The sequence below is a fragment of the Acidaminococcus sp. HCP3S3_G9_1 genome (genome assembly GCF_052122455.1).
GTDB lineage: Bacteria > Bacillota > Negativicutes > Acidaminococcales > Acidaminococcaceae > Acidaminococcus.
In genome coordinates, this window is the sequence record NZ_JBQKCH010000014.1 from 1 (window position 1) to 54,892 (window position 54,892).

General features: G+C 50.3%; 65 protein-coding genes and 3 pseudogenes (1 of these 68 cut by a window edge). 11 read left to right on the forward strand and 57 right to left on the reverse strand.

Going from position 1 to position 54,892, the window contains the following annotated elements; all coding sequences use genetic code 11:
- The first annotated feature begins 226 nt into the window (after positions 1-226).
- From relB to ACTQY1_RS08865, 3 genes are all read left to right on the forward strand, one after another.
- The gene (gene relB, locus ACTQY1_RS08855) at positions 227-451 is read left to right on the forward strand and encodes a type II toxin-antitoxin system RelB family antitoxin (RefSeq protein ID WP_022488288.1); all 225 of its coding nucleotides are present in this window, start codon (positions 227-229) and stop codon (positions 449-451) included.
- A gap of 1 nt (position 452) precedes the next feature.
- Positions 453-716: a type II toxin-antitoxin system RelE family toxin gene (locus ACTQY1_RS08860; protein ID WP_022488289.1), complete on the forward strand. Its 264-nt coding sequence runs from the start codon at positions 453-455 to the stop codon at positions 714-716.
- Positions 717-1,165: 449 nt separating this feature from the next.
- Entirely contained in the window at positions 1,166-1,870 is a 705-nt protein-coding gene (locus tag ACTQY1_RS08865) for a DUF2249 domain-containing protein (protein ID WP_441374064.1), read from the forward strand.
- Here ACTQY1_RS08865 and ACTQY1_RS08870 read toward each other — a convergent pair.
- The 30 genes and pseudogenes from ACTQY1_RS08870 to ACTQY1_RS09015 all read right to left on the reverse strand — a co-directional run.
- Positions 1,794-2,261, reverse strand: a complete 468-nt coding sequence (locus ACTQY1_RS08870) for a low molecular weight protein-tyrosine-phosphatase (RefSeq protein ID WP_441374065.1) — start codon at positions 2,259-2,261, stop codon at positions 1,794-1,796. The genes ACTQY1_RS08865 and ACTQY1_RS08870 overlap by 77 nt on opposite strands.
- A gap of 265 nt (positions 2,262-2,526) precedes the next feature.
- Complete coding sequence (locus tag ACTQY1_RS08875; protein ID WP_041666187.1) at positions 2,527-2,775, reverse strand: hypothetical protein; 249 nt, start codon at positions 2,773-2,775, stop codon at positions 2,527-2,529.
- Positions 2,776-3,070: 295 nt separating this feature from the next.
- Positions 3,071-3,640: a helix-turn-helix domain-containing protein gene (locus ACTQY1_RS08880; protein ID WP_441374066.1), complete on the reverse strand. Its 570-nt coding sequence runs from the start codon at positions 3,638-3,640 to the stop codon at positions 3,071-3,073.
- Between the two features lie 18 nt (positions 3,641-3,658).
- Positions 3,659-4,264, reverse strand: a complete 606-nt coding sequence (locus ACTQY1_RS08885) for a hypothetical protein (protein WP_441374067.1) — start codon at positions 4,262-4,264, stop codon at positions 3,659-3,661.
- Between the two features lie 332 nt (positions 4,265-4,596).
- A complete protein-coding gene (locus tag ACTQY1_RS08890) occupies positions 4,597-4,926 on the reverse strand; it encodes a hypothetical protein (protein WP_441374108.1) in 330 nt (109 codons plus the stop codon).
- A 30-nt stretch (positions 4,927-4,956) separates the two neighbouring features.
- Positions 4,957-5,688: an ATP-grasp domain-containing protein gene (locus ACTQY1_RS08895; protein ID WP_441374109.1), complete on the reverse strand. Its 732-nt coding sequence runs from the start codon at positions 5,686-5,688 to the stop codon at positions 4,957-4,959.
- 345 nt (positions 5,689-6,033) lie between these two features.
- A complete protein-coding gene (locus tag ACTQY1_RS08900; protein ID WP_416182042.1) occupies positions 6,034-7,326 on the reverse strand; it encodes a tyrosine-type recombinase/integrase in 1,293 nt (430 codons plus the stop codon).
- 68 nt (positions 7,327-7,394) lie between these two features.
- Complete coding sequence (locus ACTQY1_RS08905) at positions 7,395-7,604, reverse strand: excisionase (RefSeq protein ID WP_441374068.1); 210 nt, start codon at positions 7,602-7,604, stop codon at positions 7,395-7,397.
- Between the two features lie 111 nt (positions 7,605-7,715).
- On the reverse strand, positions 7,716-8,048 hold the full coding sequence (locus ACTQY1_RS08910; RefSeq protein ID WP_301873350.1) for a hypothetical protein: 333 nt from the start codon (positions 8,046-8,048) through the stop codon (positions 7,716-7,718).
- A gap of 217 nt (positions 8,049-8,265) precedes the next feature.
- Complete coding sequence (locus ACTQY1_RS08915) at positions 8,266-8,817, reverse strand: N-acetylmuramoyl-L-alanine amidase family protein (RefSeq protein WP_301873352.1); 552 nt, start codon at positions 8,815-8,817, stop codon at positions 8,266-8,268.
- Complete coding sequence (locus tag ACTQY1_RS08920; protein ID WP_279002595.1) at positions 8,814-9,131, reverse strand: hypothetical protein; 318 nt, start codon at positions 9,129-9,131, stop codon at positions 8,814-8,816. Before ACTQY1_RS08920 ends, ACTQY1_RS08915 begins: the two co-directional genes overlap by 4 nt.
- The gene (locus ACTQY1_RS08925; protein ID WP_279002597.1) at positions 9,116-9,415 is read right to left on the reverse strand and encodes a hypothetical protein; all 300 of its coding nucleotides are present in this window, start codon (positions 9,413-9,415) and stop codon (positions 9,116-9,118) included. The genes ACTQY1_RS08920 and ACTQY1_RS08925 overlap by 16 nt, the downstream gene beginning before the upstream one ends.
- Positions 9,416-9,432: 17 nt before the next feature.
- The gene (locus ACTQY1_RS08930; RefSeq protein WP_278673969.1) at positions 9,433-10,086 is read right to left on the reverse strand and encodes a hypothetical protein; all 654 of its coding nucleotides are present in this window, start codon (positions 10,084-10,086) and stop codon (positions 9,433-9,435) included.
- Entirely contained in the window at positions 10,083-11,024 is a 942-nt protein-coding gene (locus ACTQY1_RS08935; RefSeq protein ID WP_441374069.1) for a radical SAM protein, read from the reverse strand. The genes ACTQY1_RS08930 and ACTQY1_RS08935 overlap by 4 nt, the downstream gene beginning before the upstream one ends.
- A gap of 28 nt (positions 11,025-11,052) precedes the next feature.
- Positions 11,053-11,877, reverse strand: a complete 825-nt coding sequence (locus tag ACTQY1_RS08940) for a hypothetical protein (RefSeq protein ID WP_441374070.1) — start codon at positions 11,875-11,877, stop codon at positions 11,053-11,055.
- Positions 11,871-12,281 (reverse strand): hypothetical protein, encoded by a 411-nt coding sequence (locus ACTQY1_RS08945; RefSeq protein WP_014128903.1) that lies wholly within the window; start codon positions 12,279-12,281, stop codon positions 11,871-11,873. Before ACTQY1_RS08945 ends, ACTQY1_RS08940 begins: the two co-directional genes overlap by 7 nt.
- 14 nt (positions 12,282-12,295) lie before the next feature.
- Positions 12,296-12,667: a hypothetical protein gene (locus ACTQY1_RS08950; protein WP_014128904.1), complete on the reverse strand. Its 372-nt coding sequence runs from the start codon at positions 12,665-12,667 to the stop codon at positions 12,296-12,298.
- Between the two features lie 336 nt (positions 12,668-13,003).
- Entirely contained in the window at positions 13,004-14,125 is a 1,122-nt protein-coding gene (locus ACTQY1_RS08955; RefSeq protein WP_441374071.1) for a radical SAM protein, read from the reverse strand.
- Entirely contained in the window at positions 14,122-15,621 is a 1,500-nt protein-coding gene (locus ACTQY1_RS08960; protein WP_441374072.1) for a hypothetical protein, read from the reverse strand. Before ACTQY1_RS08960 ends, ACTQY1_RS08955 begins: the two co-directional genes overlap by 4 nt.
- A complete protein-coding gene (locus ACTQY1_RS08965; protein ID WP_074707598.1) occupies positions 15,614-15,949 on the reverse strand; it encodes a hypothetical protein in 336 nt (111 codons plus the stop codon). The genes ACTQY1_RS08960 and ACTQY1_RS08965 overlap by 8 nt, the downstream gene beginning before the upstream one ends.
- A gap of 1 nt (position 15,950) precedes the next feature.
- Complete coding sequence (locus ACTQY1_RS08970; RefSeq protein WP_441374073.1) at positions 15,951-16,595, reverse strand: hypothetical protein; 645 nt, start codon at positions 16,593-16,595, stop codon at positions 15,951-15,953.
- Positions 16,595-17,839 (reverse strand): XkdQ/YqbQ family protein, encoded by a 1,245-nt coding sequence (locus ACTQY1_RS08975; RefSeq protein ID WP_441374074.1) that lies wholly within the window; start codon positions 17,837-17,839, stop codon positions 16,595-16,597. Before ACTQY1_RS08975 ends, ACTQY1_RS08970 begins: the two co-directional genes overlap by 1 nt.
- On the reverse strand, positions 17,836-18,621 hold the full coding sequence (locus tag ACTQY1_RS08980) for a phage distal tail protein (protein WP_014128911.1): 786 nt from the start codon (positions 18,619-18,621) through the stop codon (positions 17,836-17,838). Before ACTQY1_RS08980 ends, ACTQY1_RS08975 begins: the two co-directional genes overlap by 4 nt.
- A 36-nt stretch (positions 18,622-18,657) precedes the next feature.
- Positions 18,658-18,936, reverse strand: coding sequence for a hypothetical protein (locus ACTQY1_RS08985; RefSeq protein ID WP_441374075.1), 279 nt, complete (start codon positions 18,934-18,936; stop codon positions 18,658-18,660).
- Between the two features lie 107 nt (positions 18,937-19,043).
- Positions 19,044-20,327 carry a hypothetical protein gene (locus tag ACTQY1_RS08990; RefSeq protein WP_441374076.1) on the reverse strand — a complete coding sequence of 428 codons (1,284 nt, stop codon included), beginning with the start codon at positions 20,325-20,327 and terminating at the stop codon, positions 19,044-19,046.
- A gap of 193 nt (positions 20,328-20,520) precedes the next feature.
- Positions 20,521-20,670: a hypothetical protein gene (locus ACTQY1_RS08995; RefSeq protein ID WP_154420622.1), complete on the reverse strand. Its 150-nt coding sequence runs from the start codon at positions 20,668-20,670 to the stop codon at positions 20,521-20,523.
- A gap of 170 nt (positions 20,671-20,840) precedes the next feature.
- Positions 20,841-21,608, reverse strand: coding sequence for a class I SAM-dependent methyltransferase (locus ACTQY1_RS09000; RefSeq protein WP_000456787.1), 768 nt, complete (start codon positions 21,606-21,608; stop codon positions 20,841-20,843).
- 231 nt (positions 21,609-21,839) lie between these two features.
- Positions 21,840-22,295 (reverse strand): XRE family transcriptional regulator, encoded by a 456-nt coding sequence (locus ACTQY1_RS09005; RefSeq protein ID WP_001071126.1) that lies wholly within the window; start codon positions 22,293-22,295, stop codon positions 21,840-21,842.
- Between the two features lie 81 nt (positions 22,296-22,376).
- A complete protein-coding gene (gene tet(W) / locus ACTQY1_RS09010; RefSeq protein ID WP_441374077.1) occupies positions 22,377-24,296 on the reverse strand; it encodes a tetracycline resistance ribosomal protection protein Tet(W) in 1,920 nt (639 codons plus the stop codon).
- Between the two features lie 661 nt (positions 24,297-24,957).
- Positions 24,958-25,968 (reverse strand): annotated as a pseudogene (locus tag ACTQY1_RS09015) (phage portal protein); the annotation flags it as partial.
- Between the two features lie 123 nt (positions 25,969-26,091).
- Between ACTQY1_RS09015 and ACTQY1_RS09020 the strand changes: the two are divergent.
- Positions 26,092-26,544, forward strand: a complete 453-nt coding sequence (locus ACTQY1_RS09020) for a helix-turn-helix domain-containing protein (protein ID WP_441374078.1) — start codon at positions 26,092-26,094, stop codon at positions 26,542-26,544.
- Positions 26,545-26,579: 35 nt separating this feature from the next.
- Here ACTQY1_RS09020 and ACTQY1_RS09025 read toward each other — a convergent pair whose 3' ends face one another.
- The 25 genes and pseudogenes from ACTQY1_RS09025 to ACTQY1_RS09145 form a co-directional block, all read right to left on the reverse strand.
- Positions 26,580-28,181: a terminase large subunit gene (locus tag ACTQY1_RS09025; protein ID WP_441374079.1), complete on the reverse strand. Its 1,602-nt coding sequence runs from the start codon at positions 28,179-28,181 to the stop codon at positions 26,580-26,582.
- Positions 28,182-28,258: 77 nt separating this feature from the next.
- The gene (locus tag ACTQY1_RS09030) at positions 28,259-28,702 is read right to left on the reverse strand and encodes a DUF7698 family protein (protein WP_441374080.1); all 444 of its coding nucleotides are present in this window, start codon (positions 28,700-28,702) and stop codon (positions 28,259-28,261) included.
- A gap of 182 nt (positions 28,703-28,884) precedes the next feature.
- On the reverse strand, positions 28,885-29,028 hold the full coding sequence (locus tag ACTQY1_RS09035; protein WP_441374081.1) for a hypothetical protein: 144 nt from the start codon (positions 29,026-29,028) through the stop codon (positions 28,885-28,887).
- Between the two features lie 172 nt (positions 29,029-29,200).
- A complete protein-coding gene (locus ACTQY1_RS09040) occupies positions 29,201-30,097 on the reverse strand; it encodes an amidoligase family protein (protein ID WP_441374082.1) in 897 nt (298 codons plus the stop codon).
- A 100-nt stretch (positions 30,098-30,197) separates the two neighbouring features.
- On the reverse strand, positions 30,198-30,431 hold the full coding sequence (locus ACTQY1_RS09045) for a DUF4314 domain-containing protein (protein ID WP_105325872.1): 234 nt from the start codon (positions 30,429-30,431) through the stop codon (positions 30,198-30,200).
- On the reverse strand, positions 30,415-31,221 hold the full coding sequence (locus ACTQY1_RS09050) for a virulence (protein ID WP_441374083.1): 807 nt from the start codon (positions 31,219-31,221) through the stop codon (positions 30,415-30,417). The genes ACTQY1_RS09045 and ACTQY1_RS09050 overlap by 17 nt, the downstream gene beginning before the upstream one ends.
- 88 nt (positions 31,222-31,309) lie before the next feature.
- The gene (locus ACTQY1_RS09055; protein ID WP_441374084.1) at positions 31,310-32,566 is read right to left on the reverse strand and encodes a site-specific DNA-methyltransferase; all 1,257 of its coding nucleotides are present in this window, start codon (positions 32,564-32,566) and stop codon (positions 31,310-31,312) included.
- A gap of 144 nt (positions 32,567-32,710) precedes the next feature.
- Positions 32,711-33,238: a P27 family phage terminase small subunit gene (locus ACTQY1_RS09060; protein WP_343299405.1), complete on the reverse strand. Its 528-nt coding sequence runs from the start codon at positions 33,236-33,238 to the stop codon at positions 32,711-32,713.
- A 158-nt stretch (positions 33,239-33,396) separates the two neighbouring features.
- Complete coding sequence (locus ACTQY1_RS09065) at positions 33,397-33,783, reverse strand: HNH endonuclease (RefSeq protein ID WP_441374085.1); 387 nt, start codon at positions 33,781-33,783, stop codon at positions 33,397-33,399.
- Positions 33,784-33,899: 116 nt separating this feature from the next.
- Positions 33,900-34,352: a hypothetical protein gene (locus ACTQY1_RS09070; protein ID WP_317423120.1), complete on the reverse strand. Its 453-nt coding sequence runs from the start codon at positions 34,350-34,352 to the stop codon at positions 33,900-33,902.
- Positions 34,349-35,703 (reverse strand): annotated as a pseudogene (locus tag ACTQY1_RS09075) (SNF2-related protein). The gene ACTQY1_RS09070 and the pseudogene ACTQY1_RS09075 overlap by 4 nt, the downstream one beginning before the upstream one ends.
- Positions 35,700-35,996: a VRR-NUC domain-containing protein gene (locus ACTQY1_RS09080; protein ID WP_441374086.1), complete on the reverse strand. Its 297-nt coding sequence runs from the start codon at positions 35,994-35,996 to the stop codon at positions 35,700-35,702. The pseudogene ACTQY1_RS09075 and the gene ACTQY1_RS09080 overlap by 4 nt, the downstream one beginning before the upstream one ends.
- Positions 35,986-36,549: a hypothetical protein gene (locus tag ACTQY1_RS09085; RefSeq protein WP_441374087.1), complete on the reverse strand. Its 564-nt coding sequence runs from the start codon at positions 36,547-36,549 to the stop codon at positions 35,986-35,988. Before ACTQY1_RS09085 ends, ACTQY1_RS09080 begins: the two co-directional genes overlap by 11 nt.
- 233 nt (positions 36,550-36,782) lie before the next feature.
- On the reverse strand, positions 36,783-38,666 hold the full coding sequence (locus tag ACTQY1_RS09090) for a DUF3987 domain-containing protein (protein ID WP_441374088.1): 1,884 nt from the start codon (positions 38,664-38,666) through the stop codon (positions 36,783-36,785).
- Positions 38,663-39,049 (reverse strand): hypothetical protein, encoded by a 387-nt coding sequence (locus ACTQY1_RS09095; protein WP_441374089.1) that lies wholly within the window; start codon positions 39,047-39,049, stop codon positions 38,663-38,665. The genes ACTQY1_RS09090 and ACTQY1_RS09095 overlap by 4 nt, the downstream gene beginning before the upstream one ends.
- Entirely contained in the window at positions 39,050-39,448 is a 399-nt protein-coding gene (locus ACTQY1_RS09100; protein ID WP_441374090.1) for a DUF7768 domain-containing protein, read from the reverse strand.
- Positions 39,426-39,650, reverse strand: a complete 225-nt coding sequence (locus ACTQY1_RS09105) for a hypothetical protein (RefSeq protein ID WP_441374091.1) — start codon at positions 39,648-39,650, stop codon at positions 39,426-39,428. The genes ACTQY1_RS09100 and ACTQY1_RS09105 overlap by 23 nt, the downstream gene beginning before the upstream one ends.
- A gap of 3 nt (positions 39,651-39,653) precedes the next feature.
- Positions 39,654-40,316 carry a Rha family transcriptional regulator gene (locus ACTQY1_RS09110; protein ID WP_441374092.1) on the reverse strand — a complete coding sequence of 221 codons (663 nt, stop codon included), beginning with the start codon at positions 40,314-40,316 and terminating at the stop codon, positions 39,654-39,656.
- Positions 40,317-40,415: 99 nt separating this feature from the next.
- Complete coding sequence (locus ACTQY1_RS09115) at positions 40,416-43,331, reverse strand: DNA polymerase (protein ID WP_441374093.1); 2,916 nt, start codon at positions 43,329-43,331, stop codon at positions 40,416-40,418.
- A 60-nt stretch (positions 43,332-43,391) separates the two neighbouring features.
- Positions 43,392-43,580, reverse strand: coding sequence for a hypothetical protein (locus ACTQY1_RS09120; protein ID WP_441374094.1), 189 nt, complete (start codon positions 43,578-43,580; stop codon positions 43,392-43,394).
- A 12-nt stretch (positions 43,581-43,592) separates the two neighbouring features.
- A complete protein-coding gene (locus ACTQY1_RS09125; RefSeq protein WP_441374095.1) occupies positions 43,593-44,159 on the reverse strand; it encodes a DUF2815 family protein in 567 nt (188 codons plus the stop codon).
- Between the two features lie 13 nt (positions 44,160-44,172).
- A pseudogene (locus ACTQY1_RS09130) lies at positions 44,173-45,301 on the reverse strand (DUF2800 domain-containing protein).
- Positions 45,291-45,599, reverse strand: coding sequence for an rRNA biogenesis protein rrp5 (locus tag ACTQY1_RS09135; RefSeq protein WP_441374096.1), 309 nt, complete (start codon positions 45,597-45,599; stop codon positions 45,291-45,293). The pseudogene ACTQY1_RS09130 and the gene ACTQY1_RS09135 overlap by 11 nt, the downstream one beginning before the upstream one ends.
- Positions 45,565-45,750: a hypothetical protein gene (locus ACTQY1_RS09140; protein ID WP_441374097.1), complete on the reverse strand. Its 186-nt coding sequence runs from the start codon at positions 45,748-45,750 to the stop codon at positions 45,565-45,567. The genes ACTQY1_RS09135 and ACTQY1_RS09140 overlap by 35 nt, the downstream gene beginning before the upstream one ends.
- A gap of 126 nt (positions 45,751-45,876) precedes the next feature.
- On the reverse strand, positions 45,877-46,452 hold the full coding sequence (locus tag ACTQY1_RS09145) for an RNA polymerase sigma factor (RefSeq protein ID WP_441374098.1): 576 nt from the start codon (positions 46,450-46,452) through the stop codon (positions 45,877-45,879).
- Positions 46,453-46,788: 336 nt separating this feature from the next.
- Between ACTQY1_RS09145 and ACTQY1_RS09150 the strand changes: the two genes are divergently transcribed.
- The 6 genes from ACTQY1_RS09150 (at position 46,789) to ACTQY1_RS09175 (ending at position 53,123) form a co-directional block, all read left to right on the forward strand.
- Complete coding sequence (locus ACTQY1_RS09150) at positions 46,789-47,937, forward strand: ABC-three component system protein (RefSeq protein ID WP_441374099.1); 1,149 nt, start codon at positions 46,789-46,791, stop codon at positions 47,935-47,937.
- Entirely contained in the window at positions 47,921-48,136 is a 216-nt protein-coding gene (locus ACTQY1_RS09155; protein WP_441374100.1) for an ABC-three component system middle component 7, read from the forward strand. The genes ACTQY1_RS09150 and ACTQY1_RS09155 overlap by 17 nt, the downstream gene beginning before the upstream one ends.
- Before the next feature lie 305 nt (positions 48,137-48,441).
- Positions 48,442-48,792, forward strand: coding sequence for a hypothetical protein (locus tag ACTQY1_RS09160; protein ID WP_006555381.1), 351 nt, complete (start codon positions 48,442-48,444; stop codon positions 48,790-48,792).
- Between the two features lie 46 nt (positions 48,793-48,838).
- Positions 48,839-49,648 carry an IS3 family transposase gene (locus ACTQY1_RS09165; RefSeq protein WP_441374101.1) on the forward strand — a complete coding sequence of 270 codons (810 nt, stop codon included), beginning with the start codon at positions 48,839-48,841 and terminating at the stop codon, positions 49,646-49,648.
- Positions 49,649-49,923: 275 nt separating this feature from the next.
- Positions 49,924-50,778, forward strand: coding sequence for an extended-spectrum class A beta-lactamase ACI-1 (locus ACTQY1_RS09170; RefSeq protein WP_006555379.1), 855 nt, complete (start codon positions 49,924-49,926; stop codon positions 50,776-50,778).
- 1,124 nt (positions 50,779-51,902) lie between these two features.
- Positions 51,903-53,123, forward strand: coding sequence for an MFS transporter (locus tag ACTQY1_RS09175; protein WP_002584949.1), 1,221 nt, complete (start codon positions 51,903-51,905; stop codon positions 53,121-53,123).
- An 80-nt stretch (positions 53,124-53,203) separates the two neighbouring features.
- Here the strand turns inward: ACTQY1_RS09175 and ACTQY1_RS09180 are convergent, their stop codons facing one another.
- Positions 53,204-54,004, reverse strand: coding sequence for a helix-turn-helix domain-containing protein (locus ACTQY1_RS09180; protein ID WP_002575858.1), 801 nt, complete (start codon positions 54,002-54,004; stop codon positions 53,204-53,206).
- 78 nt (positions 54,005-54,082) lie between these two features.
- Complete coding sequence (locus ACTQY1_RS09185; RefSeq protein ID WP_002575859.1) at positions 54,083-54,346, reverse strand: hypothetical protein; 264 nt, start codon at positions 54,344-54,346, stop codon at positions 54,083-54,085.
- Positions 54,347-54,574: 228 nt separating this feature from the next.
- Between ACTQY1_RS09185 and ACTQY1_RS09190 the strand changes: the two genes are divergently transcribed.
- On the forward strand, positions 54,575-54,892 hold the 5' portion of the coding sequence (locus ACTQY1_RS09190; RefSeq protein ID WP_002575860.1) for a cysteine-rich VLP domain-containing protein. It continues 96 nt past the right edge of the window; 318 of the gene's 414 nt are visible here — the first part of the coding sequence; it begins with the start codon at positions 54,575-54,577; its stop codon lies off the right edge, out of view.

A 54,892-nucleotide genomic window follows, 5' to 3' on the forward strand; every position in this document is an offset into this window, starting at 1 on the left:
GTAGGGGCGCGCAACCGATCCACAGCTCCATTCTAATCGTACCGTAATTCACTATAAAAGGGAATATCTGGTACAACTCTATTATACGAGGGGCGCGCCAAAGGCACGCCCTTCCCGGCCTCCCGAAGGGATCTTCCCTTTCCCCCTTCTCTTCTCTTGCTTTTTCACGCATTTTTGCTATACTTATGGTAGAAGGTATTACATGTATTACGAGGGAGGATTTCCTATGAGCACCATTTCTCTTCGGGTCAGCGATGAAGAAAACAAACTGATTCAAAATTATGTGGCCGCCAATAATCTGAATCTTTCTTCTTTTATCCGCAGCCTGGTGCTGGATAAAATCGAGGAGGATATGAAACTGGACGAGGACCGGATCCTGCGGGCCCGGGCACTGCTGAAGAAAGAAAAGACATATGATCATACAGAGGTCTGGAAAGAGCTGGGCATTTAATATGTACCAGGTACGGTTCTCTGAACACGCGGTAAAAGAACTGAAAAAACTGGACAAACAAACGGCCCGTGTCATCAAAAACTGGGTGGTTAAAAACCTGGTGGATACAACGGATCCCCGACAGCATGGAAAATCTCTTACGGGAAACTTGAAAGGGGTGTGGCGATACCGGGTAGGAGATTACCGGCTGTTTGCCGAAATCCAGGATGATGTGCTGATTGTATTTCTTTTTGAAATTGCTCACCGACGGGAAGTTTATCGGTAATCAAATGAATTAGAGCTGTTGCAGGTATATGCAGCAGCTCATTTTTTTCAATAGGTAACAGTAAAAACCGGCGGCCGGGACGGGCTTCCCTGCGGGCAGCCCCTACCACGTTGGAATCGAGGGATCTCCTTCAATCGGATTGGACGTAGTTAGCGTAGGGATGATTGCTATTACGCCCGTACAATCGGTGTTTTTTGCGGGCTCCCCGGCGTGGAGCCCCTACGGTACCGATTTACGCACCGAAATACAGACCGTGCACCGAACCCCCGACCCTGACGCGTAGGGGCGCGCCAGAGGCACGCCCTCCCCGGCCTCCCGGAGGGTTTCCTGTGCCAATTTTCGTTGTAAAAACAACATACCGGTTTCTTTTTCCATGCTATATTGTTTCCAGGAAGACGAAGAACGTAACATTATCCATGGTAACAGGAACAAATGGAAGGAGAATCGGTATGAAAAATCTGGAATGGAACGATAAAATCAGCAGCTTTAAAAAAGTCGACGTGCGGGGCATTGCCGGGAATTTCCTGGAAGGCCTGAAAAAACAGGCGGCCAAGCTCCCTGTGGGCCAGGGACTGGAAGTAATCCAGACCTTCGAACCCATCCCCCTCTACGAAGTGATGGAAATGCTGGGCTATGAACATGCCACTGAGAAAAAGGCCCCCAACGAATACCACGCCTATTTCTACCGGACCGAAAACAAAGGGAACACGGAAGAAGCCCCGGAACGGCCGGCGGTGATCACCAACTACCCCATGATTGACGAAAAACTGGGCGAACTGGCAGTGGAATTCTGGGATATGACCTGGAAAAGCGAAAAACGCTACCTGGATTACAATATCCGGCTGCTGCTCTCCCTGGCCAATGCAGTAGGTGCCGGGCGGATGCGCCAGGCCATGCGGGAACTGCTGAAGGCCTATGCCAACGGCCTGGATTCCCGGGCCCTGGATGATGTGTTCGAACAGCTGGCCTGGAACATGGGCATCGGCTTCTTCAGCTCCGAAATCGCCCCCTCCCCCCTGTTCCACGCCTACAAACTGATCAAACAGATGGAAAAGCAGGGCAAAGAAAGAGCCGAAATCAACCAGCTGCTGAAGGAACATTTTTCCGACAGAAAAGGCTCTCACACCCTTCCTCCACATCCCGGTATGTGCTGACAAAATCCCCCGTATACCAGGGGTCGGCGATTTCCCGGGAATGATCGGTGAAATCCAGCAGAAGGTGGATCTTCCGATCCGGGTCTCCCCCGGCGATCCGGCGGATCTCCCGAAGGTTCTCATCATCGAACCCAATGAGCAGATCATAGTACCCATAATCTCCCCGGGTCATCTGCCGGGCCTTCCGGGATTCATAGGGAATATGGTGGAAATCCAATTGCTCCCTGGTCCCCCAGTGGGTGTCATTGCCAATTTCCTCCCGGCTGGTAGCCGCCGAAGCGATTTCATAAGCATCGGCACAATGATGACGCCGAACCAGCTCCTTCATGACAAATTCCGCCATGGGGGAACGGCAGATGTTGCCGTGGCAGATAAATAGTATTTTGATCATGGACACGAAACTCCCTTCTATGCCGAAATATGCCGAATTACTGCGGGTTTGCCCGTTTCACCTGTTCACGGAGAAAAGGACATAATTTTGCAAAAAACGGCACAATTTTCCCCGTTGTAGTAGTAAAAATGGTAGTAAAACGGGTTTTTCCTACTACCGAACTTTTTCTGGGGTGAATTTTTCTCTGTTATTATAGCAATCAGGCAAGAAAAAAGCACCTGGCATTTTTGCTGGGTGCTTTTTTCTTGCACATAATACAATCATCTTAATCCAATTGGGACACATCTACCATTGGCAAAATTTCCTTCAAAGGACGTCCACTCACTATGAAATTATTCAATAAATCGTCCATGTCTTTAAATTCCTGAGCAGAGTCTTTGTATTTCCCATATATATCTGTAGTAGCGGTAATGCTACCAGGGCCTTTTAACCCCGTATATATTGCAAACTGAAAATTTTCTAGGGAACAAACGACGTCTCCCAACATTTCATTTTCCAGTTCTTCTTTCGTCATGGCCGACTACCTTTCAATTCAAATCATCCGTCACTACATGCCATTCTCCAAATGGCCATGGGTCAAAGAATTTATGGGGATCTTGCTTAACTTCTCCTGTACTCTTAGACACTATATATGACTTTGGACCATATACCACCTCTCCAGGTTAAAAAAAGGAAAAGGTAAAACTATCTTCTGATTCAGCATATTTATGAAATTTAGTTCCCACATGGTGTTCGGCAATTTTCAAAGCTTCTGCTACATTCATACTATTGTTGGTCATTTCACCAAACCCCTTTTATCCAGCTATTTGCTACCAACCGATTTTATCTAAAAACTTTTGAAAGATAGTTTTATGTTCTTTAGATTCAGGATAGGGGTTGTGGACACCAGGAAGCTGATTTTTCCTTACTATTTCTTGTTTTTCCTTTATAGAATCGTAAATTGGTCCTAAAGAGTCCTCAAAACTGCCCATAAAGAGATCTTCTGTTGCTTTCCACTTGGCTTTATCCCTATTCCCCCATTCCTCCAAATACCAGCCGACTCGACCGGTCTTTTTCTCTACTTTTGGGAGTCCTCCGCCATACCATTGCCCAGAAAATACGAATCCACGCTCGGTTTCATAATAGTTCGTAATCAGGGCACCAGGGCATTCTAATTGGGCAAGCATATAAGCTTTATCAGCAGTAATGGCCCTCATCGGCCAAAAAAGGCGTTCCATGGCTTGCCTTGTCACAATCCATGTATCTTGGATTTTATCTACTTCATCATCATGAAATTTGGGCTGATCTAAAGGCCCAGCGGTTATACATTTTAGTAAGCCTTCATACTTGATACCCCAGATAACAGAGGCTTCGGCCAATGTCATAACGTCGTTGAGCATTTTCCTCACCTCTCCGTTTCAGAATTCCAGGTTTTCGATTTCAGGAACAATTTCCATAAGACTTTTTCCATCAAAAAACGGTTTATTCATAACCTCGTCTATGCTTGTCATGGTTTCTGCCTTATCTCCATTCCAAACATCGAACTCTTTATGAGAAAATGGATCTACTCCACAAAGAATTCCTTTATAGTCAAAAAGAACATGGTGAATCAAAGAATTGATCCGGTATCTTAAATAGGCAGCCGTCGCAAGCAGATAATCCGTTTCCATCGTTAAAAACGGTCTTGTGTACCTTGTAGTTTCAATTTCCAGCCTGTCACCTCTTTTATGCAGAATCAAAACAATGGGCGGAACAACGGAATCATTCAACACACACTTGCCGTCGTCCTTGTTAGGTACATTATAGGGAGATACAGGAGCCTGATAGGCACGGCTTTCATAATTCTCGCTTACATGACATTTCTTTAATTTTTCTACGGAAAGGTTATGTTCTGCAAAGTATTTTTGAATTACCTGATGTGCCTGGGGGTTCAAGTCATCCCACATTGTATCAATGGACAACCCATGTTTATGACAACGGTTTATGCTCATATTTGCCACACCTCCATCCTGTTCCTTTACCAACAGTCCCCTTACTTCTTGCTTTATGTTCATTATAGCAAATGACCTATCCAAAAATCCCGACAGAAAAAGGCCCGCAATCAATTTGACTGCGGGCCTACTTTTTTACCCACTGGGCAGCCGGGGATGGGCTCCCCTGCGGGAAGCCCCTACACCGTTGGAGTCATGGACTTGTGCATCTGACGGGAACGCCGGGCCTGCAAGTCCTACGGCATCGTAATGGCTCAGCTGTGAAGGCCCAACATATCTTACTCTCATCTTCTCATCCCTATTTATCTTTATTGATCAGCATTTTATTTTTCTATAAGCAGCCAGCTTATATCAAAAGTGGTAAATCAATGATACTTTTCAACAAATGCCTCATAAAAATCACTGCGCTGGCCTAGATCTTCAACATCTGCATCAATGAAAGCCTGTAAATCTTTTTTCATCTTTTCATAAAGATGCTGGGATACTAAAGGATCCGAATAGACAGTATGCACCATGTCACCATACACACCACAAGTAATGGCATCATATCGTCTACAGCGTTCCAATGTTATGCGGCACGAATCTTCATACTCTTCATCCTGAAGAATGATTCCACCCTCTGAACCAATAATATCTTTTTTTATTGACTTCCACATTTCATTTTCCCCCTTAACCGGTTCACAAAAATAATTCATGATGGACAATCATCTCAACAACCTAGATATTTAAATATCTTCATACTCATCCTTCGTCTCGGTCAATTCTGCCCACCGGGCTGCCAGAAGTTTTGCATAGTCAATATAAAACAGCCCGTAACTTCCCAGTGCATATCCATCATTGACTTCAATGAGTAGAGTTTTGTCCGTATCCGTCACACCAAAATCCAAAGAATAGCCGGCTGGCGCGGTTTTGTAATCCCGTACGGCCCTTTTGATGACCTCCGGATCCGGTATTTTCTCCCAGGTTCCCCGATAGTGTCTTGCATCCAGGATTTTTCCATAGCGAATAAAACAGCGCCACTCTGTTACAAACCGGACGGGTTCCGAACACCACACAGGTACATCGTGCTCCCAGTTTCCGCAGCCGACCAGATCTTTGGGAGAACGGACCAGTACGCCGGTTATTTCTTTATCAGCAATGGATTTTACAAATACAGGCCATTGCTCCGGATGAAAGTTGATGGTATTGATGGTGGATTTCCAGATTTTCCTTCCCAGACAATATTCCAGCTCTGCCGGATAATCCAAGTCTGGATAGGAGAAACCCATTTCTTCCAAATGTTGCTGGACCGCTTCTACATAACCGACCAAAATATCTTCTGGCTCAGCCTGCCGCATTTCCAAGGGATTATGAAAGAAGCGGATTTCGGCCCCCAGTTCTTCAAACCCGCACATGGCCTCAAAAAAATTCTTGCTGGCAGGACGTTCCCCTTTGTGAGCCTGTATCCAAACTTTCATTTTGTTCACTTCCTTTACTTTCTGGTGATGCCCAAATCTTTCTTATTTTCAGTATATCATATGACCTGTGCAAAAAAGCGGACAGAAAAAGGCCCACAATCTTCTCAAGACTGCAGACCTGCTTTTTTGCCCGCTGGGCGAACCTGGCGACGGTCTCCCCTGACGGGTAGCCCCTACGGAATGATATCGTACAGTACGTGATATGCGTAGGGACGACCCGTAAGGGGCGTCCGTTCCCAGGTCTGTAAGCGGGCGGATCACCGATCGGACCCTACGGCATTGCAAAAGATCGTTGGACCCACATCGTCCTGTTCCTTACTCTTCACTCTTCCTTCATTCAGCCCCTCACGCCTTATTGGGAAACCGGATCACCTTGGGCTGGATCTCGCCCACCTGCTCCAGTTCTTTTCGGACGTTTTCCATCTCCTTCTGCTGCCGGGCCTGGATGAGTGCCACTTCTTTCTGGGCGTCATCGAACTTGATGTGGGTGTACACATTCAGGGTGATGGAAATGTCGCTGTGCCCCATCAGGTACTGGAGAGTTTTGGCACTGACCCCGGAGAGGGCCATATTGGTGCAGTAGGTATGGCGACAAACATGGGGCGTAATCCTGGGAAGCTGATATTTATAGATGCTGTTGTGTTTCCGCACGATAAGTTTGAAATAATGTTCCCAGTGCAAGGCTACTGTTGGATGTCCATTCACATCATAAAAAAGGAATTTCCCCACCCCATCGATGATGGGTTCTACCTTCGGCGGTCTTCTCCGCTCCAGGATAGCCGCAAAGCATTGGTAGACCTCATCGGTCATGGGCAGCAACCTGGCCCCCGCTTTGGTTTTTGTAGAAAGAATGTAATATTTTCCATTCCCCTTTTGGAGCTGCTTGTCCACGTTGATCGTCCTTTTTTCCAGGTCGATATCGTTCACCGTCAGTCCACAGAATTCTGATACCCGCAACCCCGTATGGAACAGGATGAAGATTCCTTCATAATATCTCTTGTAGTGGGAGTCGTTTTTAATGAAATCCAGAAAAATCCGCATATCTCTTTTTGAAAGAGCCTCCCGCCTTACGCTGTCGTTGATCAGGACTTCTTTCAGTTCGAAGTTAAAGGGATTTCTCCACAAGATTTCATCATCTACGGCCATTTGGAAGGCGGGCCGCACCACACCCCGGATGCTGTGGATGGAACTGTAGCTCTTTCCTTCTGACTGTAACTTGACCAACCATAATTTGGCATCGGACATTTTCACCTTCCCAATAGCCTTCTGGGAAAAGGGCTCTTTCTTCAGGGCATTGACCACAAACCGGTAATTGGTCAATGTGTTTGGTTTCACACTCTTTTTGAGAAGCAGATAGCGCTGAACCAGTTCCAGGACGGTCATGGAATCGCTGTTGGCATTGGGGCAGATCACCAGGCGGACCTCCAGGCTGTCTTCCATCTCCCGAAGGGACCGGCAAGGCTTTCTTCCTGGGGGCAATGGGTCCGTAGGCTCTAGTTTCCAGCTGTAAAAGAATTTGGGTTTGCCGTCCACCATGTATTTAAATTGGTACTTACCATCAATCCGAACAGACTCTCCCGGCCGTAGGATCCGTCTTTTCTTATCTCTTCGGATCCGGCCTGTCATACGTTTTTTCATTGCTTTTCCCCTTTCGTTTCTTTTGGCATCCTATACATCACTCTGAAGACAAAATAAGTCAACTTCTATCAAATACACGAAGTCTGGCGAAGGAATTGTTCAAATTCTTCCCGGATGATGAGTACTTTCCGTCCATTATGCAGCAGAAACCCGGAACCAGGGTCTTCGGCAGCCATTCTCCGAAGTTTCTTTTCCCCTATATGGAAATACTGACTGGCTTCTTTCAGTGTCAACGTAAATCGCTGGCTCAATGGCAGATTTTGGCTTTGTTCTTTCATGATCAGTTTCCTCCTAAAATTTCGTTTCTAAGAGTAGCAGGACAAGAATGGCAGGAATAAGTACCCATAGCGCAAAAAAAGCCATGGCAGGAATTCCCACCATGGCTCTATTCATTTCCGCACCAAAGCCACCAGCAAAACCGTCCCTATCCCATAGGCCAGGTTCCGCTGTGCCTTTAGCCGTTTTTGTGTTCTATTGGTTTCTTTCTCGTATGCGGCTAAGGATTCGTTGGCAATCCGCAAGGATTCTTCCTGTCTGATCGAGGTCCTCTCCAGATCTTTCAATTGACTCCCGAGCCGTTCGGACTGTTCCCTGGCTTTCTGTAATTCGGTCTGTGCTGCGGTCAATTGCGTCTCCAATTCCTTCATGCGTTTCTTCTGCTGACTGGATTCCTTCTGTAATCTGTTGTTGATGGTCTGCAGCTCGCTGATATTCTGCTCCAACTGGGTCAGTTCCTTTTCTGTTATGGTATACGTAGAGGCCCAGGACACCTGCGGAAAGGAGAATAACAAACAAAGCAGCAAGACCCAGACGCTTTTTCTCAATCATCCCCACCCTCTTTCTTCAGATGACCAAGGTGAACAGGAGCACCCCGGTCAAGATGCCCAAAAGATAGCCTAAGAGAAATTCATCGCTGATCCGCCACATGTCCATGGTCTCTCATCCTTTCCGGGCCACATAATCCGTCACCCCGCGGGCAATGGCACGGGCAAATCCGTCCTTCTGATTCATCAGGAGCTGCACATCCTCTTCGTTGGTGATGAACGCCGTTTCCACAAGAACCGCCGGCATATCCGTTTCCCGAAGCACCGCCAGCCCCGGCCGTTCCTTCACACCCCGGTCCACGGTGCTCAGGCTCTGGACAATCTGGTTCTGGATGCATTCTGCCAGGGCGCAGGCTCCTTCGCTGTCCCTGCTGTACACCAGAGTTTCCGTCCCCTGGGCTTCTTTCGCGGCCGCATTGCAGTGGATGGAAAGAAAGAGATCTGCCTTCCACCCATTTGCGCTGGCACAAATATTGGTATAGTTGGGAGATTCCCCGCAAAGATTGTCGGACTGGACCAGCATACAGTCATAGCCCACCCGGTTCAGGTACTGCTGGACTCCGGCTCCGATTTCTTTTACGATATCCGCTTCGGTGACTCCATAAGTTTCATTGACGGCCCCACTGTCCACACCGGGCATATGCCCAGGATTAATAAAAATCTTCATTTCTTATCCTTCTCCTTTTCAAAATGATCCGGGACTCCATTTCCATCAAGATCCACGAAACAGCCTGCAATGAAGGTGACAAAGCCTACCATGGCAGGCCCCACTAGTTCCCGTATCATTGCCAATAGGTCCGGCAGCTGGATTTTTCCCATCACGGCCAGATACATCCAGAATCCGTAATAGGAAACTACAAACAAAAAGACCGTCACAAGATACCCTATGACGATCCATTTAATGGGCTGCTGGAACTGGTTCAGGCGCTTCTTTACAGTCCCAAGGCTCTTCTTGAGCCACCCTCTTACTTTTTCGAACATGGCGGATTCCCCAGATCCCGATTGTGGTCATGGATTCTGTCCACTTCTCCCTTCAGATCTTTGTACCGGTGCCAGAGATTGGTAATGTTCGTCTCCACACTTGCCTGGGCCACTCGCATTTCGTTGATCAGACCGGTCAGGTCCTCCAGGGCCTTGGTATTATTATCGATACTCTTGTGGAGCGCCCGATTCTCGATTTTCTGAGGGCGCAGGATCAGCCAGCACCCGAATACGGCCAGGGCACTGATCACGGCGTTCACAAAGGTGTAGCTGATAAAATCCATGTTGCCCCTCCTTTCTTTTACCGCTGGAAACCTGAAATATGGAGTGCCCGTCCTTTGTACCGTCCACATTGAGGCCCACAGTACACATCTTCCGAAGGACTCCAAACGAAGGAAAACCAGTTTTCCCCCTCGGTCAGCTCCTGGCTCTGTCCGGCATGGCTCACATAAACCGGCTCCTTCCAAAAGGTTGAGCGGTCAAACACAAGGGATCCCTCAATCCGGCCATAATGGATTTGGACCTTCCCCGTATGCGCGGACCAACTGAAAGCCCGGTCCAGCTTATGGAGATCGGCCATGGCCACATGGGGAAACCGGGAAAAGTCGTGGGTCCGACTCTTTAATTCAGGTTGCCCATTGGGCAGGAACACTTTGATGAAGGTATCCTTCCCGGACTTGTCGATCTGCACATAGCCGTTGATGCGAAGGGTCTGGAGCAACTCCTGGGGCCCCAGATCCATCACCTGGAGGATTTCCCGGAAGTTAAACAGCGGGTAGACGGTCCCGGTGATGGGATTTTTCAGAATCACCGTGGAGGACCCGCTCCGCAATGCAGCAAGATCAATAACCACTCGTTTGTTATTACAGAAAAAGCGCAATCCATTTTCTTCCAGGTCCAGAGAAATGGTATCTTCCGTATGGATGGCCTCAGGGAAGATATAAATCGAGTTCATGGTCGGGGCACTTCCTTTTGGAACCAGGTATAGAGGGCCTTGTAGAATCGGCACTCCTGAGCATGCTCCTGGCTGACGATACAGGCCCCGCCGCACATGCCGTAAACAGAGCACTGGCGGCATTCGGGACTCAAGGCATCCAGGAGATCCTGCTGTTCCTTCAACCAGTTATCGGAAAGCCCCTGGCGGCGGATATAAAGACATGGATACTGCCGTCCTTTGGCATCCACCTTCCGGATGGTCCGGTTGCTGCAGTAGGTTTCTCCGTAAATGTACTGAACCTCCCTGCGCCGTTCCAGGGTTTGGTAAAGTCCTTCATACCGCTTGTCCCGGATGCCGAACCTCCGGAACCGGGACAGATACAACCCCACATACTTCTTGTACTGTTCCAGGATGGAATCATAGTCCTCCCGGGTCAGAGCATACTTCCGGTTGGTCTCGTTGGTTACATGCATGAGATGCGGGAAGAAGGACAGGTTCCGTCCGATGACTTTCTCCTTCTCCCGGAACTTTGCCATAATGGCTCCCAGGTCCGTATTCCCATGGTACAGGGTGGTGGAAACCGCCAGGTCCGGGTAATCCAATAGATCGGTGAAAGGATCATACCCCCGCAGGTCCCTTTCTGCCCCATCATAGCTGATGCAGATTTGGAAGTAATGCTCCCGAAAATAATCCAGGTGCTTTTCGATGCCGATGCCGTTGGTGCTGACCGCAAACTTCGCCTGGGGCACTGCTTCCACCACTTTCCGGATTTCCTTCATGTAAAGCAGAGGTTCCCCTCCCATGAACTTGATGGATCCAGGAGGATTCTCTTTTAGTTCCGCCAGGAATTCTTCCGAAATGCCCCCTTCCCCGTCCGAGGCCTCCCGGTGGCAATAGGCACAGTGGAGATTACACTGGCTGCCCAAGTAAAGGGTAAGTTGAACCTTGGTCGACAAATCTAACCTATTTTTCTGCATAGTCATCCTACTTTCCAACAAACACCAGGTAGTCGTTCCACACTTCGTACCACTTCCGGCCCAACTTGATTTTCACCGGGCCTTCGTACCCAAAGGGATACAAACGGAAAGTGCCTGTTCCCTTCACCAATCTTACCCGCCTGTTATTCACAAGGCCGGCAGATGCTTCCACAAAGACTTCTTCGTCGTCAATATCCCTGGTCAACTTCTCCTTTGTAGAGAAATTCCCCTTGTACTTTTGGATGGTAAAATCGATATAATCCTTATCACCTTCCGGGATGAAGGGTTCTTCCGGATCTCCATCAATCAGGTATCCTTTCCGGTTGGCCATCAGCTCCCGTCCACCAGCAGAAAGGCTGTAGCTGTCCCACAGTTTCATCCGGGGATGATCCCCCAGAACCAAGTCGCTGGTGTGAAAGGGCAACAGTTCATATTCCTGGTCCGTGTCAAGAGTCAGGTTTTCCTTCTGCCCGTTGAACATCCGCACCACAATATCCCGCTGGCCTTCCGCCATGATGCCCGTATCGATATCGAGGATGGTAGTATTTCCATAAAGCTGGGTCAGGACGGCAAAGTCCAGCTTGATGGATACTCCCAGCCGGTTAAGGTCAAGGAACCGGTAGTCCGAAGCCATGGGACGGCGGAACAGTTTCACGGTCCCGTTTCCTTCTGTAAGAACGTAGGAACTGTAAGGATGCATGGTCTCGATCACATCCGCTCCCTTCCGGCTTTCGCTGTTGCTGGTGCATTCCGCCTTGCAGTAATCGCCCCGGAGAGTCAGGTGGATCCGGTAATCCGCATTGGATTCCTCGTTGTAATAGATCTTCAGCATACCCCTTCCTCCTTGTCTGCTACATCGTACCCATTGACCAGGACATCCTTGCCACCCTCGATGGTCAGGCGATAGCCGGTGACTTCTTCCTTTTTGATTTTCATCACATCCTCCTGCATCTTTCTCCCTTCAAAGAGCATCTGGATTCGTCCATTCATAGCCTTCCGCACGCCTTTGAGGGAGATGGCGCTCCGCAACCCAGTAAGGGTGAAAAGAAGGCTGTTCCCCGCCAGGACCAGGTCTTTGTTCCGTTCAAAATGGAGTGTCTGATGGAGCTGAACCTGTTCTACCATCAGCAGGTTCCTTGCCCGATGGCCCCGGTCCACCACCAGCATTCCCGGTTTTAGATTCTCTACCGGCACAGGCCCTTCCGCCGTACTTACGTTTCCTTTTGCAATGATCATAAGTTGTTCCTCCTTTAGCTGTCATCCGAGCAATTGCAGTTGCAGTCGCAATTGCAGTTCTGGGTCATGTAATACTGGCATTTCTGGCACCCCTGGCAGGTTTGGCACCCTTGACAGGTCTGGCATTTTTGGCATCCCTGGCATGTCTGGCAAGACTGGCACCCCTGACAAGTCTGGCAGCAGTTGGCCTGGCAACAGTTTCCCGAAAAGGCCTCCTCTAGTTTGTTCACCGCTGTTTCCAGGGCTGCCACGTTGATTTTCTTCACCTTGTCATAGTTCATCGAGGAAAGGTCGATGGAAATCTTCGTCTTTGTGGCAAGGGTTTCCAGTCCCGACTGGATGTCCGTCAGGTCCTTCTTCCATACAATCTCGTTCTGACTTGCCATTATGGCCCTCCTCCCGAATCATCCGAACAGTTACAGTTGCCACCACTGCAGTTGCAGTCACATTGTCCTCTTGTCTGGCAGGTGCAGTTTCTCGAGCTACACTGGCTGATGCTCTGACAGGTCTGGCAGGAACTGGACTGGCATTTTGTGCTCTGACACCCTTGGCAGGTCTGACAACCCTGGCAAGTCTGGCAATACACGCAGTTCCCACAGTTGTCCACGTTGGCCGCGTAGGTAGCGAGCTGTGCCAGGGCTGTCTGCAGTTCCGCCACATGAATGGCCTTTACTTTGAGCTCGCTAGTATCCCCAAGAGCAGCCGTATCTGTAAAAGAAGTTTTATTGATGGTTCCGTTCTTTGCCATGGTTCTTCTCCAATAGCTTCTGCCCGTACTGCTGGATGGCTATCAGGACCGGAGTGAAAACGGCCCGCTTGAGCCGGCAGTAGGATTCCTTCCGGGCTTTGTCCCCCACCAGCTTGCAGCCGCCCTGACAGAAGGCGAGGGCCGTGCAGGATAAGCACTCTTTTCTGTGTTCACGAGTATGATCTCCCGCAAGGATCCGCTGCAAATACGAAAAGTAACCATCACGGATGGTGCCAACCTTTCGGGATGTATTATGGCAAGGGTAGAGATTTCCCTGGAGATCCAGATTCAGCACCGTGAGACCATTCCCGCAGGCAGCAGTATACCGATTCCACTTTCCTTTTCCTGTCAGGTAGAATTCCTTCAAAGCATGGAATAACTGGCGGATGTAAGCTTCTTCTGTGTACCTTTCTAGAGGGACCCTTTTCCCGAAGCCATCCAGGAACCGGAGGGTCATTTCCTTCATCTCCCGCGCTACCCGTCCGTAGTCGATAGCCAGCAGGTCCTTCTTAGGAAGGCCGGTATCCATGATTTCATCCAGGTTCACCGCAATTTGGTAGCCATGGATGGCGCTGTACTCTTCCGAAATCTGCTGGAAAGCCTGGAGGACTTCCCTGGGATAGGCTTTGGCGGAAAGAACCGCAGAAAGACAGAGATGTTCCAGGGCCAGGATCCGTTCCCGGATTTCCGGCACGGAAAACACATCGTACCCTCTCGTTTCCTTCACATGAGGCCCATCCCAGGAAACACAGACCGTGAAATTCCGGGCATTAAAAAAACGGACCATTTCGTCCGTTAGTGCCCGTCCATTGGTGATGATCCCAAAGGTCATAGGGAGTTTTCGCTGTTTCACCGCAGCCACCACTTCCTGGATGGTTTCAAAGTACAAAAGAGGTTCTCCACCATAAAACTGCAGATGGAGGGGCCTTGTATTTTCATTGATTACTTCTTCCAGAAAGTCGTAAATTTCTGGATTGACTTCCCGGGTCAGGGCTTTATGCACCAAAGGATGCTGCAGACAGTAGGCACAATTCATGTTGCAGGAATTCCCCAACATGAGGAATACCGTATTGATGTTCCGTCTTACGTACTTCATCTTCCACTCCTTACTATGATCTTCACCAGCCGAACGTTTTCTGCGGTATCCTCCCTCACGATCTGTCCCACAGTCTGGGTAATGCTTTCCCCTGGAAGAGCCATCCGGCCAACCCCCGGCATTTCCGAAGGGATGACCCAACCGCCCTTTCTGGCCTTCCCGTACATGCGGACGGGCACACGGCCGGCCAGGGCTACCGGGATATAAGTGGGCAGATTGGTTTTCAGAATATCATCTCCTGGAGAAAGGGTCCGGCCGCCAATGATGGAAGCAAAATCTTCTGTATGGACTCCCACCACACACTGACTGCTGGAGGTTGCCCGGCCATACTGCTCTTTCCCAGTGGTTTCATCCAGGGCAATGATATCGCCCCGTTGGGTGTCGCCACCCCGAGGAAAGAATTCTGCGTAGTCGTTATACACCGCGTTGTAGACTTTCGCAGCCGTCAGCGTACCGGTCAAGGTCACATTCCCCGTTTCATCCGTTGCCACAAACCGGCTGTCGTTGGTAAGCTGGCTGGTTTTGTCCGGGATAATCGGTCTATCCAAAAGATCCGTATAGCTGCCACTTTTCGCTACGGCAGCAAGAGTTGCCGTTTCTCCAGTCAGTTCCGCCTTGGTGGCATAGGTCTCTGCAATGTTGTTTCCCTTCCCATCGGCCAAAGCCGCCTGGGCCATTGCGGTAGCGTCCAACTTTTTCCCAATGGCCGCCATGATGCTGGTGGCGAAGTTCGGGTCATTTCCCAGGGCGTCCGCCAGCTCCTTCAGGGTATCCAGAGAAGCATCCGAGCCATTGACCAGTTCGGCAATTTTCTGCTTCACATAGGCCACATTGACAATCTGGGTACTTTGGGCATTATTGTCAGGGGTCGGTGCCACAGGCGTTCCCATAAGGACCGGGCTGTCCACATCTGCTTTCACTTTCAGGTCAATCTGCATCTGGGCCAGCTTCTCCCCAGCACTTTCGGCACTTTGCCGTGCCAGGGTAGCCTGGGTGGTGGCTCCTTCCTGAGACATCTTGGCTGCAACCGCACTGCTGGCAGAAGCTTTGGCACTGGTATCCGCTGCCTTGGCATTGGTGAATGCTTCGGCCGCTTTTTGGGAAGAAATCGTTGCCCAGGTCTTGGCAGACTTGGCCCCGGAAACTCCATCCGGTGCTGCATCACTTTCGGCCCAGGCCCGGGCTGTTTCCGCCCAGGTCTTGGAGGACCTTGCTCCGGAAACCCCGTCCGGTTCCGAGATGCTTTCTGCCCATTGTCTGGCTGTATCTGCCCAAACTTTAGATGAACGGGTACCTTCCCCTGCAGGAGCACTGTCACTCTCCGCCCAGGCTTCCGCCATATTCTTGCTGTTGAGGGCATCTGCCGCATACTCCCCGGCCTTCTCTTGGTATTCCCGGGCTTGATCCGCTGCGTACCCGTCCACCACATCCCCCATTTCCACTTCACTATTGTTCTGAACGGTCAGCGTCACTTCTACATTGGACGCATCAGACATTATGGGCCACCCCCTTGATGATGAAAGATTTCGTAAAGAAGCAAGTAAGGATCCGTTCCGTCTCGCTGTTCATAATGGCCAGATCGTAAATGTATGCCCCAGGCTCCAGGGAATCCAGGGCTCCCTTGGGAACTGCCACATCTACAAAATTATTGCCCGGATTGTAGAAATTGTCCGAATAGACCACTTCGGAGGAATTGGTAGTCTTCTTGATGGCAAAAACCACCTTGTCCGCATGGGTCAGTTTGTAGTTGGTAAAGCGAAACCGGATGGAAAAGGTGTCGTACTGGGACACCTGGATGTTCTTATTTTCGTCAATAACCAGCATCTTAGCCGCCTCCCGAATCATCACTGCAATCGCAGTTACAGTTGCAGTTGCACTGAGAATTCTCTTTCCAGTATTCTTCCGTATGGGACCGGTTCACCAGCTCCTGGAGGATGCGCCGGAGGGTGTAGGTCCCTGCCGGGATGCCCCGGTGTTTCCGGATATGGTAAGCAGACTTAATGGACTGCAGTCCTGGTGCCGATGTAGGTCCAGTCTCTACGTCCCAGGAATTCAAGCCCATCACCCGAGCATCCTTGTCCGCCTGTGTGCTGGAAGTAACCGCAATTTCCACCTGATCGATGAGCCGATCATCGGTCAGTGTTCCCATCCCGTTATAGGTAACCTGTACTGTTTTTCCTGCATCTGCGGCAGAAAACTTCAGGGTCCCGGTATTCCACCCTTCAATGCCGTGCTCCGTAGTCAGGTAATCTGGCCAGTACTGTCCCTGGGCCGGTTCTTCCGACACTTCCGTCAGGAGCACCCCATTTTGATATTTCACTTGCAGTGTGGTGGGCGATGTTTTTTGGGGAACTTCCGCCAGCCGGATGGTATAGGGACTGTTAGTAGGGATTACATGAGTTTCGTCAAAAATCTTTTTGATGTCGAAGGTATTTTCAAAGGGATTGAATCGATAATCATGGATGGCCATCAGCTTCCTCCTTTCCATTGCTTCAGGACCGAAGACTGGGACTGCTCGATATCCTTGGACCGCCGTTCGATTTCTGACAGATACCGGTCCACGGAAAATTGGGGCTCGCCCAGCTCCATTTCGGTCTTGATGCCCTTTTCCCCGGAGAGGGTGTATTTGATCTTCTTGATAGGATAGGTATCCGCATTCCCATCCAGCCTTCGGATTTCCGCCAGCCCGTCAGTAGACATATGTCGGACGTTGAAGGTCCCGTCCGGGTAAGGGTACTCCAGTCGCACCCCGCTGATCTTGGCGGATTTCACAGGAGCCTTGTACTGGCTGATCTGGTTTTCGCCCCACCTTTTGGCATCGGCGGCATCGTAGGCTTCCGGCAGGTTCCAGACGGCCTGGTGGACCCCGTAGCTGTTCTGGCTTTCCTTATCTTCCACAACGCACAGCCACTGCTCGCCCTGGTCGTCCACGCTGCCCCCCTTGATCCGAGCCCAGTTCACCAGTTTGGACACATCCCAGGAAGGGGTGTAGGAAGTAATGTGTTTTCCTACCGTAAGACGGGCCTGTTCGTTCACTGCTGTCTCTCTGCGGCGAAAGTACAGACACCGGTATTCATCCACTCCGTACACGTAATCCACGGCAAAGTCCGCCAGGGTATTCAGGGCCTCTTTCACCGTCACCCCGTCAAAGACCAGTTTGGTGGGACGGTATCCCACGCTCTGGATCTTGCTGTCGTTGTAGACCACCTGCAAGGTCTGCCGTTCCACCTGGCGGGCAATGTCCCGGACGATATCTCCCACGTCCGTATTCTCATAGGTCTTCCAGAGCATCACATTCTCCAGCCGGTTGTAGAAACCATAGCCTTTGTACACGAACTTGGTATCCGTAGTCCCTTCAATAGGCCGGCTGATGATGTACCCGCTGTACCAGGGTTTCCGGTCTCCGTACAGGTGGATGTCGATACGCTGCATATAGTCCAGCTGGGCGTTATCCGGCTGCCGGTAAAAGGTCATCTGGCACTGGCCACAGCCGGTGCTGGTGATTTCAAAGGTCACTTCATTCAGGGCATTGGCCTCGCTGCCCCCGCCAAAAATAGCCGTCCGGGTCCCGTCCTTTTTGTAGGCATAGACCACGAACTGGCCGGGATAGTACTCATGGACCTTGCCCCGGTCGCTGTTTCCTTCACCGGCCCCAGTAGGACCGGCAAAGATCCACCGGCCGAACAGGCCCCGTCCAAAGATGAAATTCGTCATACAAACCACCTGTTGGTATAGGTAATTTCCACCGTGCCCGCTCCTCCTGTGTACAGAAAGAGGTTGGCTCCCGGTTTGGCATGGAGGAAGGTGCCCGTAAAGGCATTGATGCTGTTGTCTTTATCCCGCCAGACTGTCCCTTCCCGGCCATTCACAATGGAGGTCTTGGGAGCCACCAGCAGGGCATCCGTCAGGGTGAACTTCTCTTTGGCTTCCTGGTGCCAGACCGTAAGGTTCGTCATCCGGTCCAGGGGAATGAAGCGGAAAGTGAGAGGCGTATCCACGCTCCCCAGGTTGTGGAGCACCATTTCTGCCTGCACCGTGGCCTGGGGAAAGACGAACACCACCCGGGATTCCTGGGCTTCGTAGCGGAACGGGTCTGCCAAAAGCAGGGATACTGTGATGTTGCTCCGCCTCTGTTTGAAACCGTTCTCAAACTTGTGCTTGATCTTGGACAAACAGGCTACATGGTAGACCCGGTCCGGTCTTCCCGCCATCAGGGAATAATCCGTCTGGCCAAAGAAGGTGTAGGCCTCGTTCAGCACTTCGTCATGGTCTTCTTCCGTAGCACCTTCCATGGAAAACTCCACCTGGAGAGTCCGTCCGTCAATCTTTCCATCCCCCACTGCATCACTTCCATGGGCAAAGGCCCGGGACTGGAGCTTGCTCCGAAAAGTATAGCTGCCGCTGTCCGTAAGGCTCCAATGGACCGGCAGCTTGTATTCCACCCCGTCTTTGGTGATGGTAAAATTCTGTTCGTTTTCTTTTCTTTCCGGAAACATGCTCTTTCACCTCCTGGTTCCCACTACCTTTTTTTATCAGTTGTTGGAATCCTGATCAAAGGGAACGAAGTCCCCATGATTAATTGCATACCGGATTACCACGTCACCATCCTGTTTGGTGATGGCCACATCATTTTCCACGTAGGATTCAATCAGGTGTCCATTGACCATCCGTTTCTGGTAGCAGGTGGGGTTCCGATCCGTGATTCCAGTTCCAGGATCCCCCACGATTTCGCGGATGTCAGTAGCAAAAGCCGTTCCCGCAATGCCAGCTACCAGGGCCAGAGTCATTGCCATCATTTTCATGTTCTTCATCGTGCATCTCTCCTTTTTGTGCATAAAGATAGGGCAGCCGGTTTTCCGGCGCCCTTGTAGAAAGCTATTAAATTCAGGTATAAGTAAAATTGTTCCAACGGTTGGCTTTACGCTCCTCTCAGTCCTGCCAGGACAGCATCGGTGAAGCCATCCATCAGATCATCCAGATCTGCGGCGTTGTTGATGTCTCCGTAGTTGTTGAACGTGGTGTTCATTTCCCGGTTGTCCGTAGATTCGCTGGAATTTGTGATGCCTTCGGCAATGCTGTCGAACACCGCCCTGTTCAGGGGTAAGGCCACTTCGTCACCGGCATCCCCCAGGACACCAATAAGAGGTCTTGTAAAATAGCCGCCTTTGGCATAATGAGGAGTCTTCCCCGCTCCCTGGGCCGCACCGGCAGCCGTATTGGACGCAGCTGCTGCCATGCCGATGCCCACTGCCGCGGACGTACCTCCCGTCAGAAGGCCCGTAGCGATGGGACCTGCAGACGGGTCGATGACCAGTTTCAGCCAGGCCGCAGGAGCCAGAGCCCCGGCCGCTGCCGTTCCCTGAGCCACCGTCTTGGCGGCACTGGCCGCATTGAGCTTATCCCCGAAGAGAGCCGTCACCAGCATCCCGGACAGCATCTGGGAGAAATAGCTGGCGATGGTTTTCAGCATGGCCTTTCCCAGATCCAGGAAGGCATCCTTGGCGTTCTTGGCCCCAGTCAGGATATCCGTAAAGGCTGTCTCCAGACCGCTTAAGGTGGTGGACGCCATGTCCGCGATGAGTTCCAGGGTTCCCATATGGGCATTCATATAGGCTTCCTGGTAGGTATCCATGAGAGACTTTTCCGCATCGATGTTGCTTTGCCGAAGGGCCATTTCTGCTGTGAGAGTCTCCTGGAGCATGGCCAGGGAGTTCTGGTTGTAGGCTTCATCCAGGGCCGCCTGGATGTCTTTTCCCTGGGCAAAGTAGGCATTTCGTTCATCCATGTAGCTTTTGTAGGCCGCTGCCCTTTCCAGGTTGACCTGTTTTTCAAAGGCGATTTCGTTGGCGCTAGCCTGTTCGTAGGCGATGCCTTTTTCCTTCAAAGCATTCAGAAACACAGCCTTTTCCGTACTGGTAAGGCTGATGAAGTCCTGGGACAGCTTGGCGTACTTGTCATCAATGGAAGCCACCGCTTTTTCCATGTCAGACTGCATCTTCATGACTTCCTGTTCCTGTTTGGAACCGTAGAGAGTGAGTTTCGCCGTCACCGCATCGAAAGACAGATCCCGGGCCTTGTTCATCAGTTCCCGGGCTTTGGCCTGTTCTTCAGAAAGGGCATCCAGACGTTTCTGGGCATACAGTTCTGCCAGACGGGTCTTGTCCCGTTCATAGTTCTCATTAGCCGCCTTGGATTTCTCCAATTCATCCGTTTCTTCCTTGTACCACCGGTCCACCAGGGCACTTTTCGTCTGGAAGGTCCGGAACCATTCTTCCTCGACAAATTCAAGTATATGAAGTTACATCTGGTGTGTTTTCGCAAGCAAAATATTCGCAAAATTGTTAATATTTTACCTGTTATTTTCGGCTGTTAATTTTCTTAGTATCAAAATAGTATCATAAAAGGCAGGGAAATGCAACAGAATTATGTGGAGCTCTACATAATTCCGGCACGGACGGACGCTGCCAGGCATAGCGGATAACAGCCTTGCAAAAGGCGTTGTATCTGCGCTGGATATACTCTTGGTAGGCTTTCTGGTCGTTCATGGAAATTCCCCCTCTCTGAATAATAGTGCGGGGCGGCAGTACTCCTTGCTGTCGCCCCTTGATTGCCTACCAGCAAAGACGGGCGGGGCTGTCAACGACGGCGCGAAGCGGCGTTCATTTTATCGTTGACTGGCTCGGCTGGGTTTGCTATTTACCCGACAAACTTGAATTTATTTTAAGCTATCACGTTTTACCTTCTTAAGCCTTACTATCATTACCATAGGAATTTCTTTGTTGGTTTTGAAACATTCTTCATAAAATCCATCAATGACAAATCCAGCTCTAAAACAAAGGTTAAAAATATCTTGTATGGAACGATGATAATAAATCTGCTCTTTCGGTTGCCCTTCAATCGCTATATCATAGTAACTGTGCGGTGTCATATATTTTTCAGTCAACGTGACAAAACAAGGGTGTTGCGTTGCAAAGACAAAAATTCCGCTTTCCTGCAACAGTTCATAAACAGCCATAAGAAGTGGTTCAATGTCCGTAATATCCATAATTGCCATATTAGAAACTGCTTTCGTAAAGGCTCGATTTCTTTTTAATTCTAATATACTTTTTCTATCGGTCGCATCCGCCACACAAAATTCAATTTGTTTTGCATATTGTGATTGCCGTCTTTTAGCCAATTCTATCATTTTTTTGCTGTAATCAAAAGCGACAACCGAAGCACCTCTTTGTGCAAGATACGAAGAATAATTTCCATTGCCACACGCAATATCCAAAATGTAATCCGCAGGATTAGGAGATAGAAGTTCCGTTACTTTGGGGCGCACTACCTCTCTGTGAAATTCATTAGATTCGTCACCCATTGCATTATCCCAAAATTGTGCGTTCTCCTCCCAGATTTTTTTACTTTCCTCTGTTCCCATGTTCTCTCCCACTCCCAAAATTTGCTTTTTTGCTTCCATTAAATCTTCCTTACTATATTCCATTGTTACCCTCCATAACTTCTGATTGTTGTCGTCTTGACTATTATGTATCTTTTCTTTCCAAAATGGTATAGGCTTTTATTTTTGTAATGCTGCAAAACTTTTCTTCTGTAAGGTATTCAAAGGATATTTCCCTTTGCCGCCGCTTGCATTAAGCCGCCGCTATTGGAAAGCCAAAAGCAGCGGCTTTTTTTACTCGGTATTACCGAAAAGTATAGAAAGCAGGATATGTCATCATTTGTCATTTCTTCTCAATGTAATAACTGCATGGCATATCAAGCCAAATACAAGAGAAAAACAGCCACCGCCAAATAGTGATGCTCCCCACCCTGCACCTGACATTGTCATAAAACCGCCAACAAAGAAAATACCAATGCCAAGAAATATACCAACACCATAAAAAAGTCCAATTGCCATATCGTACTTATTAAATTGTCGTTTCTCCTTTTTTTCATATGTTTCCATCTTTGTTATTACCTCCTTCGCAAAATCGTCCATGTTGACTCCAAAAAGAAAGCAAATTTTTTTCAACATATTTAAATCGGGTTCATTAACATCTCTCTCCCAATTCGATAGTGCCTGCCGGGTAACATTCAATTCCCCGGCTAGTTCTTCCTGTGTCATTCCCAATTGTGTTCGCAGATGACGTATTTGCTTTCCTGTTGTAATATTCGTCTGTTCCTGGTTCAAAATAGTTTCTCCTCTCTGATACTGATTTTATCAATGATATTTCGCAATAGCCAGCAATGAACGCTTGCATTGCGCAAGACGTTACATTATCTTCTGAAACATATAGCGCACCTTGTCCAGGCGGCTGTTTGGACGGCGGGGCTGGATGACTGGCTTGCCGACAGCGGCCTGATACCCTTTCAGTTCTGTAAGGCATACGCTCTGCCCGTTGGTGTAAAAGGCCAGATCAGTACGGTATGCCTGTATACAGCGGGCGGGAATCTCGCCAGTAAAGACAACTTCATCCTTTTTTACCTGGACCGTTTCGATGGTGGCACAGTATTTCGGTGCATCATGATAAGCCCTGGAAAGATATTCCCGGGGCGCATAGAGGGTGAAGGAGAGATAAGGTTCCAGCAGTTGCGTCCCTGATTCCTTCAATGCCTGTTCCAATACAATCGGGGCCAATGAGCGGAAGTCCGCCGGCGTGCTGACCGGCCTGTAATAAAGCCCGTATTCAAAGCAAATCTTACAGTCCGTTACGTTCCAGCCGAACAAGCCCTGCTCCAGCCCGTAACGGATACCATCCCTGACAGCGTTTTGAAAACTCTGGTTCAAGTATCCCAGCGAAACCCGGCTCTCGTATTGTACACCGGAGCCAAGCGGGAGTGGTGTAACAGACAGTCCGATGGATGCCCAAAACGGGTTGGGCGGCACCTCGATATGGATGGTGTGGCTGGCTGCTTTGAGCGGCCGCTCCATATAAATGACGGTGGGTTCCTTTACCACTGTTTCAAGCTTGTATTTTTCCGACAGCAAAGCGGAAACAACCTCCAACTGCACCCGGCCCAAAAAAGAAAGAATGATCTCATGGGTGATGGAATCCACCTCGCAGCGCAAAAGCGGGTCAGTATCCGCAAGTTGCGTAAGAGCGTCCAGCAGCCGTTCTCTTTGCGCTGCCGTTTTCGGCGCAATCGACGTCCGCAGCATGGGGAGGGGGTCCTCACGCCACCTTTTACGAGGGAGCCGGGTTGGGTCCCCTAATACATCGTTTAACCTCACGCTGTCGCTGGGAAGGATAACAATTTCACCCGGATAAGCGGTGTCTGTCCGAACAATTTCCCCTTTGGATGGAATACGCATCTCTGTGATTTTCAGCTTTTCTCTCCCGGCCAGGGCCACCGTATCCCGCAGGCGCAGCGTTCCGCTGTATAGCCGTAGATAGACACGCCGCTGGCCGCAATCTGTATACTCCACCTTGAAAACGCTGCCGCATAGGGCGGCGCTCCCCTGTTCCCCAATCGGTTGGAACAGCCCTGTCACCGCATCCATCAACGGTTGAATGCCAAGGCCCTTTTTGGCGCTGCCATAATAGACCGGGAACAGGGAGGCGTCTTGAACCCGCCGCTGTTCCTCCCGCACAAGTTTTTCCCGGCTGATTGGTTCTCCTGCGATATACTTTTCCAATAATTTATCGTTATTTTCGATGACCGCATCCCATGCTTCTATGTCGGTATTTTCCTCCAGGACTATTTCCGGGGACAGCGACACCGTCTGCTTGATGATAATATCGGCGGAGAGCTTATCCCGAACAGACTGAACCACGCTCTGCAAATCAACGCCAGCCTGGTCGATCTTGTTGATAAAGATAACGGTGGGAATGTTCATTTTCCGCAGGGCATGGAACAGAATACGGGTCTGGGCCTGCACGCCATCTTTAGCGGAGATCACCAAGATGGCCCCATCTAAAACAGCCAAAGAGCGGTACACCTCCGCCAAAAAATCCATGTGGCCGGGCGTATCCACAATGTTGACTTTACATCTGTGCCACTGGAAGGAAGTGACTGCCGCTTGAATGGTAATCCCACGCTGCCGCTCCAAAAACATGGTGTCCGTCCTCGTTGTCCCTTTTTCGACGCTCCCCGGTTCTGAAATGGCTCCGCTGGCATATAGCAGGCTCTCCGTCAAGGTCGTCTTTCCAGCGTCTACATGGGCAAGAATTCCAATATTGATTATTTTCATGTGATTTTCCTCCCTTTACTGCCCCGAAGGGCATAAAAATCCCCAGCAGTAAAATACTTTTACCACTGGGGATGATAATTTGCGGACATACACATATACAGCATACACCTGTTTGTGAGTGCTGTTTTTGGGGATATGTCAAAATTGATAAGGCAAAAGTATTCTTAAATTGGGTACAAAAAACTAAGCCCCTACAAAAGGGACTATCATAATCCTTTGTTCCCACTATTTGATTATAGTTTTATTTAAGAATACCTTGCCGCATATTTTTTACTCCTTTTCTGGAATTGAATTATTATATCACATCAGTTTTAGGAAAACAAGTATCTAAAAGAAATTTTTCTTCCCCTTATATGTAACAATCATACCGGCTTCCTAACGTTCAGAATGGTTTCTACTGTCTGCTGCGGTGTTTGGTTGGAATTGTCCAGCCAAAAGCCGATCCGTGGTGTTGTCTGCATTTTACTAAATACAAATTCAATGTATACAGAAAGAAATATATAAGGAGTGGGAGGGATTCCGCCGTAGTCGGCATTGTAGGAAAATCCAAAAGTTTAGATTTTCTCAAAATGCTTATCTTTTGGTCTTTGGTTCGGAATAGTGTAGTGCTGGCGGTCTATCTATTGTTTTCGGTTGCTTGCTTCTTTACCGTACATGAGCATTCTTCCGGAGTGAGTAACGCCTGGCTCATGGCCTGTTCCCACCGGGACACCCAGGGCCCCAGGGTGTATTTCACAAATTCCAGGGACTGCTGCTCGATGTTGGAGAAGGTGGATTTCTCCAGATCCCCGATCATATGAGGGGGCACCCGGAAGATCCTTGCAATCTCATCGATCTGGAACTTCCTCGTCTCCAGGAACTGAGCCTGGTCCGGAGAAATCCCGATGGGAGAATACTTCATGCCTTCTTCCAGGACGGCTACCTTCCCTGCATTACTGCTGCCTCCGAACTGGGACTGCCAGGCTTCCCGGACTCTCTGGGGATCCTTGATGGTCCCCGGATGCTCCAGGACGCCGCTGGGAGAGGCCCCATTGGCGAAAAATTTCGCCCCGAACTCCTCGCAGGCGATGGCCATGCCGATGGCGTTCTTGGCCATTGCGATGGGAGAATAGCCCACCAGGCCGTCAAAGCCAAGGCCGGGAATGTGCATCACGTTCTCCTTCCGGAGACGGACGGTGCCATATCCCTTGATTTTCGGATTCTCGTCCGTGGCCTTGGTATAAAGGTAGTAGATCTCCCCATCCCCATCCCGGCACACTTCCATCCGGTCCGGCATCAGGGGATACAGGGCTACCACCTGCCCCCTGCCATTCCGGATGATCTGGGCGAAGGCATTGCCCCACAGAAGAAGATGGGTCATGAGCGTCTCCCGGAATACGAAACTTGTCATCTCCGGGTTAGGGGCATCGTGAAGAAGCCCCGCAAGGGGATGCTGGAACTCCCGGACTTTCCCGTTTCCTTCCCGGTTGTACCGGAAGAGATGGAGGGGCAAGCCTGCGATGGATTCTGAAAGGACCCGGACGCAGGCATAGACTGCCGTCATCTGCATGGCGGACCGTTCATTGACGGCCTTCCCGGAAGAAGAGCCGCCAAAGAAGAACCAGTGCCCGCCGCCCAGAAGGCTGTTTCTGGGCTTGTCCCTGGATTTGAAGAGTTTGGAAAATAAATTCATGAAAGACTCCTTTTATTTTTTGGCAACCGACTTTTAGTCGGTTTTCCCATTGACGACTCGATTTCGCGTCTAGTGACAGAAAAAAAGCCTTGTACTATGCTTGCTAACAGGAGGTAATGTGATATGAAATTTGGAGAAAAGATTAGACGCTATCGAGAAAACAATAACCTGACCCAAAAGGATCTAGGGGATCAGTTACATTTAACAGACGATGCAATCTACAAGTGGGAAGCTGGGAAAAGTTTCCCAGATGTCCCTATGCTTCGAAATCTTGTTGAACTCACAGGCTATGATGCTGAAACTCTGACAAACGATAACCGTTCTATCGAAGCCTATTACGGGCTTCCCGTTTCTGCTAAAACGTTCTTGTATGAAAAAACGATCAACGCAAGAGATTCAGTTCATGAAATCTATGATATTGGGTTACGAAAAGGAGTAAAATTACATCGTTTTACAAACCGCGGTGGAGAAGAATACTCAGCCATTTACTGTGGTTCAAATGAAATTTTTTCTTGTCCACGAAAAGAAGAAAAGGAAATGATTTATTACTGGAACACGAACAAAATCAATTTCTAAACGTAAGCCCTACTCACAACGAGCAGGGCTTTTCTCTATACAAAAAGCAGTCCCCGGGAATCGTAGACGCTTTCGTGAGCATTGTTCCCGCACCGGATGGCCCGGTCCAGGCCCATGATGGTGGCAATGGCCCCGTCTATTTTTTCCGTGGACTTTTCCTTATCTGCCTTGATATTGCCGGCAGGATCTCTCCGGATATAAATATTATCCATCATCCATCGAAGGACTGGATGCCCTCCATGAGCAATGCGCTGCTCCAGCGTGAGCTTCATAAGCTCCTTAGTAGGAGGGCTCATGTCCTTGAATCCCTGTCCGAATGGGACCACGGTAAAGCCCATCCCTTCCAGGTTCTGGACCATCTGTACCGCACCCCACCGGTCAAAGGCAATTTCCTGTATATTGAACTTTTCACCCAGCTTCTCGATGAACTTTTCAATATACCCGTAGTGGATGACATTTCCTTCGGTTGTCTGGATAAATCCCTGCTGGGCCCAGATGTCGTACATCACATGATCCCGCTTCACCCGCAGGGGCAGTGTCTCCTCCGGCAGCCAGAAGTACGGCAGGATGCAGTACTTATCCTGGTCATCCAGAGGCGGGAATACAAGTACGAAGGCGGTAATGTCCGTGGTGCTGGAAAGGTCCAGACCGCCGTAGCAGATCCGGCCTTCCAGATCTTCTTCCCGCACCGGGAACGCACAGGCATCCCATTTATCCATAGGCATCCACCGAACAGACTGCTTCACCCATTGGTTCAGCCGGAGCTGACGGAAAACATTCTCTTCGCTGGGTGTCTCTTTGGCCGATTCACAGGCTGCTTTCACTTTGTCGATCCCTACGGTAATCCCAAGAGAAGGGTTGGCCTTCTTCCACACTTTGGGGTCGGTCCAGTCATCCTGCTCCCCAGCCCCGTAGATTACTGGGTAAAATGTGGGATCATGCTTCCGCCCTTCCAGGATGTCCATGGCCTTTTGATGGACTTCATAGCAGATGCTGTGGGTATCCGTCCCGGCTGTGGTAATGAGAAAATACAGGGGCTGCATCCGGGCATCCCCGGAGCCTTTGGTCATTACATCAAAAAGCTCTCGGTTGGGCTGGGTATGGAGTTCATCGAACACCACCCCGTGGATATTAAACCCGTGCTTGGAATAGGCTTCTGCTGAAAGAACCTGGTAGAAGCTGTTGGTGGGACGAAACACCATCCGTTTCTGGGAGGACAGAATCTTGACCCGCTTGCTGAGAGCCGAGCACATCCGGACCATATCGGCCGCTACTTCAAAAACGATGGAGGCCTGCTGCCGGTCTGCGGCACAGCCATAGACTTCGGCCCCTTCTTCCCCGTCCCCGCAGCAGAGCAGGAGTGCCACAGCTGCGGCCAGCTCACTTTTCCCCTGCTTCTTGGGGATCTCGATATAGGCTGTGTTGAACTGCCGGTAGCCATTGGGCTTTATGGTACCGAACAGATCCCGGATGATCTGTTCCTGCCAGTCGATGAGCTCGAAGGGATGGCCCGCCCAGGTTCCCTTGGTGTGGCACAGGCTCTCAATAAAGGCTACCGCATAATCCGCCAGTTCCTTATTGTAGGTGGACGTTTTGGCTTTGAATTTTGTAGGCTTGTACTTTTTGAGTTTCCGCATAGGGCTCCCTCCTTTCTTTTTACTGGGTATAAGAAAAGGAGCCCGGAGGCTCCTTGGTTCTTGCTGTCCCCCGTTCCTCAAAGGCTGAAGAGGAAGGCGGGGATTCTTTCGTATTCGTTGCTCATGAATTTCTGGCCGGATCCGTAGATTTCGGTCATCCCTTTCAATTTGCAGCCCAGCTGGGTAAATTGCCAGGCTACCTGGACGGCGCTGGACCAGGTGGAGGAAAAAGTGAATTCTTTCACCCCAAATTCCCGGAACACTTTGAGGATCTTTTCCGGTTCCTGGTAGGTTCCGGAAAGGTCCAGGAGGCTGTTGCCATGCTTTTTCATGTCGCTGTAAAGCCGCATCATGTTCCCGAAGTCTTCCCCTTCTGCCTGGACTTCCTTCACCAGTTCCTGGTAGGCATCCCGGCAGGCCTGCATGGTCTGGGCATCCCCAACCTTTTCTGCTGCATCGAACTTCTTTTCCAGTTCCTCGCTGCGCCCGTAGAGTTTTCCCATCATTTCCATCTTTGTCATTTTGTTTTCCTCCTTGTGGTTGTGTGCTTTGCCTTTTGGCATGTACATATATCACTCTAAAAGCAGATAATAGCAAGCAAATTCTGTTTATTTATTCATTTTTTCTGGAACAGGGGCCTTTGCTTGGCCCCTGCCCTTCCCCTGTTTTACCGGAACTCGATGGTCAGCATTCCGTTTCCCATTCACCAGGTACTTTCTTCATTCGGGTCTTCTAAAAAGGCTTTCTTGGCTTCCCGGATCATTTTGTTCACGTCGGCCTCTCCGTACATTTCACAGGCTGCTTTCTTACTGATTTTCTTGGCGTCCAGGGTAATGATCGTTCTCATGGGTATTTCCTCGCTTTCATGTGCTTTTTGCTTTTAGGGGATGTCCCCTTTGGCATGTCTATTAATCACTCTAAAGGCACATAATAGCAAGCGAATTCTGTGTATTTATGCAAGTATACAAGAAAGAAGAACAGGGCCTTACGGCCCCTTCCCCTGCCTGTGGCTACCGCCTTCAGGCGGCGTTTCTCCAGGCGGAATTCCCGGTGAGGTGTTTCAGCATGTGGAGCCGGCAGGTCTTGAATTCTTCCCCGATAAGCCCCAGCCGGAGCATCCAGCACCGGAAGGCGTATTTCTCGTTGTCCGTCTCCGTCTTTCTGGCGGAGGCTTTCTTCTGGGTCAGTGCCTGATGGGCCACCGCCAGACAGAACTGGATGTATGCCTTGATTTCCCCGGCGTGGAGGGTGCCGTTGAAAAGCCGGAATTCCACCGTCCCTTTGGTGAAGGTGGCGTGGAGGTTGAGCCCGTGGTACCGGCTGTTGTTGTAATGTTCATCCCGACCAAAGGGTGCCTGGATGTACCAGATGTCGGCAAATTCTGCCATGGTTCGGGGCTGCTTCTTGTTCAGTTCCCAGAGGAAGGTTTCATCTGTCTTCTGGCAGTATCTGGCTTCCCGGAGGGCGTCGATCTGGAGGGCATGGTAGATCATATCTTCCTTGCTGGCCACCAGGTTTACCAGGTTCCGCAGGGTTTTCGGGGTGAACTTCTCGGCTCCCACATGGATGTGAATCCCGCAGGAGGTGTTCACCAGGGCCCCGGCTTTTCTCAGGGTCCGTACCAGTTCCTGCAGCTTCGGGATGTCGTCGTAGGAAAGGATGGGGCTTACCACTTCCGTCCGGTAGTCCCGGGTGGCGCCCTCGATCTGGCCGCCCACCTTTCTCTGAGGTCGGATGCTGGAGTCGCTCATGGCTTTCCAGGTCCGTCCTTGGTTATCCAGGGCGGTGTAGATATCGTAGGCTCCGCCTTCATAGGTGCCCCGTCCTGTTCCGAAGAAACCGGCCATCAGGTTGGCAGCCTTTTCTCTCGTAATCCCCGTCATTTCCATTTCAATCCCGAAGTGCAGTGCTTTCATCCTTCTCGTCATCCTTTCGCTAGGTTTGTGTGTTCTTTGGCATGTGTATATATCACTCTAAACGCACAGAATAGCAAGGGATTTTGAGAATAATTATTAATTATTTCGTGTCTTTATTCAGTTTTTGCACCTCATCCACCCCATGGATCACATTAAGGTGGGATCCGTTGTCCCAAACCACCAGGAGGGACCCTATATCATCTACGCCGGTCACCGTGCCTTTCGTACCCAAAGGCGGTGCCTGGGGATCGTCCATCCGGGTAAGGCGTACCCGGGTTCCGGGAGGGTATTCCTGCTGTAGAAATTCCAGCAGCTCTTTATTGGGAAACCGCATCTTTTTTCCCTCCGTTCCGGAAGGCCGCTGACCCACTGAGCTTTTCCAGCAGGATCTTTCGGCAGTCCTTGTATTCCTTCCCGATAAAGCCCAGGCGCAGGAGGAAACACCGGAAGGCGTATTTCTCGTTGGGGACTTCATGTTCTTTGGCCGTGACCCGTTTGGCGTTCTTGGCAAACTGGCACAGGGCCTTCACCAGTCTGGAGTAGGCTTGGACCTTGGCGCCGTCCGCTTCGTGGAACCAGGGGAAGTTGATTTTCCCTTCGCTGCGGATGATGGTCAGGTCATCCGTCCCCAGGGCCTTTTTGAAAAGGCCGGCTTTAGAGGCCACCAGGTTCTGAAGTTTCTCGAAGTCTTCTTCCGTGAAATCGTCCGGAAAGGAAATGGTGAGGGTGTCGACTTTCTCAGGAGTTTCTTCCGGTTCCTGGGCTGTTTCAGGTTCCGTCCCTTCTTCCAGTTCAGCCGTTTCCTGGGAAAGTTCTGGTTCCGGGTTTGCATCCGGTTCTGCCGTTTCCTTTACGGGTTCTTGTTCCGGAGTTTCTTCCGTTGCTGCCTGTTCTGCAGCCGTTTCTTCTGGCTTGAATCCTCTGGCTTCCAGTTCTTTTACCACCTTCTGGAACAGTTCTCCGTCTTCACATTCCATGGCACCGTTTTTCCACACCATAATGCTGACGATCCGGTAAGCCTTGGTGGGAAGAAAAAGGTACTTTGCCTTTTCTCCCGTAATGGCGCTGATGGCCTGGACCAGTTCTTTTCTCGCTGCACCTTGTCTGTTGTATTCGACCTTCATGATTGGTACCTCCTTAGGGTATTTTGGTACTGTTATTAATCACTCTAAAGGCGAATAATAGCAAGCAAAATGTAGCCCTTTTTGTTCTTTATTTTTCTCCGCCCACAACTTCCTGGTAGGTGTATGTTTTCCCATTTCGCAGGACGGTCACGCTGTCCTGCTCCCCTTCGTGGGAAGCCAGGTACCGCTTCACCGCCACATCCACGAACTTGGGTTCCAGCTCCACCCCATAACAGATCCGGCCCAGCTGGTCGCAGGCCATGAGGGTGGAAGCAGACCCCAGGAATCCGTCCAGCACCACCCCGTTGATCTGGCTGCTCAGCTTGATCAGATAGGCCAGCATGGGAACCGGCTTACTGGAGGGGTGCCCGAAACCGTCCTCTTTGCTGTTCTTGATCCCGTCAAACTCAAAGACTGCTTTCTGTTTCTGGTCCCCGTACCAGTTGTGTTTTCCGTCTTTCCGCCAGCCGAAGATAATGGGTTCCATGTTAAACTTCCAGTCGGTGCGCATAAAGGGGGCCTTGGGCTTTTTCCAGATCAGGCCAGCTCCCACTTTGAAACCGGCATCTTCGAAAGCGTCGTAAAAGACCCGGGCCTTCATGGTGGCGTAGAACACATAGATGGAGGCGTCCGCCGCCATGGCATCATGGAAGCAGGTGAAGGCCTTTTTCAGGAACTCGTACCCTTCCTGGTCGTTCAGATCATCGTTCCTGATCTTCCCGGAAGTACTCCGGAGGTTGACCAGGTACGGAGGATCCGTCAGGACCAGGTTTGGCTTTACTCCATCCATCAACTGAGTATAAGTTTCCGGCTTGGTAGAATCCCCGCACAGGACCCGGTGCTTGCCCAGCTGCCAGAGGTCCCCGGCTTTGGAAAACACCGGCTTCTGCAGTTCTTCTTCCACGTTGAAGTCGTCTTCTTTGGCTTCTGTTTCTTCATCGAAGATATGGGCGATTTCGTCATCGCTAAAGCCGGTGAGGCTCACATCAAAGTCCGCTCCCTGGAGGGATTCAATTTCCACCCGCAGCATTTCTTCGTCCCATCCGGCATCCAGGGCCATCCGGTTGTCGGCCAGGATATAGGCTTTCTTCTGGGCTTCGGTAAGATAGTCCACCAGGACGCAGGGCACTTCTTTGATCCCTTCTTCCCGGGCTGCCATCACCCGACCGTGGCCGGCAATGATGTTCTTGTCCTTGTCGATGATCACCGGGTTGATGAACCCGAATTCCCGCAGGCTGGCCCGGAGCTTGTTAATCTGCTCCGGGGAATGGGTCCGGGCATTATTCACATAGGGGATCAGCTCATCGATGGGGATGAGCTTCATCTCTTTGGTTGTTTTCTCCATGCCTTGTTTCTCCTTATAATCGCAGCAAGCCCCCTGCGGGCACCGTTCAGGTCCCCACAAAGGGCTTGTCCTCGTAATGTTTTGATCTGTTGTTTGGTGAGGGGATATCCCCTCAGCCGGGAAATGAATTCTCTTGCTGTCATGCTATACCTTCCGCGACCGCAGCAGCCGTTCCATCACGTCATCCTGGGGCGTGTTGCCGGCAAACTCCACGGAGCAGTTTTCCTTCACCACCTGGTAGATCTGATACCAGATCTGGTTCACCTGCTTCATGTAGTTCTGGCCCATGGTCACGTATGGAGAAGCAATGGCCGCATTGGTGGTGGGGTGCTTGGCCAGAAATCCATATTCCGAAATGGCATGTTCGCACTGGATCCACCGGGACACCGCCATGGCGTACTGGCTGATGAGCTGAGGGCTTACCAGTTTCTCGCAGTGCCGGGCTTTGAGCCACAGCCAGGTTTCCCGGTAGATTTCTTCCGCCTCCAGCTTCCCGCCGTTCCGCTGCTTTTCCTTCATGTAGGCTTTGGGTTCCGGCATATCTTCTCCAGATAGATCCGCCCCTTCCGGCAGGTCCATCACCTTAAGCGGCCGCTTCCCCGGATTGTCCGGCAGTTTGTCCAGCAGGGCCCTGGGTTTCCGCCCCTGGCCCACCCGCAATCCCCCTCGCATGGTTCCGTCTTTTGCTATTTTTCACACCCCCTTTTTCACCGGATCAATACCCTTTTTGAAAACGCGTTTTTTTCGCGCGTGACCCCTCGCCCGTTCTGGCTTTCCGGGCTTCCAGAGATTCATACACCCCCTGGGTATATTACTTTGTTTCAGATTTATCATTCTGAGAGTCCATTTTTTCTTGTGATTTTCTGGTGCCAACGATCTCCCCTCTTTGCATGGATCCTTGCGTGACAGGCTTTGCACAGGGCAATCAGGTTGTTCCAGGCATGGGTCCCGCCTTCCGCCAGAGGTTTCTTATGGTGGACCTCCTCCGCCACCACGTACCGGCCGTGCTTCAGGCACACTTCACAAAGAGGATGGCTGGCCACGTAAGCATCCCGGATCTTCTTCCAGGTCCTGCCGTACCGTTTCTTCGTTGCCGGACTACGTTCATACTTTTCGTACTGCTTGTCGATGATCTTCTGATGCTTCTCACAGTACCGCCCATCCGTCAGGTTCGGGCAGCCTGGGAAGGAACAGGGTCGTTTCGGTTTTCTCGGCACAGCTGCCACCTCTTTTCGGGCATGAAAAAAGCCTTGTAGGATTTTTACATCCCGCAAGGCTTGTCTTTATTCCCTTTTCTCGTGATTCTATCATACCACGAAGGGCCTGTTGAATTCTAGTGTTTCGCTACTGCATTTTCCTGCAATTCACTGCACGCCTCCAAAATTTTTTCAACGGCTGCCATCCCTTCCCCATGGACTGTGTAGACCCACCGGATTCCTTTGCCCATGCTCCGGGCAATGTCCTCCCAGGCATCGAAGTGGATGTACCGGTCCCGGAGGACCAGCCGCTGGGCTTCGTCTTCCACCCGGTCGATGACCTGGCCAATCTCATACTTCAGGTCCACCAGCCGGTCCACTTCCCGGTTGATTTTCTGCTCCCGCTCCCAGATCTTCTCGATGGTCCGGACGAAGGGAGCTTCCGTGGGCCGGTTGGGGTTGTGGCTTTCTTCCAGCCCGGCTGCGGAGATTCCCAGGCACAGGTGCCGGAGCTCAGCCACCTCCCGCAGATTGCTCTCTATTTTTTTATCCAGGTAGAATCCCTGTTGCAAGTACTCTTTCGCGTTCATGCTTTTCCCTCCAAATCCGCCTTGACGGCTTCAATGAGAGCCGCCTGGGAACTGTCTTTCTTCTCCAGGGCCTTCGGGATCCGTTCGTCCATGGTGCCTTTCGTCACAATGTGCTGGACGATGACCGTCCGGCTCTCCTGCCCCTGCCGCCAGAGCCGGGCCACCGTCTGCTGGTAGAGTTCCAGGCTCCAAGTCAGCCCGAACCAGATCAGGATGGATCCACCCTGCTGCAGGTTGAGCCCATGGCCGGCAGAAGCCGGGTGGATGAGAGCCACCGGAATCTTCCCGGCATTCCAGTCGGCAAAGTCCCGGGACTCCTTCAGCTCCCTGGCTTCCATCCGCTCCTGGATCCGTTCCCGGTCGTGCCGGAACCAGTAGGTCACCAGCACTGGTCGCCCATTGGCACTTTCCACCAAATCCTCCAGGGCATCCAGCTTCCGATCATGGAGATGGATGGTCTTTCCGTCATCGGTGTAGATGGCTCCGTTGGCCATTTGTGTCAGCTTCAGCGTAAGGGAAGCCGCATTGGCCGCCGTCACCTCGCCTCCCGGCAGTTCCAGCACCAGGGACTTTTTGAAGTCATTATACCGCTTCCGCTCCGAGTCCGAAAGATTGACCTCGGTTTTCACACGTACCAAATCCGGCATCTGCAGATAGTCTGTGGCCTTCATGGATACGGTGATGTCCGAAATTTTCCGGTAGATGGCGTCCTCTGCTCCCGGCAGGGGCTTGTAGGAAAACACCACCATGCCGTTCCGCTTGTCCGGCTGGAAGTAGGTGTTCCGGTACTGGCTGATATATTTTCCGAGCCGTTCTCCCATGTCCAGAAGCCGGAATTCGGCCCACAGGTCCATGAGCCCATTACCGCTGGGAGTTCCTGTAAGGCCCACGATCCGTTTCACCTTAGGCCGCAGGGCCTTCATGGCTTTGAACCGTTGGGATTGCTGGTTCTTGAAACTGGACAGCTCGTCCAGGACCACCATATCAAAATCCAGCCGGCAGTTTTTCCAAAGCCACACCAGATTTTCCCGGTTCACAATGTAAATATCCACCGGTTTCTGGAGAGCCCGCCTTCGTTCCGTCACGTTCCCCACCACGATGCTGCAAGTGAGATCTTTCAAGTGGTCCCATTTCCGAATCTCCTCCGGCCAAGTGTCCCGGGCTACCCGTAAGGGGGCCACCACTAGAACCCGATGGATTTCAAAGGAATCGTACATCAGATCCCGGATGGCGGTCAGGGTGGTCACTGTCTTGCCTAACCTAAGCCCATATCCAGGAGGAGCGCCGTCACCGGGTGGGTCTTGATGTACTCGATGGCATAGGTCTGGTATGCATGGGGTATGAACTTCATTGGGCATCACCTCCTTCCGCAATGGTCTCCAGCAGCCCGGGGATATCTTCTGTGGCATCCAGGACGAACACCTGGAACCCCAGCTCCCGAAGTTTTTCGTGCCGTTTCACCTGCAGCATCCGTGGTTTCTTCCCCGGTGCTTTCACTTCCACAAAGGCCAGCTTCCCACCAGGGAGAAGAACCAGCCGATCTGGCATACCAGCATATCCAGGGGAAACGAACTTCACAGCCAGTCCGCCTTTCTTCCTCGTTTCCGTCACCAGCTTTTGCTCTATCTGCTTTTCATTCTTCATGATTCACCTCCGGTATTGGGTCAACAAGATTAAATGCGGCGTAGGCGGCGGAGAGAAAGTTTCTGATGGGCTTCCCCTTATAGGTCCAGATGCACTTACCGCGGCACTTCACGCCGAGATGTTTCGGATTGCGGCGGCTGCGTCCAATGAGAATCTGCTCTCCGTGATAAGTGAGACGCCAGCCATGCGAGGTCTGCTCCCATTTGCGTCCTGGAAAACTGCGTTTCCGTTTGGAACGGTTCCGCATAAGCCGTTCCCGTTCCCTGGCGGCAAGGATATCCCCTTCCATGACTCCGGCGCAGATGCAGCCAACGGCTACATTCTCAAAGTAGTCAGGATGCCCCATCACATGCACAAACCGTACCTTCCTGCAGCCGCAGAGCTCACAGGTGTGAAGTGGCGTCTCCATGTCATCTTCTCGTACATCATAAACTTCCTGGCAATGCCATCCTGAGAGCGGTGCTCCCCATTCGCGTAGTATTTTCTGGCAGCGGGCAAAATAACTTTTGTCCTTTCTGCCATCAGCCATTTTTTCCTCTGATTCATCACCCATAGTGTTAAAACCCCCGTATTTTCTGGTTTTCCGGGTTTTGTCCATTTTGTCTGTTTTGTCCCTAAATAAATATTTTTATATTTTTTAGTAGAATAATATATAGAGTAAGTAAGTACTTTTTACTTTTTTATAGTTTTCGGACAAAAAGGACAAAGCCGGAAACCCGCATGGTGCCTGCTCTGAGACTGACCACAAAAATCAGGACAACCTCAGGACAAAAGGACAGAACCCAGTCAATGCTCCTTCAACCAGGGATTGATGGCATATTTGGGCAGTGGTGGCCTGCCCGTGCCTGAGTATTTCTGCGGTTTTTGCATGATGTACCCGTAATCCTCAAGGAAGTCCAGAACCGGCTGGATGCTGTCCACGGTCTTAAATCTCCGGCACATGCGCATAGCTTCCCGCCTGTCAAAGGCGGTGAGACGCCGCTCCCTGATTTTCTGGAGGATCAGGTTCCCGTTCTCGTACATGTCATTTTCCGGCAGTACGGAATAGGCTGCCTGTGCATGGTTGAGATAATATTTCCCAAGGCGTATCGCATCCGACATGGTTTTCCCGGTGACGGACAAGGCATCCTGCACCATAAGAAAGTCATGGCTTTGGTAAACGGAAGCCCTGCAAAGGAGTCCGGATATGCGCAGTACATTGCCGACGAGCTTCCCTGCCCAGTCAGCCATTTCTGCATAGTCGTTTGTGAGCTTCGGCTCCAGCCAGTTTGCGAAGGCTTCAAGCTCCCTGTCCGCTTCCGGAGAGAGTGTGATGGTCTGCGGTTTTTCCGGATACTCATCTTCCAGGAGATTCACCACAAGCTGTTCATAGCCGCGGTAGGTTTCGTCCGTCACAGCTTTACTCCGATACTTCCTTTTTCCCACTGACGAGACTGGCATGCTGTACAGGAACCTCGCCGTAAGGCCGCGTCCCCGGAATGTGGTGTTGCTCAATACGGCAGAGACCACGTTCGGCTGTGCCATTAGGAGAATCGTCAGCGCCGGATCCATAATGCTTTCGCTCTCGCGCCCGATACGGTCCACACGGATCGTATCCCCGGAGTACCCCTTCAGCATGACATCGATATTGACCGTCTTCGTATAGATACCGGAGAGGGTGTCGAAGATACCTCCTTCACTGGAAATGAGAGCTGCATGGCCGTGATTTTTGGCAATGACGGCTACCAGTTTTTCAGTGGTGATGTCATCCACATAAAGCTGCATGGGGCTTACTTCCTCAAAGTCAGCGGCCTCCTGCGCGATACGTTTCAGTTCTTCCGGTTCGGCATTTCCCTTGGCGACCTTGTCTTCCAGCGCCTTCTGCCTGCGTTCTAGGACACGTTTCTGCATCTTCCCGGCCTCCACCGTGGCAGCATTTTGCTTGTTATACTCGGTCTCGTAATCGTTGACCGGCTGCAGCATGAGATGCAGGACGGATGACTTTCTTTCGGACGGCGGGGCAATTACAATCACATAAGTGTTGAGCGGCTCCACCCAGCCAGGCTTTCCCTGGATCCGGTATTTCTTCTGCAGACAGGTCGAAAGTACGGAAAGTACGATGCTCCCCGCCATATCCACAGGTGTCTGTGTGCTTTCCGCTACGGCCCTCACATAATCAGCAATCGGCTGCGGCAGCGCATCGACCGGAAATGGAGCCATTGTGAAACGTGATAATGGCAGTGGCTCGCTCCATCCGGGATAGGGATTGTTGAATTCCTGCGGACTGACATACCCTTCACTGCCTTCAATCTTGTCCCTGTAAAATTTCAGGGCACTTTTCCAGATGGTTTCCAGCTCCTTCTCCGGAAGAAGCGGCTCACAATTCGCGGCCCTCTGCAGGTAGGCTTCATAGGCTTTGTCCGTATCCCCATACCGTTTCAGCACCCGGCCGGCAAAGTGGGACATGGTGTTGTTGCGGCTGCCTTCGGGAATGGAATTCCCCGTGTACAGGGGTGGCTCCATCTGCTCATGTTCCGCAGGCTCCCGCCCTGTCAGGAATTCAGTTATGGCCTTCTCTCCTTCCTGCCAGAGGATATCTTGCGGCTCAACATCCGTGCCATAAAGGAACCGAGCCGCATCCAGGGCCTTTCCGTCAAAGAAAGGAAACTGCTCTCGAATGGCCTGCTTCAATGCCGTGTAGGCTTTTCGTTCTGCAGTTCCGGAATAGGGAAATAGGCATGAAACCGGGGTCGGGCTATCCGGCCGTCTTTGGCTTTTCCGTTATTCCGGGAAGGGACAATGGCCACAGCCACCTGAGGTACCAGGGACAGGAACTTTTCTCCCGTCACCCATTCCGGGGAATTTTCCGTATGGTCATTGTCACAGTCCATCACGGCCACATCGGACCAGAGGAAATTATCCCGGCTCCGATAGCTGTTCTTATAAGCACCACAGACATGGTCGAATCGGGCTGCTTCTTTCAAATCCTGGGCATCCTGGATTTCCCGTTTGGTGGGATACCGGCAGTTGGATTCCACTCCCGTACAGGATGCCGTAAATAACGTAAATTTCAATCAGATCACCTCATTGATGTACTTGATGGGTTTTCTCTTTTTCTGCGCCTGGCGGATCTCCAGTTCCATCCCCTGGGAGATGGTTTCTCCGAACACCCACAATTCTGCACACTTGGACAAAAGGGCAATTCCCATAAAAAGGGCCAGGTCCCGTTCCGTTTTTTCGTCCAGGAACTGGGGCAGCAGAAGATGGGGAGCCAGGGGAATGTACCCATGGTCTGCGGCATACCGGCAGTACCGCCTTGCCTTTCTCACATTGGCTTCAATGTCCCCGGAATAAGGCGAACAGACATACACCACCGGCCGGAACGGAAATTTGGGTGGCACAGCATTCCGGATGGCTTTGAAGGCAGTGGGGTCCGGGTAATGCTCCCCGTTACGCTTCAGATCCATCTCCATGGCGCACCCCCAACAGTTCCCGGGAACAGGCATCGCACAGGACAGATGTCCCGCAAAGGTCCCCTTCCCCGCTTCCAAGCACTTTTTCAAGATCTACACGCACCTCTTTCCCACAGACCGGGCAATGGCAGAATACATTCTCATCATTGATTTCCACATGGACTTCCAAGCTCTCCGTAAGAGGTTCTTTCACATAAAACATGGTTCATCTCTCCATTTCTGTCTTGTAATAGGCCATGAGCAGTTGTTTGCGCTTTTGGAAATCCGGGCAGGAATACAGTAACCCGTAATCCAAGTGCTGCAGCCGCTCCAGGGCATGGATCTGCTGTGCAGTGAGATAAGGCCGGATGCTCTGCCCTTTTTCGATACCATTAGCCAGCCGGAACTGCTTAGCAGACATCCCAAGGACGATGCGATTCAGCAGATCGCATTCGTTGCTGAAATGGTAAGGCTTCGGGCTCTCATGCAAACGGCAGATCATATCCGTCAACATCGGAAAATCCTGACGAGCAGCCAGGAGCGACTGAATGCATTGCTCCATTTCATTGAAGCGTTGGATATAGAGTTCCTTGAAATGCATCGCCTTGGGCCCGGTGTATCCCATAACCAGCATGGTAAAACCATCGCGGGTCAGCAGATAGCATGGCAGCTTTCTTCCTCTGGCATCTTTGTAAGTGCTGGGCATAAAATTGGCACAGATGAAATTTTCACTGAGCCCAGATTTGGGCTCAATGATTCTGGCGATATCCCGCAGCACATGACGATGCCCTTTCTCAAAAGCTGCAGCGACAAACAGGCTGTCGACTCTGGCTACTCCTTTTGAGTCAGCAAACACACCGAATTCGTCTTCCGGAATTAAATTTTTCATAGCGGCTTTCCACCTTTCGTTAATAGTGTCGAGATATTTTTCCTCTCACCAGTAACAGGACGGAATCCGCCAGAATAAGTACCAGAGAGTGAAATTTTTTTAATCTTTCTGGTAAAACTCACATTCATACCCATCCGCTCGCAGGATCAGCCCTTCTGCCCAGGGCGGAGTCCGGCCCATTTGCTCACAAATGGCATCTACACTGACGTTTCTCTCACATTCGATGATCAGTTCATCATGGACGTGACCCACAATGGCACAGCACCGGAGGGTCTGTATGGCGTAGCAGAGAATGTCCTTGGCCGTTCCCTGGACGATATTTTCCACGAACTTTGGCCCGTAACTTTCCAGACGTTCCCACTTCTTGGTGGCCCCAATGCCTTCGTAGGTCACGGATTCCCCACCGAACTTGTTTTCCCCGATCTGGGGCTTCACATAGGAAAGCTGCCGTCCACTTGGGAGTTCGATGAACAACATGCCGCTCTGGCAGACGAACCGGATGTTATTGACCCAGACGGGGATCCGCTGCTTGATGGCCGTCTTTACCGCTCCATCCACCTGCCACCAGAAATCTACAATGTGGGGATTGGCTGAGCGCCAGGACTGGACCAGGGACCCCATTTCTTCTTCCGGGATTCCCATGTCCAGGGCTCCCATGGCCTTCAGTGCCCCAACGGATCCGCCATAGCCACAGTTGTGGACGAGACATCCCGATACGGTAAAACGGTGATATGGCCCGGCATTTCGTATGTCATAAAGTCGAGCCGTGCGCTTATGATATACCAGCTTTTTCGTTTTTCCTTGACCGCTTCTGCTGCATCCTCTATGATTTTCTCCCTGCTTTCTCCCTGTGTCAGTTTCCGTATTACAGTCGTATAAGAATACGGCCAGTATTTCTGCTGGAATTCCGACAGTACCGTTAATCGGCGATTGCCTCGATTCACCTTCAATGGGACCATATGGAGGTTTCCCGGAGCATAATCTCCATTGTTGTTGATTCGGTCGATTTCGTATTCCCTGTCTGGGACACCGAAATGCTCCAGCAAATATAACCCTGCTGCAAGCACACTTGGAAACATGAATCGGATTCCCCGGGCTCCATAATTCGAATACCCAGAATCCCTGGGATTTTCGCAGCGTTGTTTGGCTGCCGTCAACCGTTTGTAGAGCCACAGAGGTATTTTTCTTGCTTGCGAACAGTGCTGACATCCCTTGCTTTTGCCGCTTATCAGAGCATCGAACAGAGTCCATTGGATGGATCCGCAGCCCTGACATTGTGTCAATACATAACAATGATTCCAGTTCTTGTTCCATCTTTTTTCCGGACTGATGATTTTGACCCAGCCGTATCGCTTTCCTACCATTTCCGGTTTGTAAGAGATGTGCGCCGCTGGAGGCGGCGATTCCAAACTGTACCGGCTCTTGTTTCCCCTGCACCCAGACCAGGTGGTCGGCAGTGGCTGTAAGTCCTTCATAGGTCATGACCTCTCTTTCTCCTCTATAAACTACTCCGTCATGGTGGACCCATTGATTTCCATCCCATACACGGTCATCTGTTGTAACTTTCTCAATAGGAATAAGGCCATGATCCGTAAGGACCATCTGCCCTTCTGCAATACAGGCCAATTCTGCGATTTTCCCCTTTTGACGGAGCTCCCCGTTGATCCCGTGTTTCACCACCGGGACCCCAAACATCTGGCTGGCCGTTGAGCAATAGATATCCTTCCCGGCTGCAAAGGCTGCTGATTTCCACTTTTCACCGGCCATCCAGGAAATGACCCGTGCCTCGATGGCCGAGAAGTCCGAGACCATAAATTTCATCCCCTGCCTGGGAATAAAGGCCGTCCGGATCAGCTGGGACAGCACATCCGGGATGGAATCATAGAGAAGGTCCAGGGCTTCGTAGTTTCCCTGCCGCACCAGCTCCCGGGCCTCTGCCAGATCACTCATGTGATTCTGAGGTAGATTCTGCAATTGGATATGTCTCCCCGCAAACCGCCCGGTCCGGTTGGCCCCGTAGAACTGGAACATGCCCCTGGCCCTTCCGTCTTGGCAGGCCGTCATTTCCATGGCCTGATACTTCTTTACCGAAGACTTGGCCAGCTTCTGCCGGAGCAGCAGTACACTGCGGAGAGGTTCTTGAGCCGTTTTCAAAAGTTCCAGCACGTTCTTCTTTCCCAGGGAATCTGTCTTTAAGCCGTGCTGATCCAGCCACTCCAGCATCTGGATCACCGAATTGGGGTTCTCCAGCCCTGTCCGCTCCTTCAATGTGGCCATTAGTTTTTCCCGGCTTTTGGCATCCATGGCCACCGCCTGTCTGGCCAATTCCAGATCGATGCCAATGCCCCGATCGTTGATTTCCTGGTCCATATGGTATTCTTCCCACACTTTCTCTGGCACAGGGTATCTCTGCAGCCGCTGTTGAATGGCCATTTCCACTTCCACATCCCGCTTGTTGTAGCTTTTGAAGAGGGTCCACTTGTCCGGGGCATGCCGGGGAAGGTTCCTTGTCCGGCCCCCGTTGGCCTTGGTTTCCTTACAGGGGACGCAGAAATAACGGATCAGGTCTCGGCCTTCCTTCAACTTCTGGTTGTCCAGATTCAGCACAGCCCCTACCCCTTCCAGAGAAAGGGGCAGCCCCATATAGGCGGACCAGACCATGGAACATTTCCATCCTGCGGGATTCAGGAACCGGGCACACTCCGTAGAAAGAGGATGTTGATCATGGAAGGGGTCCAGGCTCCTGCCCAGGTCCGTAAGATACCGGGACAGACACACCCGTTCGAAATTGGCATTGAAGGCCCATTTGGTGACGGTTTCATCAGTAAGGGCATCCAGAATCTCTTCCGGGACCGTTTCCCCCTGGGCCAAATCGATGACCTGCACAGGTCCTCCATCCACTGCATACCCGAAAAGGAGGATTTCAAAAGCCGGTGATTCTGCGTACTTGTACACGCCGCACTTGGCCAGATTTACATCGCTATAGGTTTCAATATCGATACTGATTGTTTTCATTAGCTTCACCTCGAGAAAAGCGGCGAGGCACAAAGCCCCGCCGCCACCAATTTCCGTTCTTTATTTCAGGAAAGATTCCATTTGTTTACGGTGATACTCTTCTTCCCGTTCTTCCCGATGCCGGGTGATTTCTTCATCACGCTGATCTTTCTTGATGTCGGTGTAAATCAGTGCCAGAATGAATCCAAAAATACCCAGTGCAACAAGGCAATACAGAGCTTCCAGAATCAGTTTCAGTGTCGTTTCCATAATTTTTCCTCCTTATGCCAGGAAATCGTCATCGTCTGCGGTAGCAAAGTCATCCTCTGCCCGAGGCTTGCCGCCCAGGGGTTCCCCGTCCCGAATCTTCTGCAGGTTGTTCAGGCCGCAGGCAATCCCCTTGTTCCCGTTGCTGTTGAAAGCGTAGAAGTTGATGGAGGCCCGGCCATACACCCCGGAGTACACTTCGGACCTTTCCAGAATCTGCTGGCAGTCCGCATCCACGATGCCGGGCTTGGTGGCAGAGTTGGCGTTGATGAAGAAGCTATCTTTGTAGGCTTCATCCCCCGGCCGTTCCAGATCTCCATCCCGGAGCGGGGTCTTGATGGCTTCCAGGGCCGGCACCGCGCGGCCATTCCCCTTCAGCTTCCCTTCCCCTTCCTGATAGGCGGCCTTGATGGCAGCCCGGACCTTTTCCACGGTCTTGGTGTCAGACTTGGGGATGATTAGGCTGACGCTGTACTTGGGGCTTCCCCCATTGATGGATTTGGGTTCCCACACATTGGCATAACTCCAGCGGGTATTGACCCCAGTGATCACTTTGCACGGATTGACGTAATTCTTAGACATACTCAGTTCCTCCTTAATTTTCTTTTCCAAAATCATCGACTGCTGTATGCAGGGCCGGCCGCTTGTCCGTTTCCGGTACCAGGACCGGTTTGCCCTCCGGCTTTTTAATAAGATCCGTCAGCAGTTCATCGAACCGCCGCTTTCCCAGCAGCTTGGTGAGAGCCGTAATGCCCATGAGCTTCTTCTCATAGGGGGAATACCCGGCTTCCTCCACCTTGGCTGCCACCGCTTCTTCGCTGACATACCGCCGATTGGACCGGCCTTCCACCAGTTTCCACCCGGCCCAGTTCTTGCCGGACAGGGCCTGCTGCAGGGCATAATCCTTTACATCCCCGGCCCAGCTCATCAGTTCATCGGCTTTGGCCAGGATTGCCTCTACTTCGGCATCTTCCAGGGTGGAAGGCATGGCAAAGTCGTACTTGGCCAGTTCCAGGTTGTACTCTGCCCGTTTCCGGCAGGTAGCCTTAATCTTGCAGAACCGGCAATGATCACCGGCCTTATACTCCCCTTCTCCCTTTGCCGCCAGTTCTGCGGTGGGCTTTAGGACTGCTTCCGCCCATTGGAGCAGGTCTTCCTTGGACAGGGTATAGGTGCTGACGTTTTCCCGCCGTGGCTGGAAGATGGTCATGGAAACCTTCTGGATATCGTAGATTCCGTCAAAAAGATCCAGGGCACCCAAGGCATAACACATCATCTGGGGATTTTTCTCTGCGTCTACCAGGACCCCCCAGCCCATGCTTGTAGTCGATGACGGAAAGGGTATCGTCCGCCACAATGAGGCAGTCTCCCGTGCCGAACCCTTCCGGCACCCACCGGGAAAAGTCCAGGCGCTGTTCTACCAGGACCAGGGGATCCTTGCAGGTTGTTTTGGCAGCGGCCAGGGTCTCCAGTACAAACTGGGCGTAGGAATCGGTACATTCGGCCATTTCCTCATCAAAGGTGGTGAGGGATTTCGTGGGATCCTTCCCTTTCTGCCCCAGGGCCAGCTTGACCTTGTATTCGCAGAGAGCATGGGCTTCCGTCCCCTGTTTGGCAAAGTCACTCTGCACATCCGGCAGCTTGGCACATTCCAGGGCCGAAGGGGGACAGGCCAACCACCGATAACTGGACGAAGCGGAAAGAACCGCGTGGTTACCCGGCATGGCCCATCACCTCCAGGTCTTTCAAGAAGGCATCATACTTTGCCGCATCCAGGCTGGACAGTTTGTCCGCCCCGTAGTGATGGATCAGGTTCCGGACGTCTTCCGTAAATCCCTGCCGGGATTTGTCCGCCGCCACTTTCCGCACATCTTCCAAGATGAGCTTCTTGGGGGCTGGCTCTTTCTTTGGGGGCTCTGCGGCCGGTTCTTCCTTGACTCCCAGGGTTTCTGCAATCTTCAGCAGGGCTTTTCCGCAGGTTTCCAGTTCAGCGGCCAGGCTGGCCATCGTTTCTTTTGTCATAAAGTTTGACTCCTTTCGCTTTTCTCTTCATGCGCAGCATCATAATGTTCCGAGCAGCCCGTTCGGCTGTGTCGCTGATTTTCATCAGCACCCCGGCCAGTTCCCGGTCCAGGGCCTGGCTTCGTTCTCTCAGAATTTGTCCATTTTCCATGGCTTGTCCTCCTCTCCAGGGGCTTCTTGTTTTGCCCTTCACTCATAACAGGACAATTCCACCTGGTTTAAGTACCGATTTTGGAAAAATCCGGCCAGAAATTTTCCGGCCGGATGTGCCAAACCTTTACCGATAGTCCTCCAAATGTTCCCGAAGCTGTTCCAGGAGCTTATGCTTCCTTTTGTTAACCCCTTTCTGAGAAAGGCCAACTTCCCGGCCGATGTTTTCTTCACTGATTCCGTTGCTAGCCATGTTCAGAATAATCTGGTCCAAGTCTTCCAACTTGGCCAGCTCCTCACGCAAGGCTTTCAGAAGTTCCTCTTTCACCAAAATCTCGTCCAAACTATCCTGCCCAGTTTCATCCATAAATCCGTATTCCACTTCACACAGCTGCTCAAAGGAAACTGCCATATCCCAGCCTTGAACGGACCGGTCCACCCGATGTTCTTCCTGGGCCTGCTCCCGCTTCCGCCGTTTTTCAGCCAGCCGTTGCTGCCGTTTGTCTTCCTTCCATATCGGCCGCATGTAGGCCTCATACTGTTCTTTGGTGGCCGGAATGGGGATAGCGCGGACTAGCCGATTCCCAATTTTCAACCACTGCTGTGGTGCGTTTTCAAATTCCTTCGTGATGATAGTTCCCTCCTTCACTTCCAGGGGAATGTAGTACTGCTGTTTGACACTGTTTTTCGCTTGATTGGCCATGTGCGGACTCCTTCGCAAAATGCGAAGCGAAGATCCACACAGGCAGCCTGTTGTAATCGGTCATAGGTGCTCCTCGCTCCGTATGGCCAACCATCCCAGTAGGCTGACATATGTTAACTCGTTAGACCGTCTCTCAGCTCTGGGCACTCCCGCGTCCGGGGGTGAACTTTAAGACGGTATTTCCTTCTTCCCAAAACGGTAGCAAGCCGCTATACATTTTCAGGAAGTGAAAGAAATGATAAAATTAAATTACATCCCTACTATACAAAACGCCCCATCCAAAAATTGGATGATTTGGGAAACCATAGGAAAAATAGGAAAACAAGGAGACCCATTATGCTGTTCAACGAGGTCATACATGCTGTTCGTCCTTATCTTATGAAAGATGCAGACGTTCCTAATTTCATGCGTAATCTTATCCAGATGCTTTGCAACATTCCTGAGGATGAGTGGTATACAAAAAGAGATCCATCCTCAGAAGAAAGCTATAAGGATGGATCTCTCAGAAAATTTTACACAAAACAACTCAGCAAAAAATTGGCGAAAAAAATATTGTCCCGTTTAACACGTGATAATTTTATTGAATCGATTTATTCTTGCAATCGCTCAGATGTTGTACTAGATGGCTTAGCTCAAGCTATAACACCATTCACAGAGGGTGTAACCAAAGATAATGTCGGAGAAGTCTTATTTGATTTGTTAAAACGTGGACTCGAAGAACTTGTTGATCCGGCATTGGAAATCACACGACAAAAAGAAGAAGCACAATATAAATCGAATTTATTAAAAGGAAAATATGGCAGCGGATTATTAGAGGATTGTAACAACACCTGCTCTATGCCAGGTTGTTCACACCATCTTCAAAAGTTCGCTGATAACGGAATAAGTACACCTGACTATGAGGTTCTTATTATCAATGAAAGGAAAGGAGCCTCTTTCTCAAACATTTGCGCTGTTTGCCATGATTGCTTTGAAAAATATATATTGAAACATTCGGCAAGCGAGCGCAAAGAACTTCAAGCGGTAAAAGATTTACAGACTGGCACTCGAGAGGCAAGAAAAACATTATCGGAAATAAATATCGATAAGGGGATTGAGATGGTTGTCGAGAGCCTGGTGAACCTAAAGCCTAGCACTTTAAGTTCCTTGAATTACGAGCCAACGTTCATCGCAAATAAAATTGATGAAAGTAAAAACCTTTTCCTGGCGGATACTGTAAAACTTTATGTTACAAAATATTTTTTCTATATTAAACAAACCATGCAAAACTTATCACGTCAGAAGCAATATTCAGACGAATTAATACGTGCTGAAATAAAAACCATTTACAATCGTCTAGAAGCTAAAGGACTTTCACAACTCGAAATTTATGAAAGCATGTCTAAGCAAATACATAATTTAACAAAGCAAGAACTGATTTATTGCAATATTGTAATCTGTTATTTTATTCAATCCTGTGAGGTATTTCATGATATTACCAAATAAATTATTTTCATATAATGAGAGTGTTTTGTCTAAGATTCCTTGTGTCCTAAGTAATCTGGGCTCACCAAAAACGCCGGTTGAGCTTCTACGCCTATGTAAAAACATTAACGGTCCTGTAGAACTCGTTGATGTTCTAGATTGCTTATATGCCCTCAAAAGAATCACATTAAATGACAAAGGAGAAATCGAGAAATGCTGATAGAAATATCTTGTTCTAAATTTAAAACTAAAAAGCACCCCACGGAATATATATACTTTCACCCTGGTCTAAATGTTGTATTAGGAAACAAAAATGGGGCAAATTCTATTGGAAAATCCACTATGCTTCTGATAATTGATTTTGTATTTGGGGGCTCATCTTACTTAAAAAGTGATGCGGTTTGAAGTGGTAAACTAAAATTGGACACGGAGGGGGTAATTTTTGGACATACGGTGTATACTGTACGGATAGTACGAAATTAATTATCGGACAGAAATTCTCCCTCACAGGACAGGAGGTTTGCCGTGAAGTACACAAAAGAACAGAGATTGGACATTGGCCGCCGCATTTACGACGGCGAAATCAGCCGGTATGAAGCTGCAGAGGAATACGTTATCAATGAGCAGACGGCACGGAATTACATGAGAATGTACCGGGATGCCAACCAGTTGCCGCCCAAGCAGGGACGAAGAAGCATCTGTGCGCCCTCGTTCAAGAAAGCTCCGGCAGAGCTGGATGAACTGAAGGCGATGACAAAGGAAGAACTTATCCAGGAACTAATCAAGGCCAAGATAACCGAGGCACGGCTAAAAAAAGGCTACGAGGTGAAGGGGGATGGTACTGTAATTCTGTACGGCAACAAGATTATCAAGTAATCATGGAACTATCCGGAGAAATTCCGGTAAGCTTCTTTGCAAGACAATGGGCATCCAGAGGAGCAGTTTCTACGCTTGGAAAAAACATCTTTCTCAGCCGTCGGGCAAAGAAAAGCGCCTTTTGAGCAACGTCCTGCTGTTCCAGGAGTACCATTGGAAGTATCCATCGCACGGCTATCGCTGGCTGAACGCCAAGATACGGTTGGACAAAGAGATTGTCCTGTCCGATCCCTATGCCCACAAATGCTGTAGGATTGCGGGAATCAAGAGCAAATCCAAGCACTACAGGTACAAGAAGGCTGGCGATCCAGCGCGGATATTTCCCAACCTGCTCATGTCTGAAATGCAGATCGATGGGCCAATGCAGTGCATCGTGAGTGATATGACCGCTTTTTATGTGAAAGGCATCTACCATGAACTGACTCTTTATATGGATCTATGGAACAATGAGATTGTCAGTCATTCCCTCTCTGCAAAACGCGGTGATCGCATGACTTACATCAGCGGACTGGAAAATCTGATTGAGTGGCAAAAACGGCATCCGGAGCACCAAATGGTTCTCCATTCTGACCAGGGATCGGTCTACGCCTCCAAAGCCTACAACGAGCTATTGCCCATGTACGGCATCACCCGATCCATGTCACGTGCCGGGACCCCCACAGACAATGCCGCTATGGAGTCCATCAATGGATGGATCAAGGCGGAGCTGTTCATGGACTTGCATGTGACCGGCGAGAAACCGGTCAAGGAGGAGGTGGATGACTACATTCTTTTCTTCAATGAACAGAGGCCAGCCTATTCCTTAGGCTACCTGACGCCGAAGCAGTATCGGGAACGTCACACGCCCATCTGCTGATCTCGTCTGCATTATCGATGGCATGGTTTGTCTAACAAGCTTGAAGGATGTCAGAAAAGTTGATGAATCTTGTACATCGATTCGTTTTTTATGCCTGATTTTTTTAGTTTTGTGTCCAATTTTTGTTGACAAGTGCAAGTGACTGCATCTTTGATTGTATGAAGTGATGTATTAGTAATGGCAATAAGAGTGCTAATTGCTGATGATCACGCTCTATTGAGCCAATACGACCCGTTGAATTTGGCGGGTCGTTCAACAGATAGTAGGAGGTTATTATGAAGAAATTTTGTTTTTTGTTTTTGATAATCTGTGGCTTGATGGTTTTCTGCCTTCAGGATTGTCAAGCGCGGCAGAAATTAAATCTTGCTGATCTGGAAAATAAATATAACGCCGTGATTGGTGTTTACGCCGTTGACATGGAGAATGGAAAAAAAATTTGCTACAAACCTGATACGCGTTTTTCCTACTGCTCGACACACAAAGTTTTTACGGCTGCAGAATTGCTAAGACAAAAAAATACCTCCGATTTGAATGAAATTCGTAAGTTTTCGGCGGAAGATATTTTGTCCTACGCGCCAATCACCAAAGACCATGTTGCTGATGGCATGACGCTGGCGGAAATTTGTTCGGCATCGCTCAGGTGGAGTGACAACACGGCGGCAAATTTAATTTTGCAGGAGATCGGCGGCGTGGAAAATTTCAAGGTGGCACTTAAAAATATTGGCGACAAAACTACCAAACCTGCGCGAAATGAACCTGAACTTAATCTTTTCAATCCAAAAGATAATCGTGATACTAGCACGCCGAGACAGATGGTAAAAAATTTGCAAGTCTATATATTCGGCGATATTTTGAGCGACGACAAGAAAAAACTGCTGATTGATTGGATGAGCGACAATTCCATAACCGACACGCTTATCAAGGCAGAAACTCCGCAAGGTTGGAAAGTTATCGACAAGAGCGGTTCAGGCGATTATGGGGCGCGGAATGATATTGCCGTGATTTATCCGCCCAATCGCAAACCCATTGTCATGGCGATAATGTCGCGCCGCACGGAAAAAAATGCAAAATCTGACGACGCTATGATTGCGGAGGCGGCAAAACGAATTTTTGATAATTTAGTATTTTAAAGGGGCTTGATAGCATCGGTATTGCCGATGGGCAGAGAGGGCCATCACGCAAAAATATTTCGCCAAACATTTAGGTCAGTTTACAAGGAACTACACGCAGACCGTGAAACGGGCTGCTGACAACAAACGGCGCTATGCTCCCGGCTGGGTGCATAGCACCTGTTTGTTGCGGGGGTTTCCAAAGGGGGCAGCGCCCCATTTGGCACACGACTTTGCGGAGCAAAGTGTAGTGTGTTATACGCTCTGTCGGCGTTGCCCTGAAAATACCGTTGCCGCCGGGGAGGGCAAGGGCATTTGACGCGGCAGGAAAGCAGGGCTTTGTTTGGGGCTGGTAAGCCGGAAACAAAGGGCTGATTTCAGCAGCAGACAGGGCGTATTATGAAAGCCCCCGTCCCTCGTCCTCCGCCCCCGGCCTATGGGACAAAAAGTCCCAAAGCTCTGGACACCGTGACCAGATGTGTGGCCACACTCCGGGAAAAGTAGCAGGACGGCAGGAAACCGTCAAGGCTGAAATGAATGGGCTGACGCCCGGCCTTGACCGTTCCCCGCCGCCCCGCTGGATGGGTGGACAAGGTGGCCAATCCCTAAAAGTGTTTGGCCGCACTCGTTCATTTTGGGGCCTTTCTTCTCCCAAAATTGAAATGGGCGGGAAAGCCCTAAAATGGCTTTCCCGCCTTGATTACCCATTAGCAAAGACGGGCGAGACTGTCAACGGCGGCGCTGAAAGCGCCGTTCATCTTGACCGTTGACTGGCTCGCCTGGCTTTGCTACTGCCCGTAAGAGATGGAAAAACAAGATGGAAAACAAGGTTAAAAATGGTTGACAAGTCTATCGGATGTGTGTTATACTGTGCGACAGTTTGAGATTGGAAGGAGGCTTACGTGTGTTAATTTGTGTACGCTAATAAGCAATAAAAAGTAGAAGTACCTTTCCACATGATGGTGGGCTTTTTTTGCGTGCGTATGCAAAGGAACACGTAGGTTTGACACGAGCAGTCTTTGAACTGTATCGTGGTGTTTTTTCGTGCTTTGTTGTTATGCAGGCGTCTGCCCTCTCTGTGGGACAACGCCTGCTTTTTATTGCAGAAACAAAGGAACAATGCAATAAAAAAGGAGGTTCGCATTATGACCCAAAACAACAATTCATGGAGAAAAACTTATTTTACACTTCTTGCCGGACAAGCAATATCCTTTATTAGCAGCGGTATTTTGCAAATGGCCATTATCTTTTATTTGGTTGCGAAAACTAATTCTGCAATCATATTGACGGCGGCAACACTGATTGGATTTTTGCCGCAAGCCTGTTTAGGCCCGTTTGCAGGTGCTTTTGTTGACCGGCACAGCCGTAAAAGCGTAATGATTGGTGCGGATTTGATAATTGCCGCCGCTGGCGGTATTCTGGCGCTGGTGGCGTTTTACATGGAATTGCCCGTATGGTCTATTATGGTTGTCCTGTTAATCCGAAGTGCGGGAACTGCTTTTCATTCTCCAGCATTCAGCGCAGCAACACCTATGATTGTGCCAAAAGAGGAACTTACAAAATGCGCTGGTTACACGCAGACCATGCAAGCAGTAAGTGCGATTATCAGTCCAGCTGCCGCAGCGTTTTTATATGCTGTTTGGCCTCTTAATGCAATTATATTGTTAGATATTGTGGGTGCAATCCTTGCCTGTGTGACTGTTGCGATTTCGTCCATACCAACGCCTGAACTATGTCCAGAAACGAAAAGACAACAGTTTTTACAGGATATGAAAGAGGGGTATGTGGTATTAAAGCAAAACAGGGGCCTCTTTGCTCTGCTCTGGATTGGTGTAATTTATATGTTCTTTTATATGCCAATCAGTACGCTTTTTCCTCTCATCTGTATGTCATACTTCAAAGGAACACCGGCCCATGCCTCTGCCGCTGAAATTGCTTTTGCGGTTGGTATGCTGCTTGGCGGAGTCATTCTGAGCATTTGGGGCGGTTTTAAGAAACGGCGGTACACCATCGGTCTTTCCGTTCTCCTGATGGGCGTTAGCAATATGCTCTCCGGGCTTTTGCCGCCAGACGCATTTCTTGTCTTTGTTGTGTGCTGTACTGTTATGGGAATTTCCGCTCCATTTTACGGTGTGCAAAATGCGATTTTTCAAGAAACGGTCAAACCAGAATATCTGGGGAGAGTTTTTTCTCTACTGACAAGCGCCGCTTCCCTCGCCATGCCGTTTGGCCTTGTCATTTCCGGGCCTCTGGCGGAGCGGCTGGGAGTTGAGAAATGGTTTGTCATTTGCGGAATTGGCATTATCATCGTTGCGCTTGCCGTATTTTTACTACCCGGTTTGAGAGAGATTGACAATACGCAATAATCAACTGCACCTTTTTCTATTACTAAACAAAATGCCTGGATGGTGGTTCTGAAAAACCAGAACCGCCGTTCAGGCATTTTTTATCTTCGTCCTCTCTGCGGTTTTGGATTCTTCAGCAAGTCGGATTTTTCCGCAATCTTTTTCAGCCACTTCCGTTCTTCTACTGACAGCTTCCTAAAATTCAGCTTGAGCCGTTTGCAGATAAACGCCAAGTACGCTTGTTCCGTGTCGCTGTCCTGGCTGACGATTTCACCAGCAGTTTCCAGCATTTCTTTTAGCGGGTTATCCTCTGGGACGCTGAAAAAATCGTCCTTGTGTGTTTCCCGCAGAGCAAGGGCAATCCCGTTTATGTCCCGTTGTATCACATAGCGGCAAAACTCGTCCTCATCAATATGGGCGGTGATAAGCTGTCTTAACTGCGTATCACTCATGCCAGGATTATGCTTTTTTATAACAGTTGCGCTCATCGTGTCCACTATGGCGTTTGCACCCTGCGCCTGTTTCAGTGCCGTTCCGTTCACATAGATTTCAAGGTCAGCCATCAGCCGGGGGAAATCCGGGTGCGCCGCCAGCTCACACAGCAGGGTATTGTCTATCCTCCCGCTTTTCAGCAGGTCAATCATTTCATCACTCAAACGCAGGTCTGCAAGATCGGCGTTTGGGTGATTTTTCATTTCAGACAGCCCCAGCAGATAATCAGCGGTCACACCGTAAAACTTCGCCAGCCGGATAAGGGCATAGTGGCTGATGTCCTTGAAGTCTTCCGTTTCGTAACTGCCCAGCGCAGACTTGGAAAGCCCGGTCTGCTCCGCAAGCTGCCCCAGCGTCAAGCCACGCTCCACACGTAGGTCTTTTAATCGCTCTTGTATGGATAAAGACATATTCACCCTCCTTGCTAGCTCAACGAAAGAGAAGCCGTTATGCTATGTACTATGCTCATAGCATAACGGCATAGGCATTTACAGTTTTATTTTACCATTTGCTACATCTTCACGAAATTTATCAACAAGCTTCGCTGTCAGCTTGGATTTACCGTAGTGTTCAAGTACAAAAGTACGATAACTTTTTCCATCTACAAGCACATCACTTTTTCTGGTCAACAACCAATTTCCGTTACCTCCTCCCTGTTCTCTAATATTCCAGTCTTTCCCATATCTTTTATAGATTTCATCTTTTTTACCTTGAACAGACATTGATTCGCTTGGAATATAAACAATTTGCATAATAGCTCATCCTTTATTTTGTGCAAGAAGACCAGAAACCTGAATTTGTCTTTTATCTTTTTTTGATTATATCACAAATCCGAGAGCGTGGAAATAGGGAGTTTTTCAGGCTGATTTCCTACCTCTTGGATATACGGCACAGGCGGTCAAAAAGGTGTAGACTTGGGATAGTTCATCGATGGACAAGCACCTTGGAAACAGAACACGCCAAAGAAAACGGAGGGACGCATGAGCAAAAGACCCTATCAACACCTGCCGCCGCTGGAACACAGGCCGGACGGCTCCCCCTACCGCATAACCCCGCCCCAGAAGAGACGAGCCAGCGGCCTGATACGCCGGGAGTGCTGCAACTGCGAGGACGGAAACTGCCTTGCGCTGGACGATGGCGACACCTGCGCCTGTCCGCAGATGATTTCGTTCTCCGTCTGCTGCAAGTGGTTCCGCTGGGCGGTCTTGCCGCTGGACAGGACGCTGGAAGCGGAGATTTACCGGGACAGGGACTTGAAACGCTGTGCGGAGTGCGGCGGTGTGTTCGTCCCGAAGTCC

Excerpts from the sequence above, each read along its gene's own strand:
- relB (WP_022488288.1), top strand. The coding sequence starts at position 227 with ATGAGCACCATTTCTCTTCGGGTCAGCGATGAAGAAAACAAACTGATT.
- ACTQY1_RS08860 (WP_022488289.1), top strand. The coding sequence starts at position 453 with ATGTACCAGGTACGGTTCTCTGAACACGCGGTAAAAGAACTGAAAAAA.
- ACTQY1_RS08865 (WP_441374064.1), top strand. The coding sequence starts at position 1,166 with ATGAAAAATCTGGAATGGAACGATAAAATCAGCAGCTTTAAAAAAGTC.
- ACTQY1_RS08870 (WP_441374065.1), bottom strand. The coding sequence starts at position 2,261 with ATGATCAAAATACTATTTATCTGCCACGGCAACATCTGCCGTTCCCCC.
- ACTQY1_RS08875 (WP_041666187.1), bottom strand. The coding sequence starts at position 2,775 with ATGACGAAAGAAGAACTGGAAAATGAAATGTTGGGAGACGTCGTTTGT.
- ACTQY1_RS08880 (WP_441374066.1), bottom strand. The coding sequence starts at position 3,640 with ATGCTCAACGACGTTATGACATTGGCCGAAGCCTCTGTTATCTGGGGT.
- ACTQY1_RS08890 (WP_441374108.1), bottom strand. The coding sequence starts at position 4,926 with ATGAATTATTTTTGTGAACCGGTTAAGGGGGAAAATGAAATGTGGAAG.
- ACTQY1_RS08895 (WP_441374109.1), bottom strand. The coding sequence starts at position 5,688 with ATGAAAGTTTGGATACAGGCTCACAAAGGGGAACGTCCTGCCAGCAAG.
- ACTQY1_RS08900 (WP_416182042.1), bottom strand. The coding sequence starts at position 7,326 with ATGAAAAAACGTATGACAGGCCGGATCCGAAGAGATAAGAAAAGACGG.
- ACTQY1_RS08905 (WP_441374068.1), bottom strand. The coding sequence starts at position 7,604 with ATGAAAGAACAAAGCCAAAATCTGCCATTGAGCCAGCGATTTACGTTG.
- ACTQY1_RS08915 (WP_301873352.1), bottom strand. The coding sequence starts at position 8,817 with ATGAAGATTTTTATTAATCCTGGGCATATGCCCGGTGTGGACAGTGGG.
- ACTQY1_RS08920 (WP_279002595.1), bottom strand. The coding sequence starts at position 9,131 with ATGTTCGAAAAAGTAAGAGGGTGGCTCAAGAAGAGCCTTGGGACTGTA.
- ACTQY1_RS08925 (WP_279002597.1), bottom strand. The coding sequence starts at position 9,415 with ATGGATTTTATCAGCTACACCTTTGTGAACGCCGTGATCAGTGCCCTG.
- ACTQY1_RS08930 (WP_278673969.1), bottom strand. The coding sequence starts at position 10,086 with ATGAACTCGATTTATATCTTCCCTGAGGCCATCCATACGGAAGATACC.
- ACTQY1_RS08940 (WP_441374070.1), bottom strand. The coding sequence starts at position 11,877 with ATGCTGAAGATCTATTACAACGAGGAATCCAATGCGGATTACCGGATC.
- ACTQY1_RS08945 (WP_014128903.1), bottom strand. The coding sequence starts at position 12,281 with ATGATCATTGCAAAAGGAAACGTAAGTACGGCGGAAGGGCCTGTGCCG.
- ACTQY1_RS08950 (WP_014128904.1), bottom strand. The coding sequence starts at position 12,667 with ATGGCAAGTCAGAACGAGATTGTATGGAAGAAGGACCTGACGGACATC.
- ACTQY1_RS08955 (WP_441374071.1), bottom strand. The coding sequence starts at position 14,125 with ATGAAGTACGTAAGACGGAACATCAATACGGTATTCCTCATGTTGGGG.
- ACTQY1_RS08960 (WP_441374072.1), bottom strand. The coding sequence starts at position 15,621 with ATGTCTGATGCGTCCAATGTAGAAGTGACGCTGACCGTTCAGAACAAT.
- ACTQY1_RS08965 (WP_074707598.1), bottom strand. The coding sequence starts at position 15,949 with ATGCTGGTTATTGACGAAAATAAGAACATCCAGGTGTCCCAGTACGAC.
- ACTQY1_RS08970 (WP_441374073.1), bottom strand. The coding sequence starts at position 16,595 with ATGGCCATCCATGATTATCGATTCAATCCCTTTGAAAATACCTTCGAC.
- ACTQY1_RS08975 (WP_441374074.1), bottom strand. The coding sequence starts at position 17,839 with ATGACGAATTTCATCTTTGGACGGGGCCTGTTCGGCCGGTGGATCTTT.
- ACTQY1_RS08980 (WP_014128911.1), bottom strand. The coding sequence starts at position 18,621 with ATGTTTCCGGAAAGAAAAGAAAACGAACAGAATTTTACCATCACCAAA.
- ACTQY1_RS08985 (WP_441374075.1), bottom strand. The coding sequence starts at position 18,936 with ATGAAGAACATGAAAATGATGGCAATGACTCTGGCCCTGGTAGCTGGC.
- ACTQY1_RS08995 (WP_154420622.1), bottom strand. The coding sequence starts at position 20,670 with ATGAACGACCAGAAAGCCTACCAAGAGTATATCCAGCGCAGATACAAC.
- ACTQY1_RS09000 (WP_000456787.1), bottom strand. The coding sequence starts at position 21,608 with ATGGAATATAGTAAGGAAGATTTAATGGAAGCAAAAAAGCAAATTTTG.
- ACTQY1_RS09020 (WP_441374078.1), top strand. The coding sequence starts at position 26,092 with ATGAAATTTGGAGAAAAGATTAGACGCTATCGAGAAAACAATAACCTG.
- ACTQY1_RS09025 (WP_441374079.1), bottom strand. The coding sequence starts at position 28,181 with ATGCGGAAACTCAAAAAGTACAAGCCTACAAAATTCAAAGCCAAAACG.
- ACTQY1_RS09030 (WP_441374080.1), bottom strand. The coding sequence starts at position 28,702 with ATGACAAAGATGGAAATGATGGGAAAACTCTACGGGCGCAGCGAGGAA.
- ACTQY1_RS09035 (WP_441374081.1), bottom strand. The coding sequence starts at position 29,028 with ATGAGAACGATCATTACCCTGGACGCCAAGAAAATCAGTAAGAAAGCA.
- ACTQY1_RS09040 (WP_441374082.1), bottom strand. The coding sequence starts at position 30,097 with ATGAAAGCACTGCACTTCGGGATTGAAATGGAAATGACGGGGATTACG.
- ACTQY1_RS09045 (WP_105325872.1), bottom strand. The coding sequence starts at position 30,431 with ATGCGGTTTCCCAATAAAGAGCTGCTGGAATTTCTACAGCAGGAATAC.
- ACTQY1_RS09050 (WP_441374083.1), bottom strand. The coding sequence starts at position 31,221 with ATGAAGGTCGAATACAACAGACAAGGTGCAGCGAGAAAAGAACTGGTC.
- ACTQY1_RS09055 (WP_441374084.1), bottom strand. The coding sequence starts at position 32,566 with ATGGAGAAAACAACCAAAGAGATGAAGCTCATCCCCATCGATGAGCTG.
- ACTQY1_RS09060 (WP_343299405.1), bottom strand. The coding sequence starts at position 33,238 with ATGCGAGGGGGATTGCGGGTGGGCCAGGGGCGGAAACCCAGGGCCCTG.
- ACTQY1_RS09070 (WP_317423120.1), bottom strand. The coding sequence starts at position 34,352 with ATGAACGCGAAAGAGTACTTGCAACAGGGATTCTACCTGGATAAAAAA.
- ACTQY1_RS09080 (WP_441374086.1), bottom strand. The coding sequence starts at position 35,996 with ATGAAGAATGAAAAGCAGATAGAGCAAAAGCTGGTGACGGAAACGAGG.
- ACTQY1_RS09085 (WP_441374087.1), bottom strand. The coding sequence starts at position 36,549 with ATGGGTGATGAATCAGAGGAAAAAATGGCTGATGGCAGAAAGGACAAA.
- ACTQY1_RS09100 (WP_441374090.1), bottom strand. The coding sequence starts at position 39,448 with ATGGAGATGGATCTGAAGCGTAACGGGGAGCATTACCCGGACCCCACT.
- ACTQY1_RS09105 (WP_441374091.1), bottom strand. The coding sequence starts at position 39,650 with ATGTTTTATGTGAAAGAACCTCTTACGGAGAGCTTGGAAGTCCATGTG.
- ACTQY1_RS09110 (WP_441374092.1), bottom strand. The coding sequence starts at position 40,316 with ATGAAAAATTTAATTCCGGAAGACGAATTCGGTGTGTTTGCTGACTCA.
- ACTQY1_RS09115 (WP_441374093.1), bottom strand. The coding sequence starts at position 43,331 with ATGAAAACAATCAGTATCGATATTGAAACCTATAGCGATGTAAATCTG.
- ACTQY1_RS09120 (WP_441374094.1), bottom strand. The coding sequence starts at position 43,580 with ATGGAAACGACACTGAAACTGATTCTGGAAGCTCTGTATTGCCTTGTT.
- ACTQY1_RS09125 (WP_441374095.1), bottom strand. The coding sequence starts at position 44,159 with ATGTCTAAGAATTACGTCAATCCGTGCAAAGTGATCACTGGGGTCAAT.
- ACTQY1_RS09135 (WP_441374096.1), bottom strand. The coding sequence starts at position 45,599 with ATGACAAAAGAAACGATGGCCAGCCTGGCCGCTGAACTGGAAACCTGC.
- ACTQY1_RS09140 (WP_441374097.1), bottom strand. The coding sequence starts at position 45,750 with ATGGAAAATGGACAAATTCTGAGAGAACGAAGCCAGGCCCTGGACCGG.
- ACTQY1_RS09145 (WP_441374098.1), bottom strand. The coding sequence starts at position 46,452 with ATGGCCAATCAAGCGAAAAACAGTGTCAAACAGCAGTACTACATTCCC.
- ACTQY1_RS09150 (WP_441374099.1), top strand. The coding sequence starts at position 46,789 with ATGCTGTTCAACGAGGTCATACATGCTGTTCGTCCTTATCTTATGAAA.
- ACTQY1_RS09155 (WP_441374100.1), top strand. The coding sequence starts at position 47,921 with ATGATATTACCAAATAAATTATTTTCATATAATGAGAGTGTTTTGTCT.
- ACTQY1_RS09165 (WP_441374101.1), top strand. The coding sequence starts at position 48,839 with ATGGGCATCCAGAGGAGCAGTTTCTACGCTTGGAAAAAACATCTTTCT.
- ACTQY1_RS09170 (WP_006555379.1), top strand. The coding sequence starts at position 49,924 with ATGAAGAAATTTTGTTTTTTGTTTTTGATAATCTGTGGCTTGATGGTT.
- ACTQY1_RS09175 (WP_002584949.1), top strand. The coding sequence starts at position 51,903 with ATGACCCAAAACAACAATTCATGGAGAAAAACTTATTTTACACTTCTT.
- ACTQY1_RS09180 (WP_002575858.1), bottom strand. The coding sequence starts at position 54,004 with ATGTCTTTATCCATACAAGAGCGATTAAAAGACCTACGTGTGGAGCGT.
- ACTQY1_RS09185 (WP_002575859.1), bottom strand. The coding sequence starts at position 54,346 with ATGCAAATTGTTTATATTCCAAGCGAATCAATGTCTGTTCAAGGTAAA.